Origin of the sequence: Streptomyces sp. NPDC008238 (genome assembly GCF_042956445.1) — a bacterium.
In the GTDB taxonomy this organism is placed as follows: Bacteria; Actinomycetota; Actinomycetes; order Streptomycetales; family Streptomycetaceae; genus Actinacidiphila.
The window spans coordinates 1-56929 of record NZ_JBIBGK010000036.1; the positions used below are offsets into that span (position 1 = coordinate 1).

Genomic DNA, 56929 nt, shown 5'->3' on the forward strand with positions numbered 1-56929 from the left:
CAGCACTCGTCGGTGCCGTCGCTGCCGCACATCAAATACACGTCAGCGTCCAGAACGCCCACCCCTACGACCCCACCCCCTCCGAATCGACAGCGACCAACGGCCGGTGGGAGGTCAGAAGGCGGTCCAGGGGCACCGCACCTGTCCGACGCACCCCCCCACCGGCCGTCACGTGCCTGGGCTAGGGGGAGGTGGGTGACGGGGTTGTCTCCCTGACCGAAGGCTGGCGAAGACAAGCGGCGAACCCGATGCCGAATGACATTGGCGCAATCCTCAGGGCCGCGGCGGTCAGAGAGGGGTTCGGGGCAACCTCAGACTCCTCCAAACCCCCATCGGCCGTTGTGCGCGCACACGAGAGGAGGAGGTGTGGTGGGGTGCTCCTACTGACCGAAGGCTGGGGAAGGACGAGCGGCGGACCCGGTGCCCGATGATGCGGGCTCGAACCGCGGGGCGGTGGCGGTCAGAGGGCGGTCCGGGGTCACCCCGGTTGCCTCACTGACCCCCCACCGGCCGTTGTGCGCCCATACGACGGGAGGGGGTGTGTCGGGGTGCGCCCGGAAACGACGAGCGGGGGACCCGGCGCCGAATGATGTCGGGGTAAACCGCGAGCGTTGAGGACGTGCGCCGGCGCGGCGCCGACCCCACCACAACGTGCGCAGGCCCGCACCGATCGCGCCGGACAATCGGGCGGGAGGGTGGGAGACAGCCCGCCGCAGGCGCAAACGACCCGCACACAACAACCGGGCCACACACAACCACCGGGCCGCACACAACCACCGGGCCGCACACACCCCACCGGGCACACATACGCTGCACGCATGAGCGACCTCCACATCCGCCCCCTCACCCGCCCCGACATCCCCGCCGTCGTCGCGATGTTCGCGGACGACGGCCTCGGCCGGAACCGCGAGACCCCGGACGACCTCGAGCCGTACTACGCGGCGTACGAACGCGTCATCGCCGACCCCGGCCAGCACCTGGTCGTCGCGGAGCGGAACGGCACCCTCGCCGGCGTGCTGCAGCTCTCGGTGATACCGGGGCTGTCACGGCGCGGCACGACGCGCTCCGTCATCGAGGCCGTACGGGTGCACCGCGACGCCCGCGGGGACGGCCTGGGGACCCTGTTGATCGAGTGGGCGGTCGAGGAGTCCCGCCGGCTGGGGTGCACGCTGGTGCAGCTCACCTCGGACCGGGCCCGCACCGATGCGCACCGCTTCTACGAGCGCCTCGGCTTCACCGCCTCGCACGTCGGCTTCAAACGTCAGCTCTGACCGTGGCCCCGCCCGCTGCCCTGACCGCCGCGGCAGCGACCAGCGCCCGCATCACCCGCTCGTCCGCGTCCATCTCGGGGTGCCACTGCACCCCCAGCACGAAGTGGTCGCCCGGCAGCTCCACGGCCTCCGGCGTGCCGTCCTCCGCGTGGGCGGCGACCACGAGCCCGCGGCCGGGGGCGTCCACCGCCTGGTGGTGGTACGTGGGCACTGTCATCGCCTCCGGCACCGCGTCCGCGTAGCGCGTGCCGGGGACCGGCTTGACGGTGTGGCCGCCGAAGACGCCCACCCGGGGGCCGCGGTGCCCGTCGACGTGCTGCACGAGCGTCCCGCCGAGGGCGACGTTGAGCAGCTGCATGCCCCGGCAGATGCCCAGCAGGGGCACCCCGGCGGTGAGGGCGGCGTCGATGAGGGCCAGTTCCCAGGCGTCGCGCTCGCGCGCGGGCGGGTCCGTGCGCGGGTCGCGCTCGGCACCGTACCGGGAGGGCTCGACGTCGGGCCCGCCGGAGACCACCAGCCCGTCCAGCCGGGCCACGGCTTCCGCGGCGTGGGCGGGGTCGTCCGGCGGGAGCAGCGCGGCGAGGCCGCCGGAACGCCGGACGAGCAGCGGGTACCCGGCGGGGAGCAGGGCGGCGGGCAGGTCCCAGCCGCCGAAGCGGGCCGAGTCGACCCAGTAGGTGCTGACACCGATCAGCGGACGGGCCACGGGAGCCTCCAGCGACGCGCGGATTTCTTCTTGCACCGTACCCAACTGGGCCCCGGGCCCGTACTTTTGGATCACCTGTCGGACGGTAGGAGAGGTGATCACCCGTGGTGCACCGAACAGCCCCGCTCAGCACCGACGACCTGCGACGACACGTCGACTCCGGCGAGATCGACACGGTGGTCGTCGCCTTCACCGACATGCAGGGGCGCCTCCAGGGCAAGCGCTTCGCCGCCCGGCACTTCCTCGACGACGTCCTGGAGCACGGCACCGAGGGCTGCAACTACCTGCTCGCCGTCGACGCCGACATGAACACCGTGGACGGCTACGCCCTGTCCTCCTGGGAGCGGGGCTACGGCGACTTCGCGATGCACCCCGACCTCGGCACCCTGCGGGTCACCCCCTGGGACGCCGCCACCGCGCTCGTCATCGCCGACCTGCGGCTGCTGGACCACGGGTCCACCCCGGTCGCCCCCTCGCCCCGGCAGATCCTGCGCCGCCAGACCGAGCGGCTCGCGGAGCGCGGCTGGTCGGCGTACGCGGGTACCGAGCTGGAGTTCATCGTCTTCAAGGACACCTACGAGCAGGCCTGGACGAACGGCTACCGCGACCTGACCCCCGCCAACCAGTACAACGTCGACTACTCCCTGCTCGGCACCGGCCGCGTGGAGCCGCTGCTGCGCCGCATCCGCAACGAGATGGGCGCCGCGGGGATGCGCGTGGAGTCCGCCAAGGGCGAGTGCAACCTCGGCCAGCACGAGATCGCCTTCCGCTACGACGAGGCCCTGGTCACCTGCGACCAGCACAGCGTGTACAAGACCGGCGCCAAGTCGATCGCCGCGCAGGAGGGCTACGCCCTGACGTTCATGGCGAAGTACGACCACCGCGAGGGCAACTCCTGCCACATCCACCTCTCGCTCCGCGACGAGGACGGGCAGCCGGTCTTCGCGGACGACGCGGCGGGCGGCGGACCCGGCGGCGGAGCCCACGGCGGGCCCGGCGGCGAGCCGGGCGGCATGTCGGAGACGATGCGGCACTTCCTGGCGGGGCAGCTCGCCGCGCTGCGCGACTTCTCGTTGCTGTACGCGCCCAACATCAACTCCTACAAGCGCTTCCGGCCCGGCTCCTTCGCGCCGACCGCCGTCGCCTGGGGCCCGGACAACCGCACCTGCGCGCTGCGCGTCGTCGGCCACAGCCCCTCCGCACTGCGCCTGGAGAACCGTGTCCCCGGCGGCGACGTGAACCCCTACCTCGCCGTCGCCGGGATGATCGCCGCCGGTCTGCACGGCGTCGAGCAGAAGCTCCCCCTCCCCGAGCCCGTCACGGGCAACGCCTACGTCAGCGACGGCGTGGCGCACGTGCCGGCCACGCTGCGCGAGGCCGCCGAGCTGTGGGAGGCCAGCCCGATCGCCCGTGCGGCCTTCGGCGACGAGGTCGTCGAGCACTACCTGAACATGGCCCGCGTCGAGCAGGACGCGTACGACACCGCCGTGACCGACTGGGAGCGCTACCGCTCCTTCGAGCGCATGTGAGGCAGCGAGTGCCCGAAGCACCCCCCGAAGCACCCGAACCGCTCGAAGCACCCGAACCGCTCGAAGCGCTGGACGTGCTCAACCCGGCCACCGAGGAGGTGATCGCCACCGTCCCCGCGGCCCGCCGGGAGGACGTGGACGCGGCCGTCGCCCGTGCGGCCCGCGCCCAGACGGCCTGGGCGGCCCTGGCCCCGGCCGACCGGGCGCGGCTGCTGCGCCGTTTCGCGTCCGCCGTGGACGCCCACGCCGAGGAACTGGCCGCCCTGGAGGTCCGCGAGGCCGGGCACACCGCCGGGAACGCCCGCTGGGAGGCCGGCAACGTCCGTGACCTGCTCGACTACGCGGCGGGCGGGGTCGAACGGCTCAGCGGCTGGCAGATCCCGGTGCCCGGCGGGATCGACGTCACCTTCCTGGAACCGCTCGGGGTCGTCGGCGTCATCGCGCCCTGGAACTTCCCCATGCCCATCGCCGCCTGGGGGACCGCCCCGGCGCTCGCGGCGGGCAACGCGGTGATCCTCAAGCCCGCCGAGACCACGCCGCTGACCGCGCTGCGCCTGGCGGACCTGGCGCTCGAGGCCGGCCTGCCCGAGCACCTCTTCCAGGTGCTGCCGGGCGAGGGCCCCGTCGCGGGGGCGGCCCTGGTCGAGCACCCGGGCGTCGCGAAGATCGTCTTCACCGGGTCGACCCGCGTCGGCAAGCAGATCATGGCCACGTGCGCGGGCACGCTCAAGCGGGTCACCCTGGAGCTCGGCGGCAAGTCGCCCAACATCGTCTTCGCCGACGCGGACCTGGAGAAGGCCGCCGCGACGGCCCCCATGGCCTTCCTCGACAACGCCGGGCAGGACTGCTGCGCCCGCACCCGCGTGCTGGTCCAGCGCCAGGTCTACGAGCGCTTCATGGAACTGCTGGAGCCCGCCGTCCTGGCCGTCGGGGTCGGCGACCCCGCCGACCCCGCGACCGACATGGGCCCGCTCATCTCCGCCGTGCAGCGGGAGCGGGTCCGCGCCTACGTGGCGCCGGACGCGCCCGTCGCGATCCGCGGCACCGCCCCCGAGGGCAAGGGCTTCTGGTACCCGCCGACCGTGCTGACCCCCGCCGACCCGGCCGAGCGCGTCGCGGTGGAGGAGGTCTTCGGCCCGGTCGCCGTCGTCCTGCCCTTCGAGGACGAGGCGGACGCGCTGCGCCTTGCCAACGCCACCCCCTACGGACTGTCGGGCTCGATCTGGACCCGGGACGTCGGCCGCGCCCTGCGGCTGGCCCGGGGCACCGCCGCCGGCAACCTGTCGGTCAACTCCCACAGCTCGGTGCGCTACTGGACACCGTTCGGCGGCTTCAAGCAGTCCGGGCTCGGCCGCGAGCTCGGCCCGGACGCGCTGGCCGCCTTCACCGAGACCAAGAACGTCTTCATCAGCACGGAGGAGTGATCCCGGCAATGACGCAAGCAGAAGCAGTGGTGTGCCGCCGCCTGGTGGGCCGGACGGCGGTGGTCACCGGCGCCGGCAGCGGCATCGGGCTCGCCTCGGCCCGCCGGCTCGCCTCCGAGGGCGCGAACGTGGTGTGCGCCGACATCGACGAGGCCGCCGGCAAGGCGGCCGCCCAGGAGACCGGCGGGCTGTTCGTCGAGGCCGACGTCACCGACGCCGGGCAGGTCGAGGCGCTGTTCAAGGCGGCGTACGACACCTACGGCTCGGTCGACGTCGCCTTCAACAACGCGGGCATCTCGCCCCCGGACGACGACTCGATCCTCACCACCGGCATCGACGCCTGGCGCCGCGTGCAGGAGGTCAACCTCACGTCGGTCTACCTGTGCTGCAAGGCCGCGCTGCCCTACATGCAGCGCCAGGGCAAGGGCTCGATCATCAACACCGCGAGCTTCGTCGCCGTCATGGGCGCGGCGACCTCGCAGATCTCGTACACCGCGTCCAAGGGCGGCGTGCTCGCGATGTCCCGCGAGCTGGGCGTGCAGTTCGCCCGGGAGGGCATCCGCGTCAACGCGCTGTGCCCGGGCCCGGTGAACACCCCGCTGCTGCGGGAGCTGTTCGCCAAGGATCCCGAGCGCGCCGCGCGCCGCCTGGTGCACATCCCGGTGGGCCGCTTCGCGGAGGCGGAGGAGATCGCCGCCGCCGTGGCCTTCCTCGCCAGCGACGACGCGTCCTTCATCACGGGCGCGGAGTTCCTGGTCGACGGAGGGATCGCGGGGGCGTACGTGACCCCTCTGTGACCGGTGGTCTGACGGGAATCTTAAGGTCGGGGCCTTAGGGTGACGCCGTGACGATGACGACCCCGCCCGGCTGGTACCCAGAACCCGGGCAGACTGGCAACGGGCCCGCCCTGGAGCGCTGGTGGGACGGGACCGAGTGGACCGAGTACACCCGCACCGCCCAGCCCCCCGCCCCGGCGTTCGGCGCCGGGGCGCCGGGCCTCCCGCAGTACCCCGGCGCGTTCCCCCCGGCCCCCCGCAGGCGGCGCGGCGGCCTGATAGCCATCGCGGTCGTGGCCGCGGTGGTGGTGGCCGGCGCGGTGGTCGGAGGCGTCGTCGCCCTGGGCAGGAGCAGCGGCGGCAGCACGGACTCGGCCCGCCCCGCCCCCTCCGTCACGGCCCCCGGGCCGGACCGGGAGGGCGAGGACGCGGGCCCGGACGGCGAGGGCCCCGGCGACGGCGGCCTGCCGGACGTGCCCAAGAGCGAACCCGGCTTCGCCCTCGACCTCGTCGACGGCATCAGCCTGCCCGTGCCCGACGGCTGGAAGGGCGCCACCAGCCGGTACGGGCTCGCGGAGCTCACCGTGGGCGCGTACGCCTGCCCCGGCGACACCTCGAGCAACTGCCTGCGCGGCGGTGTCTTCTCGATGCCCGCCGCGTCGGTGAAGCTGAAGTCCACCACCGCCGAGGCCGCGGCCAAGGAGGACATCGCCGGCAACGCCGAGGGCGCCTACGGCGGCAAGATCTACGGCGACATCACCTCGCACACGCAGCTGCTGTCGAAGAAGGTCACCGTCGCGGGCGGGCAGGGCTACCTGGTGCGCTGGAAGGTCGTCACCCAGCGGGGCGACGACGGCTACGTCCAGTCGCTGGTGTTCCCCTCGCCGGCGGACCCGGACAGGCTCGTCCTGGTCCGCTACGGCTTCGACATCAACCCCAAGGCGCCCGGTCCCGACGTGATGGACGACATCACCGAGGGGATCAAGGCCGCGGGCTCCGGCGGCGGCACCGGCGTGTGACCGCGCACCCCGCCCACGGGCGCCCCGGTCCGGTCCGTCCGGCCGGGGCGTCCGCGCGTCACAGGAACGTTTTGCCTTCGCCGCGGTAGGTCGGCACGCTCCGCACCACCCGGTCGCCCTCGACCAGTTGCAGCGTGTCGAAGCGCTCGCACAGTTCGCCCGCCTTGGCGTGCCGGAACCACACCTTGTCGCCGATCAGCAGGTCGTCAGCGGCCGACCCGACCAGCGGCGTCTGCACCTCGCCCGGGCCCTCCTGGGCGTCGTAGCGCAGCCCCTCCGGCAGGTAGGGGACGGGCAGCCGGTCCCGGCCCGCCGCGCCGGAGGCCGGGTAGCCGCCGCCGAGGACGGTGACGACGCCCACCCCGGGGCGCCGCACCACGGGCTGCGCGAACAGCGCCGCCGGACGGCCCCGGAAGGAGGTGTAGTTGTCGAAGAGCCGCGGCACGTACAGGCCCGACCCGGCGGCGATCTCCGTCACCGCGTCCTCGGCGGCCGTGCTCTGCACGCTGCCCGTGCCGCCGCCGTTGACGAACTCCAGCCCGGGCGCCACCTCCCGCACCGCCCGCACGACCTCCGCGCGCCGCGCCGCCAGCTCCCGGCGCGCCGTCGCCTGCATCAGCCGCACCGCGCGCGAGCGCAGCGGCCGGCCGTCGATCGCGTCGCCGACGCCGGCCACGTGCCCCTCGTACGCCATGATCCCCACCAGCCGGAAGCCGGGTCGCCGGGACACCTCGCGGGCCAGCGCCGCCATCTGCTCCGGCTGGTGGAGCGGGGAGCGCAGCGCTCCTATGCGGAGCCGGCCCCCCAGCATCCTCAGCGAGGTGTCCAGTTCCAGGCAGACCCGGACGATCTCGGAGCCGCCCGCGCGCGAGGAGGCGACGAGGTCGAGCTGCGCCACGTCGTCGACCATGACGGTCACCGCGGCCGCCAGCTTCGGGTCCGCGGCCAGCTCCGCGTAGCCGGAACGATCCGCCGACGGGTACGCCAGCAGGACGTCGTCGAAGCCCGAGCGCGCCAGCCACAGCGACTCGGCGAGGGTGAACGACATGATCCCCTCGAAGCCGTCCCGCTCCAGCACGCGCTCCAGGAGCGCACGGCAGCGGACCGACTTGGACGCCACCCGGACCGGCTTGCCGCCCGCCCTGCGGACCAGGTCGTCCGCGTTGGCGTCGAACGCCTCCAGGTCCACGATCGCCACCGGCGCGTCGAGGTGGGCGGTGGCCCGGTCGTACCGGGCGCGGGCTGCTCCGCGATCAGACATGCGCGAAGCTTGCCAGAATGCCCCTACCGAGCGGTAGGGGCAAGTGATCCGTACTGACGCGTCGTGACGTCGCCGCGCCCAGTAGAGTGACGCCGCAGTCCATCGCGTGAACGGGCCGTCCGCCGTGCGGCCGTGAGGGGGCACCGGGTGAGCGCCGGTTTCGACAGCGGGGGAGCGACCCCCCGGCCGAGCTGGTCCCCACCGCGCCCGATACCGCCGCCCCACGCCCCCGTCCCGCACACCTCCGCGCCCGCCCACCGGTCCGCCGGCGCCGCCCCCGGCCGCGCGGCCGCGCCCTGGGCCGCCGCGGGCCCCGCCGCCGGCGGCGAGCCGGAGGGCGGGCTGCCCCCGGAGCTCTACGGCACCGTCCCCGCGCCGGCGGCGCCGTACCCGCGTCCCGCGGGCGAACGGGGCCCCGTCGGCGTCGCCTACCCGGCCGGGCCCGTGCCGCCCCCGCCGCCCGCCGCCGTTCCCGGTGTCCCGCCCGCGCCCGCGCACGCCCCGGCCGCGGCCTGGACCTCGCCCGTACCGCACTCCGCGCCGCCGCCGTACCCGCCCCGGCCGCCGCACACCCCCTCGCACGCCGCCCAGGCGCGGCCCCGCACGGCCGCCGCCGCCCTGTGCCTGGTGCTGGGCCTCGGCCTCCTCGGCGGCGCCGGGGCCGGCGTGTGGATCAACCACGAACCGGCCGCTCCCACGCCCACGGCGGCGGAGGCCGGCAGGCGCGACTTCGCCCTCGCCCGCGGCCTGTGGCACAGCACGCCCGTCGACACGCTCTTCCCGCCCACCCTGCACGGCAAGGGGCTCGGCCCGGGAGGCGCCGAACGCACCTGGACGCGGGTCGGCGTGGCACCGGCCGGCGACTGCCGGGAGGCCTTCGACCCGCTGCTGGCGAAGGTGCTGGCCCCGGCCGGCTGTGTGAAGCTCCTGCGCGCCACCTACGCCGACGCCACGTCCAGCGCCGTGACCACCGTCGGCCTGCTCGTCACCAAGGCCGACGCCCCCGCGATGCGTAAGCTGCACGACCGCTGGACCACCGAACGCCTCGGCTCACGCGGGGATCTGATCCCCCGTCCGGTGGCGTTCCCGGGCACCGTCTCGGACGGCTTCGGCGACCGCCAGCGCGCCAGCTGGACGGTCGGCGTCGCCGCCGACCTGCCCGTCGTCGTGTACGCGGTGAGCGGCTTCGCCGACGGCCGCGAGGTCGCCGTCCCGCAGCCCGCCGCCTCGGCCGTCACCGCGGGCGCCACGGCCGCGCCCGCCCAGGCCGGGCTCGGTCACGATGCGGACGCGCTGGCCGACGCCGTCGAAAGCCGGGCCCGCGCCGCCGCGCGCTCGCTGACCGCCACCCCGACGGGAGGTTCCGGATGAGGCGCGTGGCCACCGCCGCGGCCGCCGCGGCCCTCGCCCTGCTGCCCGTCGTCCCGGCCCACGCCGACGCCGTGCGCGACGCGGACTGGGCGCTGGACGCCCTCCACGCACAGGAGGCCTGGCAGCGGACGAAGGGCGAGGGCGTCACCGTCGCCGTCCTCGACACAGGCGTGGACGCCACCCACCCGGACCTGTCGGGGCAGGTCCTGGAGGGCAAGGACATGGTCGGCTTCGGGGCCCGCCGCGGGGACGCCGCATGGGCCCGGCACGGCACCGGCATGGCCGGGATCATCGCCGGCCACGGCCACGGCCCCGGTGGTTCCGACGGCGTGCTGGGCATCGCCCCCGAGGCCCGGATCCTGCCGGTGCGGGTGATCCTGGAGGACAAGGACCCACAGCGGAAGAAGGCCCGCACCACCCGCGGCAGCGCCCTGGCCGACGGCATCCGCTGGGCCGCCGACCACGGCGCCGACGTCATCAACCTCTCCCTCGGTGACGACAGCCGCACCGCCCACCCCGAGGCGCAGGAGGACGACGCCATCCAGTACGCCCTGCGCAAGGGCGTGGTCGTCGTCGCCTCCGCCGGCAACGGCGGCGAGCAGGGCAACCGGGCGTCCTACCCCGCGGCCTACCCGGGCGTCATCGCGGTCGCCGCCGTGGACCGCTACGGCTCCCGCGCCGCCTTCTCCACCCGCCGCTGGTACGCGACGGTCGCCGCGCCCGGCGTCGACGTCGTGATCGCCGACCCCAACCGCCGCTACTACGAGGGCTGGGGCACGAGCACCGCCTCCGCGTACGTCTCGGGCACGGCCGCCCTCGTCCGCTCCGCCTACCCCCGGCTCAGCCCCGCGCAGGTGAAGCGGCTGCTGGCGGACACCGCCCGGAGCACCCCGGCCGGCGGCCGCGACGACGCCGTGGGCCACGGCCTGGTGGACCCCGCGGCCGCGCTGAAGGCGGCGGCGAAGCTGAAGCCCGAGGGCACCGTGCCGCGCGCCGTCCCCTCCACGCGCAAGTACTTCGGCGCCGGTCCCGACGCGGCGAAGACGGCCGCGGCCGCCGACGGGGACGCCCTGGGCGACGGCATCGCCGTGGCCTTCGCGGTCGCCGGCACCGGACTGGTCGCGGCGGCGGCGCTGTTGTGGCTGTGGCCCCGGCTCACGAACTCCCGCAACGGCCGGCGGCGCGGCTGAACGCGGCCACCGCCGCCCGCGCGGCCCGCTCCACCAGCGTGATGCCCGCGGCCTGCGTCGTACTGCCGCCGGAGACCACGGCGACCAGGTACGTCCGGCCGTCCGCCCGGACCCGCCCGATGCTGTTGACGATCCACAGCCCGGTCGTACTCCGCTGCAGCCAGCCGTTCTTGATCTCGTAGGAGCCGTCGTCGGCCGCGGTGGGCACGCCCCAGGCCTGCGCCGCCGTGACGCGGCCCATCAACCGCCGCACGTACGCACGGGACGCCTCGTCGAGGGCGCCGCCGGTGCCGAACACCCGCTGCAGCAGCGTGAGCTGATCGGCGGCCGTGGTCCGGGTCAGCCCCCACAGGAGCCCGCTGCCGGCGGTGGTCGCGGTGAGCCCGAGGCGGCGGTTGGCGGCGTCCAGGCCGGGGCCCAGGCCGATCGCCCGCCACAGCACACTGGCCGCCGCGTTGTCGCTCTCCTCGATCATCACCGCGGCCAGGGACTCCTCCCGGGCCGTCAGCTCCCGGCCCGCGTCCTGGGCCCTGAGCAGCAGCGCCGCCAGGATGTCGACCTTGACGATGCTCGCCGTGTCGTACGGCCCGTCGCCGTGCACCGCCCTGGCGCCCGTCGCGGTGTCCAGGACCGCCACCGAGTAGCGCGCCCGGGGGTCCCCGGACACGTCCCGCAGCGCCGTCGCCAGCACCTCGCTCCACACCACCCGGGGCTCCTCGCTCACCTTTCCCACCGCCGCCTCCGCCGCCTGGCCGGCCACGACCGGGGTCACCGCCGCCGTGCGCGGCGGCGCCGCGGCCCCGTACGTCACCGTGCCGAGCACGGCGCACGCCGGCAGCGCGGTCGCGGTCACACCGCGCACGACGCCGCGCGGCGCACGGTGGACACGGCCGGGGACGCCCGCACGGCCGGGAGGCCGTGCGGCGGGGTTCTCGGGAGCCATGCCCAGGCAAGCCAGGGACGGAAACTGCGCGGGCGGTGAGAAGCGGATGAAGGGGGCGTGAGAAGTCGCCGCCCGGAACCCCCGATACCCTCGGGAGGTGGCTCCCAAGAACATCCCCGACCCCGGCTTCTCCGACGACGACGGCAGCGCCGACCCCCGGCTGGCCGCGGCGCTCGCCGCCTACGACGCCGATCCGTCGGCCGAACCCGAGGTGCTGGCGGCGCTGCCGGGCGCGCGCTTCCTGGTGCCGGTGGTGGCGCTGCTCGGTGAGGTCGAGGAGGGCCCGGACGGACTGCGCCGCGAGAAGACCAGCGACATGGCCGTGCCCACCATCCAGGCCGCCGACGGCCGCAAGGCGCTCCCCGCGTTCACCTCCACCGAGGCCCTCGCCCGCTGGCGGCCGGACGCGCGGCCGGTGGCCGTTCCCCTGGGGCAGGCGCTGCAGGCGCTGGCGCACGAGAAGGCCGGCACGCTGCTGATCGACATGGCCGGGCCCGTGCCGTACGCGCTGACCGGCGCCGCGCTGCGCGCCGTCGCGTCGGGGCGGGCGGGTGCCGACCCGCTGGCCGACCCCGCGGTCCGCGAGGCCCTGCGGTCCGCGGCCGGGGCGGCACCGGAAGTCGTCCGCGCGCACCTCGTGCCCTCCGCGGACGCGGACGGCACGCTGGGGCTGGTCCTGGACGCGGACGCCGACGTGCGCCAGGTGGCACAGCGCGTCTCGGCGACGCTCGCGGCGGACGAGGTGCTGCGCGGCGCATTGGTGCGCGGCATCGAACTGGCGCTGCTCCCCGCCGACACCCGGCTCCCCGGCGAACCGCTCTTCACGCGCTGACGGCGCCGCCCCACCGGGGCGACGCCGTCAGCACGTGAACGGGCGCGGCGATTCTGCGGCCGTCCCAGGGCGTGTCGTCAAATGCCCGCCTGCCCAGCGACGCTCCCCCAGCTGCGCTGGGAGGTGCCCCCAGGCACGGCACTCCCCCAGCTCCGCTGGGAGGTGCCCCCACGCTGCGTTGTCGAATCGTCCGAGTAGCCCACTACGAGGACGACTCTCCGCCTTGCGATGCACCACACCTGGGGGCACCTCCCGGCGCAAGCCGGGGGAGCCGCTGAGCCCGCCCTCCGGGCGGTGGGGGCACCTCCCAGCGGTAGCTGGGGGAGCTCATTTGACGGCACGTCCTAGCCGTGGACGGGACCGGTGAACTTCTCGCCCGGTCCCTCGCCCGGGGCGTCGGGGACGACGGACTCCTCGCGGAAGGCGAGCTGCAGCGACTTCAGGCCGTCCCGCAGCGGGGCGGCGTGGTAGGAGCCGATCTCGGTCGCACCGGCGGTGACCAGGCCGGCCAGCGCGGTGATCAGCTTGCGTGCCTCGTCGAGGTCCTTGTGCCGCTCGCCGTCCTCCGCGAGGCCGAGGTTCACCGCCGCCGCGCTCATCAGGTGCACCGCGACCGTGGTGATCACCTCGACCGCCGGGACGTCCGCGATGTCGCGGGTCAGCGTGTCGAAGTCGGGGCGGTCCGCGGAGGGGGACTCGTGCTGGGGGCTGGCGTCACTCATGCATCACACGATAGGCCCACGTCGGCCGATTACGGTCTGCGGTCGGACACTGGTATGCTTGACGATCGACCGGCTGGACACCCCGTGGACGTGATGGAAACGGAGCGCTCCAGCCCACAAGTGGAGGCTCCGATCTCCCACCTTGCCGGCCCCCCGAGGGCGGCGGGTCACCGGTCAGGTGTCGTGTCCCCGGACGAGGACGCGGCTCCCGACGCGCCCCGCGGGAATTCCGCGGCGGTGCTCCCGGTTGTGAGGAGCATCCGCCTGTGACCCGTATGGGGCGTTTTTTCACGCCTCCTCACGGGCCGGACCAAGTTTCAGACGTTGCGCGGCTGTCGATCCAGTCAGTCGCGTGGTGCTACCGAGGAGGCCCCATCAGCGCCGAGCCCCGCATCAACGACCGGATTCGCGTCCCCGAGGTGCGACTCGTCGGTCCCAGTGGCGAGCAGGTCGGCATCGTGCCGCTTGCCAAGGCACTGGAGCTTGCGCAGGAGTACGACCTCGACCTGGTCGAGGTGGCGGCGACCGCACGCCCGCCGGTCTGCAAGCTCATGGACTACGGCAAGTTCAAGTACGAGTCGGCCATGAAGGCCCGTGAGGCGCGCAAGAACCAGGCGCACACGGTCATCAAGGAGATGAAGCTCCGGCCGAAGATCGATCCGCACGACTATGACACCAAGAAGGGTCATGTCGTCCGGTTCCTCAAGCAGGGCGACAAGGTCAAGATCACGATCATGTTCCGCGGTCGTGAGCAGTCGCGCCCGGAGCTGGGCTTCCGACTGCTGCAGCGGCTCGCCGACGACGTCCAGGACCTGGGCTTCGTGGAGTCCTCGCCGAAGCAGGACGGCCGCAACATGATCATGGTTCTCGGTCCGCACAAGAAGAAGACCGAGGCGATGGCCGAAGCCCGTGAGGCGCAGGCCGCCCGCAAGGCCGGTCGCCTGCCGAAGGACCCCGACGAGCAGGAGCAGGAGCACGAGCTCGGGGACGACCTCGAGCACGACGAGCAGGACGCTCCCGCCGATGCCAGCTGACGCCGTCTGACGGCGTTGCCAGGACCCGGAGTTCCCCTCCGGGTGACCCAATGAAGGACTGACGCTCTCCGTCCGCTCCCGGGCGGACGGGAGGGCCAGCGACGAGGAGACTACGGCGCATGCCGAAGAACAAGACCCACAGCGGTGCGAGCAAGCGATTCAAGATCACCGGCTCCGGCAAGGTGATCCGCGAGCGCGCCGGCAAGCGCCACCTGCTTGAGCACAAGCCGTCGACGAAGACCCGTGCCCTCACCGGCACTGTCGTCCTGGCCAAGCCCGACGCCAAGAAGATCAAGAAGCTTCTCGGCAAGTGACGTCACGCCCCCTCCCCAGGGGGCGCGATGCTGGACCGGGACCCATTCGTTTTCGGGCCGTGTGAGCACCCCCACGGTCCCTTAGAAGGAGTTATCTAGTGGCACGCGTCAAGCGGGCAGTCAACGCCCAGAAGAAGCGCCGGGCGATCCTCGAGCAGGCCAGCGGTTACCGCGGCCAGCGGTCCCGCCTGTACCGCAAGGCGAAGGAGCAGGTCACCCACTCCCTCGTCTACAACTACAACGACCGCAAGAAGCGCAAGGGCGACTTCCGTCAGCTGTGGATCCAGCGCATCAACGCCGCTGCCCGCGCCAACGGCATCACCTACAACCGCTTCATCCAGGGTCTGAAGGCCGCCAACGTCGAGGTGGACCGCAAGATCCTCGCCGAGCTGGCCGTGAACGACGCCAACGCGTTCGCCGCGCTGGTCGAGGTGGCCCAGAAGGCCCTGCCGAGCGACGTCAACGCCCCCAAGGCGGCCTGACCCACGCTCCTCCGGACCCGCAGGCCCCGTGCCTGCGGGTCCGTGCTGTGTTCCGGGAGCGCCGCCGCCGCGCTTCCGGCCGGACCACGACCGAAGTGAGTGCACCCCCGCCATGCCCGGCCCCGAGCTGACCTCCCTGCGATCCCCCCGCGTCGTCGCCGCGCGGCGCCTGGCCAGGCGCAGCTTCCGCGGCAAGGAGCGGCGCTTTCTCGCCGAGGGACCGCAGGCCGTGCGCGAGGCGATGGCCCACCTGGTCGAGGTCTACGTCACCCCCGAGGCCGCCGCCCGGCACGAGGGGATCGTCGCCGCGGCCCGCGCCGCCCGGGTGCCCGTGCTCACCGCGACCGACGAGGTCGTCGCCGAGATGTCGGACACCGTCACCCCGCAGGGGATCATCGGCCTGTGCCGCTTCCTGGACACCCCGTTCGACGAGGTGCTGCGCGCCCGGCCGAAGCTCGTCGCCGTCCTCGCCCACGTACGCGACCCCGGCAACGCCGGCACCGTGCTGCGCTGCGCGGACGCCGCCGGGGCGGAGGCGGTGGTCCTCACCGACGCCTCCGTCGACCTGTACAACCCCAAGGCCGTGCGCGCCTCCGTCGGCAGCCTCTTCCACCTCCCGGTCGCCGTCGGCGTCCCCATGGAGACCGTCGTGGACGGCCTGCGCGCGGCCGGAGTGCGGCTGCTCGCCGCCGACGGCGCGGGGGAGCGCGACCTCGACGCCGAACTCGACGAGGGCACCATGGGCGGGCCCACCGCCTGGATCTTCGGCAACGAGGCCTGGGGCCTGCCGGAGGAGACCCGCGCACTCGCGGACGAGGTGGTGCGCGTCCCCATCCACGGCCGCGCCGAGAGCCTCAACCTCGCCACGGCCGCCGCCGTGTGCCTCTACGCCTCCGCCCGCGCGCAGCGTGCTCCCGGAGGGTGCCGCTCCGTGACACTGAGCTAGTAATGTGACGCCCTCGGGGACCGCCCTGGAGAGGGGGTTACGGGGATGGACGTCAGGACGACCGGCGGTACGCCGCCGAGCGCGCCGGAGGGCTGGCCGACTGTCCTGACCGAACTCGGCGTCACGGCCGACGAGCTGCCGGACGGCCTCGTCGTCGCCGACGAGCGGGGCCTCGTGCGCTGCTTCAACGCCGCCGCCGCCCGGATCACCGCGCTCGACCCCGCCGACGTCCTCGGCCACCCCATCGAGCAGGCGCTGCCCCTGGAGGACCTGGACGGACGCCGCTGGTGGCAGCTGACCGACCCGTACCGGGGACTGGCCACCCGCACCGGGCAGCCCGAGCGCAACCTGCTGCTCCCCGGCGGCCGCGAGGTGCTGGTCTCCGCCCGGTACGTCCGCGACCACCCCACCGGGCCGGTGCGCCGGCTGGTCGTCGCGCTGCGCGGCACCGAGGCGCGGCGGCGCACCGAACGCAGCCACGCCGAGCTCATCGCCACCGTCGCGCACGAGCTGCGCTCCCCGCTCACCTCCGTCAAGGGCTTCACCGCCACCCTGCTGGCGAAGTGGGAACGCTTCACCGAGGACCAGAAGAAACTCATGCTGGAGACCGTGCACGCCGACGCCAACCGCGTCACCCGGCTGATCGCCGAACTGCTCGACATCTCCCGCATCGACTCCGGCCGCCTGGAGGTGCGCCGCCAGCCCGTCGACATCGCCGCGGCGGTGCGGCGCCACGTGGATGCCCTCGTCGCCGCCGGACAGCCCGCGGACCGCTTCGCCGTACGGGTCACGGGGGCACTGCCGTCGCTGTGGGCCGACCCCGACAAGGTCGACCAGATCCTGGGGAACCTGCTGGAAAACGCTGTGCGCCACGGCGAGGGAACTGTCACCATTGACGTAGCACCCTCGTCGTCGCCGCGCGAGCGCGGATGGTCCGGAACGGCAGTGACCGTGAGCGACGAGGGACCCGGCATCCCGGAGGAGTCCATGAACCGCGTCTTCACCCGCTTCTGGCGGGGCAGCAAACGCGGTGGCACGGGCCTGGGGCTCTACATCGTCAAGGGCATCGTCGAGGCCCACGGCGGCACGATCACGGTGGGCCGCGCGCCCGGCAAGGGCGCCCAGTTCCGATTTACCCTGCCCGTCGGGGCGCCGGCCTTCACGGCCTGAGCATCGCGTGGTGATCCACCGGCCCCGACGGGCGTGACCAGCCTTTCCCCGTGGCCCCGATAGACTCGACCCTTGGCATTCAGCGGTCGGGCAGGCAGGTCGGCCACGCCACCACCCACATCGGAACGGGAAGAAATGTCGGCACCGAACAAGTCGTACGACCCTGTCGAGGTCGAGGCACTGAAACCGGAAGAGATCGAGCGCCGGCGCGACGAGGCGCTCGCCGCGATCGCCGAGGCCGCCGACCTCGACGCGCTGCGCGAGGTCAAGGTGGCCCACACCGGGGACCGCTCGCCGCTCGCCCTCGCCAACCGTGAGATCGGCGCACTGCCGCCGCACGCCAAGGCGGACGCCGGCAAGCGCGTCGGCCAGGCCCGCGGCGCCGTCAACCAGGCGCTCAAGGCCCGGCAGGAGGTGCTGGAGGGCGAGCGCGACGAGCGCGTGCTGGTCGAGGAGGCGGTGGACGTCACGCTGCCGTACGACCGTGTCCCGCGCGGCGCCCGGCACCCGCTGACCACGCTCTCCGAGCGGATCGAGGACGTCTTCGTGGCCATGGGCTACGAGGTGGCCGAGGGCCCCGAGGTCGAGGCGGAGTGGTTCAACTTCGACGCCCTCAACATCTGGGCGGACCACCCGGCCCGCACCATGCAGGACACCTTCTTCGTCGAGGGCGACAAGCCCGCGGGCTCCGGCCCGGAGGAGAGCGGCGTCGTGCTGCGCACGCACACCTCCCCGGTGCAGATCCGCTCCCTGCTCGACCGCGAGCCGCCGGTCTACGTGATCTGCCCCGGCCGGGTCTACCGCTCGGACGAACTGGACGCCACGCACACCCCGGTGTTCAACCAGGTCGAGCTGCTCGCCGTCGACGAGGGCCTGACCATGGCGGACCTCAAGGGCACCCTGGACCACATGGTCCAGTCGCTCTTCGGCGAGGACATCACCACCCGGCTCCGCCCGAACTACTTCCCCTTCACCGAGCCGTCCGCCGAGATGGACATGGTCTGCTACGTCTGCCGCGGCGAGTCCGTCGGCGACCCGGACCGCCCCTGCCGCACCTGCGGCAGCGAGGGCTGGATCGAGCTCGGCGGCTGCGGCATGGTCAACCCCCGGGTGCTCACCGCCTGCGGCGTCGACCCGGAGAAGTACAGCGGCTTCGCCTTCGGCTTCGGCATCGAGCGCATGCTGATGTTCCGTCACAACGTCGAGGACATGCGAGACATCGTCGAGGGTGACGTGCGCTTCACCCTTCCGTTCGGGATGGAGATCTGATGCGGGTCCCGCTTTCTTGGCTGCGGGAGTACGTCGACCTGCCCGCCGGCGTGTCCGGCCGCGACGTCCAGGCCAAGCTCATTTCCGCCGGTCTCGAGGTCGAGACCGTCGAGCAGCTCGGCGCCGGCCTCAAGGGCCCGCTGGTGGTCGGCAAGGTGCTCACCATCGAGGAGCTGAGCGGTTTCAAGAAGCCGATCCGCTTCTGCACCGTCGACGTCGGCACCGCCAACGGCACCGGTGAGCCGCAGGAGATCGTCTGCGGCGCGACCAACTTCGCCGTCGGCGACAAGGTCGTCGTCATCCTCCCCGGCGGCGTCCTGCCCGGGAACTTCGAGATCTCCGCGCGCAAGACCTACGGCCGCAACTCGCACGGCATGATCTGCTCCGCCCGCGAGCTCGGCATGGGCGACGACCACGACGGCATCATCGTCCTGCCGCCGGAGCACGAGGCCGGCACCGACGCCGTCGAGCTGCTGGAACTGGTCGACGAGGTGCTCGACATCGCGGTCACCCCCGACCGCGGCTACTGCCTGTCGATGCGCGGCGTCGCCCGTGAGGCGGCCATCGCCTACGGTCTGCCGCTGCGCGACCCGGCGCTGCTCGACGTGCCCGGCCCGAACTCCTACGGCTACGAGGTGAAGGTCTCCGACCCCGTCGGCTGCGACCGCTTCACCGCGCGCACCGTCACCGGGCTGGACCCGGAGGCCGGCTCACCGATCTGGCTGCAGCGCCGGCTGCAGAAGGCCGGCATGCGCCCGATCTCGCTCGCCGTGGACGTCACCAACTACGTGATGCTGGAGCTCGGCCAGCCCCTGCACGCGTACGACCGGCACCGCATCGAGGGCGCCATCGGCGTCCGCCGGGCGCAGCCGGGCGAGAAGCTGACCACGCTCGACGGCCAGGTCCGCGTCCTCGACGCCGAGGACCTGGTGATCACCGACAACCGCGGGCCGATCGGCCTGGCCGGTGTCATGGGCGGCGCCAACACCGAGATCGACGACACCGGCGCCTCGACGACCGACGTCGTCATCGAGGCCGCGCACTTCGACACGGTCGCCATCGCCCGCACCGCGCGCCGCCACAAGCTCTCCTCCGAGGCGTCCAAGCGCTTCGAGCGCGGTGTGGACCCGCAGGCCGCGTCCGCCGCCGCGCAGCGCACCGTCGACCTGCTGGTGCTGCTCGCGGGCGGCACCGCCGACGCGGGCGTCACCGAGGTCATCGCGCCCTCCGCGCCGCACACCATCACCATCCCCGCCGACCACCCGGACAAGGTGGCCGGCATGGCGTACGGCCGCGAGACCGTGGTGCGCCGGCTGCAGCAGGTGGGCTGCGACGTCTACGGCGCCGACGAGCTGATCGTCACCGTTCCGTCCTGGCGGCCCGACCTGCGCGACCCCAACGACCTCGCCGAGGAGGTCATCCGGCTGGAGGGCTACGAGAACCTGCCCTCCACCCTGCCGAACCTGCCCTCGGGCCGCGGTCTGACCGAGTCGCAGAAGCTGCGCCGCCGGGTCGGCCGGGCGCTCGCCGGGGCCGGCTACGTCGAGGTGCAGAACTACCCGTTCCTCGGCGAGGCCGTCTTCGACCAGCTCGGTCTCGACGCGGACGACCCGCGCCGCATCACGGTCAAGCTGGCCAACCCGCTGTCGGACGAGGAGCCCGCGCTCCGCACGACCATGCTCCCCGGCCTGCTCGGCGCCCTGCGCCGCAACGTCGGACGCGGCGCGCACGACCTCGCGCTCTTCGAGACCGGCCTGGTCTTCCGCCCCAGCGGCGAGGAGCCCGCGCCCCCGCGGCTGCCCGTCGACCGGCGCCCGACCGACGCCGAGATCGCCGCGCTCGACGCCGCCCTGCCGCGGCAGCCGCGGCGCGTCGCGGTCGTCCTGGCCGGGGCCCGTGAGCAGGCCGGCTGGTGGGGCCAGGGCCGCCCCACGCAGTGGGCCGACGCCGTCGAGGCCGGACGGGTCGTCGCCGCCGAGGCCGGGGTCGAGCTGATCGTCCGCCAGGACCAGCAGGCCCCCTTCCACCCGGGCCGCTGCGCCGCGCTCCTCGCGGTCGTCGACGGCGAGGAGGTGCTGGTCGGCAACGCCGGCGAGCTGCACCCCCGGGTGATCAAGGCACTACACCTGCCGGAGCGCACCTCCGCCATGGAGATCGACCTCGACCGCCTGGAGCGCGCCTCCGGCGGCCCGGTCGTCGCGCCCCGCGTGTCCGCCTTCCCGGTGGCCACCCAGGACGTCGCCCTGGTCGTGGACGCCGCCGTCCCGGCCGCCGAGGTGGAGGGCGCCCTGCGCTCCGGCGCCGGCGAACTGCTCGAATCGCTGCGGCTGTTCGACATCTTCACGGGTGAGCAGATCGGCGCGGGCCGGAAGTCGCTGGCGTACAGCCTGCGCTTCCGCGCCCCGGACCGCACGCTCACCGCGGAGGAGGCCTCCGCGGCCCGGGACGCGGCCGTCGCCGCCGCCGCGGAGCGCACGGGAGCGGCCCTGCGCGGCGCCTGAGCCCTCGCCTCGCTTGTGGGGCGTCCCCGGTCCGCCGGGGGCGCCCCTTCGGCGTTCCGGCGGTCACGTAGTCCGATCGGGTGAAATGATTCCGCTGGGTATCGGGTTCGTCGCGCCGAGTCGCCACAATCGATCGGAACCAGGGCCCACTCGACGCGGGGGCTGTGTCGTCGCCCACCGCGTCAACGGCTTCAGGGGGAGCCCCGAGGCATGATCCGACCCAGGGCGGTGATCCGCCGGAGCGGCAACAGGGCACGGGGGCTGGCGATCCTGTCGCTTCCCGGTCTGTGGGTGGCCGCGGTGCTGGGTCTGGTGTACGCGATGCCCGGGGGAATCCAGTGGGCGCCCGCCGCGGTCGCGGCGCCCGTGATCGCCTGCGCCGGCACGGGACGCCGCCGCTGCGTCCTCGCCGGCGGCGGTCTCGCCGTAGCGGCCGTCGCGGTGCCGGACACCGGGCAGCGGCTCGGCACCGAGGTCGCCGTCCTCGCCGTCCTGGCGGTCTCCTTCCGGCTCGCCGACCGCAGGGGCCGCCTGGCCGCCGAACTCGACCGCACCCGGGAGGTCGCCGTCGCCGCCCAGCACGTCCTCCTGCCCCCGCTGCCGCCACGCGTCGGCGGCCTAGCGGTGGCCGGCGACCACCTCTCCGCCAGCCGCGGCGCCCGCGTCGGCGGCGACCTGTACGAGGTGCTCGCCACGCCCTACGGGACGCGCGCGGTCATCGGCGACGTACGCGGCCACGGCCTGGAGGCCATGGGCACCGTCGCCGCGCTGCTCGGCAGCTTCCGCGAGGCCGCGCACGACGAACCGGAACTCGGTGGCGTGCTCCGCCGCCTGGACCGCGCGCTCCACCGGCACCTGCTGGGGCGGCCGCACGCCGCCGAGGAGTTCGTGACCCTGATGCTGCTCGAACTGGACGAGGAATGCGGCGTCCAGGTCATCAACTGCGGCCATCCGCAGCCGTACCGGCTCTGCCCCGACCGCCCCGGGCAGCCGAGCGCCCTTCGGCTGGAGGCCGGCGAACCGTTCCCGCCGCTCGGCCTGTTCGACCCCGGTCCCGACGCGAAGCCCGTCCCCTGCGGGGAACTCCTGCCCGGCCAGGCGCTGTTCCTGCACACCGACGGCGTGATGGACGGCCGGGACGGCGCCGGGGAGTTCTTCCCCCTGCTGCCGGCCCTCGAAGGGGCCGCCCGGACGGCCTCCCACGGCGGCGCGTTGTCGGCGCGTGCCCTGGTCGACGCCGTGCGCGCCTCGTTCCTGCGGCACACGCGGGGGCGGCTCACCGACGACATGGCGCTGCTCGTGCTCCACCGGGACGCCCCGAGGGTGCCCGTCCAGGCCTGCGTTCAGGCCGACCCCGCCCGTACCGCAACCGGAGTTCCCGGAGTGCCGCGCCCTTGATGCCGCCCAATCCTTGGTAAACCTGGATCGACTCCGAGCAAAACACCCATTGCTCGTATACCGGCCAGAACGAGGAGAGGGGCAGGCATGGCAACCCCCACCGTCACCGGAGCCGAACTGTCCACGCCCACCGGAGAACTCATCGCCGTGGTCGGGCCGCCGGGGCCGCAGCGGTCCGCGCTGCAGCTCGCCCTCAACAACGCGCCGTGGAGCCGGGGCCCTTCCGTCACGACGACCGTCATCAGCCGCGGCGCGTGGAGCGAGCTGCGGCGTGTGGCGGCGGCGGGGATCACGGTCGTCGCGGCGTGCGACAGGGGGGTGGGGGCGGGGGTGGAGGCGCACCGTGTGGTGCTCCTGCCCGACCCCGGCGGGGTTGCCTGACCCGGGGCCCCTTGGTTGCGGCCCGTTGTCGTGTGCGGCGCCGTTGTGGTTTCCGTTGGGGTTTCTCCCCCACCCTCCCGCCCGATTGCCCGGCATGGTTGGTGCGGGCCTGCGCACTGTGCATGGGTGGGCCGGGGGCGGGGCCTCCGGGGTGGGCATTCTGTACCGCATATTTATGTGCATGGCGGGGAGCACTCGTCGGTGCTGTCTGTGCCGCACATCAAATACACGTCAGCGTCCAGAACGCCCACCCCTACGACCCCACCCCCTCCCCATCGACGGCGACCAACGGCCGGTGGGTGGTTACAAGGCAGTCCGGGGGCACCGCACCTGTCCGACGCGTCCCCAACGGGACACCCTGCGCCCGCACAAGAGGAGGGGTGTGGGGGAGGTGCTCCCCTGGCCGCAGGTTGGAGGCGACGGGGGGCGAACCTCTTGCTGAACGTCGGCGCGAACCGAACTGTGGGGGCAGGAACGTTCCGGAGCGCGCCGGTTGCCTATCGGACCCCTACCGGCCGTTGTGTTCCCACACCCGCCGGCGGAGGTGTGGTGCGGGTGCTCCCCCTGGCCGAAGGCTGGGGGAGGCGGGAGGCGAGCCTCTTGCCGAACGTCGGCGCGAACCGAGCTGTGAGGGGTAGGGAGGCAGTCCGGGGCACGCCGGTTGCCTATCTGACCCCCACCGGCCGTCATGCGCCCACATAAGAGGTGGAGGTGTGGCGCGGGCGCTCGCCCTGGCCGAAGACTGGGGGAGGCGGGTGGTAGACCCGGTGCCGAATGGTGCGAGGCTGGAACCGCGGGGCTGTGGGGGTCAGCGAGCGGTTCGGGGCGCCCCCGGGCCGCCCCTGTACCCCCCACCGGCCGTTGTGCGCGCAAACCGGCCGGAGGGGGCGTGTCGGGGTGCGCCCATGGGGGTCCCCCCGGCCGAAGGCTGGGGGAGACGAGCGGCGGACGCGGTGCCCAAGGATGTGGGGGTAAACCGCGAGCGTTCTGGGGGTCCCCCCGGCCGAAGGCTGGGGGAGTGCGCCGGCGCGGCGCCGACCCCACAACGAGGTGCGAGACCCGCACCAATCGTGCCGGGTAATCGGGCGGGAGGGTGGGGGAGAAACCGCAACAACAACCACAACGGCGCCGCACACACCACAATGGCGCCGCACACAACCACCGGGCGGCGCGGCGCAGCCGAACACGCGGCCATTGACAAGGCAGTTGGGCAAACGTTGTCATGAGCATATGCCGTCCCTCATCGGGCGTCGGGAGATCCTCGACCATGCCCGGACACAGCTGACCGCGGGTCCGGGCGTACTGCTCCACGGAGCGGCCGGGATCGGCAAGTCCGCCCTGCTCGCGGTGCTGGCCGACGAGGTCCCGCCGGAAGGCTTCGCGCTGCGGGCCGTCCCCGTCGAGGAGGACGCCAAGCTGCCCTTCGTCGCGTTGATGGACCTCTTCGCCCGCGTGCCGGAGGCCTACGTCGACGCCCTGAGCGCGGGCCCCCGTGCCGCGCTGCGGGCGGCGCTGCTGCGGGGGCACGAGCCGGTCGCGACGCAGAGCCGGCTCGCAGTGCGCGACGCGGCCGTCGAGCTGCTGCGGGCGCTCGCGGCGGCCGGCCCCGTGCTGATCGTCGTCGACGACCTCCAGTGGCTCGACACGCCGAGCGCCGAGGTGCTGTCGCTCGCGCTGCGCCGCCTCCCGCCGGGCGAGGACGTACGGTTCCTCGCCGCCGAGCGCGTCGTGGAGGGCGAGGAGCCGCTCGGGTTGCGGTGCTGCCCGCCGGGCACCGCGGCGCTGCCGGTGCCGCCGCTGTCCGACGGCGACGTGGCCGAGCTGCTGCTCGCGCTGGACGGCGCTGGGGCGGAGCTGCCCGAGCGTGCGGTGCGTGCCGTCCAGGACACGGCCGCGGGCAACCCGCTGTACGCCCTGGAGCTCGGCCGCGCCCTGCTGCGGGACGGCACGCCGTTCGAGGCCGGGGACGTGCTCTCCGTGCCGCCGCGGCTGCGCGACCTGCTGCTGGACCGGGTACGGCTGCTGCCCGCCTCCGCACGGCAGACGCTGCTGGTCGCCAGCGCCGCCGCCCGCCCCACGCTGCCGCTGCTCGCGGCCGCGGGGGTCCCGGACCCGGAGGGCGACCTGGGCACCGCGGAGACCCTGGGGGTCGCCGTGGCGGACGCCGAGGGAACGATTCGCTTCCAGCACCCGCTGATCCGCGCCGCCGTGTACACCGACGCCCCCGAGCACGGCCGGCGCACCGCGCACAAGCTGCTGTCCAAGGTCGTGCCCGAGCCCGTGGAGCAGGCCCGGCACCTGGCCCTGGCCCACCCGCACGCCGACGAGACCACCGCGGCCACGCTGACGGCCGCCGCCGGCTCCGCGCGCCGCCGCGGCGCCCCCGCCACCGCCGCGGAACTGGCCGCCCTGGCGGCCCGCCGTACCCCCGAGGACCGGCCGGAGGAGCGCGCCGACCGGCTGCTGGCCGCCGCCGAGTACGCCAGCGACGCCGGCCTGCGGGGCGACGCCGACCGCGCCGCGGAGACCGTGCTCGCCGAGGCCGCCTCCCCACGTCAGCGCGTGCTCGCCCGGCTGACCATGCTGGGCAACGCCGGTCAGGCGCTGGCCGCCGCGGGCCGGCTCATCGCGGACGGCCTGGTGGAGGCCGAGGGCCACCCCGAACTGGAGGCCCGGCTGCACCAATGGGCCGCCCTGCGCCACCTCATCGGCGGCCGGCCCGCGCAGGCCTCCGCCCACGCCCGCCGCGCCGCCGACATGGCGGTCCGGGCGGACGCCGTCGACACCCGTGTGGCCGCCCTGGCGCTGCTCGCGCGTCTGCACGCGCTGCACGGCGAGGCGGAGTCCGCCGAGGCCGCGCTCGGCGAGGCGTTCGCCCTCCCCGTGCCGCCCGACGGGCCCGGCGCCCGCGAACTGGTGCGCACCCGGGCGATCCTGGCGGCCGACGCCGACCGCATCACCGACGCCGAAAACGAGATGGCCGGTCTCCTCGGCAGGACTGGCGAGTACGCCTCCGTCGAGGAGACTGCCGCGACGCTGGTGGCGCTGGTCCGCATCCAGGTGCGGTCCGGACGCTGCCGTGAGGCCCTGGACAACGTCGCCCGCTGCGCCGTGCTGCCCGTCCGGGCCGGGAACGACTCCCCGCCCGTGCTGTACGCCGCCGCGCTCGCCGAGACCGCCGGGGGGCGCTTGGAGCGCGCGCTGGAGCTCACCGACCGTACGATCCGGGCCTGCATGACCGACGGGGACCAGCTCTTCCTGCTGCGGGCCCTGGGCGTCCGCGGGCGGGCCCAACTCCTGGCCGGGGGGCGGGAGAACACCACGTCCGCGGTCGAGACGCTGCGTCAGGTGCGCAGGTTGGGGGAGACGATGGGCATCGCCGACCCGGTGATGCTGCGCTGGTACGGGGACCTCGCCGAGGCGACCGTCATCCTCGGCGACACGGACTCGGCCGCCGAGGTCCTGCGGGCGGCCCGCCGCCGTGCCGGGGTCCGGCCCTCCGCGAGCGCGCTGTCGGCCCTGGACCGTGCCGAGGGGCTGCGGGACTGCGTACTGGGCCGTTCCAAGCGGGGCGTCACCCGCATCCAGGCCGCCGCGGAGCGCTTGCGCGGCCGTTCGCTGCCCATCGACCTCGCCCGCACGCTGATCGTGCTGGGCGCCGCCGAGCGCCGTCCGCGGCGGGCGGCGGCGGCCCGGGGCGCCCTGGTCGAGGCCCTGGAGATCAGCTCCGCCGTCGGCGCGGCCCCGGTCGAGGCCCGGGCCAGGGCGGAACTGGCCCGGCTCGACGCGCGGCGGGAGACGACGGCGCGGACGCCGAACTACACGTAGTCGTAGAAGCCGTGGCCGCTCTTGCGGCCCAGCCGGCCCGCGTCGACCATGCGCTGGAGCAGCGGGGGAGCGGCGTACAGCGGCTCCTTGAACTCGTCGTACATCGACTCGGCGACCGAGGCCACGGTGTCCAGCCCGATCAGGTCGGAGAGCTTGAGCGGCCCCATCGGGTGGGCGCAGCCCATCTCCATGCCGTTGTCGATGTCCTCACGGCTGGCGATGCCGGTCTCGAACATCCGGATCGACGACAGCAGGTACGGGATGAGCAGCGCGTTGACCACGAAGCCCGCGCGGTCCTGGGCCCGGATCGGGTGCTTGCCCAGCACGTCGGTGACGAGCTTCTCGGCGCGCACCAGGGTCTGGCCGTCCGTGGTGAGGGCGGGGATCAGCTCGACGAGCTTCTGCACCGGCGCCGGGTTGAAGAAGTGGATGCCGATGACCTGCTCCGGGCGGGAGGTCGCCACGGCGAGCTTCACCAGCGGGATGGAGGAGGTGTTCGAGGCCAGGATCGCGTCGCGCCGGGTCACCACCTGGTCGAGCACCTGGAAGATCTCGGTCTTGACCTGCTCGTTCTCGACGACGGCCTCGATGACGAGGTCGCGGTCGGCGAAGTCGCCCAGGTCGGTGGTGAAGGTGAGGCGCTCCAGCGTCGCGTCGCGCTCCTCCTCGGTGATCTTGCCGCGCTCCGCCGCCTTGTGCAGCGAGTTCGTCAGCCGGGTGCGGCCCAGCTCCAGGGCCTCGCCGGTGGTCTCGGCCACCCGGACGTCCAGTCCGGCCCGGGCGCACACCTCGGCGATACCCGCGCCCATCTGGCCACAGCCCACCACACCGACACAACGGATGTCGTCGTTCAACGCCCAGCCTCTCCCTGATCGCGAGATGGAGATCCGGACCGTCGTGAGGTCCGGACCAGCCCGCTCGACATTACACCCGGCCGGCCTACCGGTCCGGGTCCCCGCGAGGGCGGCCCGGCCGGCCACGGACGCCCGCTGACCGGGTCCCGCGCCGCCCGGTGACACCCGTGTGCCGGAGGCGACGCGGGAGCCGTACGGGAGGGACGCGTCCGCCGCGCGCCCGGCCCCTTCCGGCTCCGGGTAGGTTGCCGGACGGGCCGGTTCGACCCAGTATCGGCCCAACATGGATATGACGGGGAATCAGGGGACAGTCGTGCGCCGACTCTCACGCAGGACCTTCGCCGCGGGCGCCGCCGGGGCGATCGGCACCGTGGCCGCCGGCGGGGCCGCGCGCGCGGCGGAGGGAACGGCCGGGAGGGCGGGGACGGCCGGGGCCGTGCCCGCGTTTGCCGGGGCGCGGGCCGCGGCGGCGGGCGGTCCCGGCGCGCCGGCGCAGTTCCGCGGCATGTGGCTGGCGACGGTCGCCAACCGCGACTGGCCCACCGCCCGCGGGCTGTCGGCCCGTCAGCAGCACGCCGAACTCCTCGGTTACCTCGACCTCGCCGTCGAGCGGCGCCTGAACGCCGTCGTCATGCAGGTCCGGCCGACCGCCGACGCGTTCTGGCCGAGCCCGTACGAGCCCTGGTCGGAGTACCTGACCGGGGTCCAGGGGCGCGACCCCGGATGGGACCCGCTCGGCACGGCCGTCGCGGAGGCGCACGCGCGGGGGCTGGAACTGCACGCCTGGTTCAACCCGTTCCGCGTCGCCACCCACGACGTCCCGGGACGCCTCGCCCCGGACCATCCGGCCCGCCGGAACCCCCACTGGACCGTCGCGTACGGCGGCAAGCTCCACTACAACCCCGGGCTCCCCGAGGTCCGTCGCTTCGTGCAGGACGCCATGCTCGACGCCGTCCGCCGCTACCCCGTCGACGGCGTGCACTGGGACGACTACTTCTACCCCTATCCCGTCGCCGGGCAGTACTTCGACGACGACGACGCCTTCGCCCGGTACGGGGCGGACTTCGCCGACCTCGCCTCGTGGCGGCGCGGCAACATCGACCTGCTCGTCAGCGAGACCGCCGCACGCGTCCGCGAGCTCCGCCCCGCCACCCGCTTCGGCATCAGTCCCTTCGCCGTCTGGCGCAACCGCGGCACGGACCCCCGCGGCTCCGCCACCCGCGGCGGGGTCCAGACCTACGACGACCTCTACGCCGACACGCGCGGCTGGGTCCGCGAGGGCTGGATCGACTACGTCGTGCCTCAGGTGTACTGGCACATCGGCTTCGACGTGGCCGACTACGCCACGCTCGTGCCCTGGTGGGCCGACGTCGTCGACGGCACGGGCGTCCAGCTCTACATCGGCGAGGCCCTGTACCGCGCGGGTGGCGCCGGGGAGGCTGCGGCCTGGCAGGACCCGGGGGAGCTCTCCCGCCACCTCGAACTGGACCGCGACCATCCCCAGGTGCTCGGCAACGTCTTCTTCTCCGCCAAGGAGGTCGCCGCCGACCCCATCGGGGCGATGTCCCGGGTCGTCGCCGACCACTACCCGACGCGCGTCCGCACCCCCGGCCGGGGGCCGGGGGCGTAGGCGCGCACACTTGCGGCCGCAGCCGCGCAGAGCGACGGCCGCGGTCCGGCACGATCGCGTACGGGACGGCTCAGCGGGTGGGGGCCGCGCCCCGCCCGTGCTCCACCGTCGAGTCCGGTCCGGGGGACAGGATGCACTCGTGCCCGTCGTCGTAACGGACCCGGTACGGCGGCTCGCCGCCCTGCCCCATGACCTCGACGATCTCGGCCACCTTGTCGTGCTGGCCGACGACCCGCCCGTGCTGCCTGACCCGGTCACCCTTGTTCGCGTGCATCGGTCGACCTCCTGAGAACTCGGCGGTCCGCAGCCCTTGCCCCTCCAGTCTAGGTTCGGGCGTCCGCTCCGCACCCCCGGGAACGGGCCGGGGCTCAGGCCGGCCGCAGGCCGAGTTCCGCCAGTACGCGCGGGTCCGGGGTGCGCCGGTAGCCCGCCCACAGCGGGCCGCCGCAGGCGTCCAGCACCACGTCCACCACCGCGGCGAACTCCTCGGGCGGGCCGCCGCGGACGAGGTCGCGGTAGCCGCCGAGCAGCACGCCCGCGAGTTCGGGGTCGGCCTCGCGCAGCCGGCGGGGCAGCCACTTGCCGCCACCGCGCCAGTGACCGCGGGTGACGAGCAGGAGCTCGGCGGCACCGTCGAGGAGGGCGGCGGCCACGGCGAGGAGCTCGTCCTCGTCCCGAGCGCCGATCAGGTCGTCGCGCAGGTCGGTGACGGAGTAGCGCCGGTGGTCGCGCGCCGCGTCGGGGACCGCCGGCGGCCCGGCGGCGAGGATCCGCTCCGCGGCGTCGCGCAGCCGGGCGGCGGTCCCGTCGCGGTCGAACAGGACGGCGCCCCGCGCGCACATGAACGCCATCGTGCCGCTGCCCCGGTCGCGGTCCCAGCCCATGAAGGCCCGGGCCGACTCGGGGGTGTGCACGAAGAGCTCGACCGGCCAGGAACCCCACACGAACGACTCCGCGTGGCACCCGGCGGGCGGGCCGAGGACGACGACCACGTCCAGGTCGGACGTCGCCGTCCCCTCGCCGCGGGCGGTCGACCCGCCCAGGAAGCCGGCGAGGGCGTCGGGGAAGCGGTCGGCGAGAAGGGCGCGGGCCGCGCCGAGCGGATCTTCCATGCGCGGACCCTACGCCCTTCGCCGCGGGTTCAGAACGGGTAGTGCGCCTGCTGGGTGGCCAGGGTGACCCAGCGGGTGTTGGAGAAGGCCTCCAGGCCCCAGCGGCCGCCGAAGCGGCCGTGGCCCGAGGCCTTGAAGCCGCCGAAGGGCGCCTGCGGTTCGTCGGCCACCGACTGGTCGTTGACGTGCACGATGCCGGTGCGCAGCCGCCGGGCGACGGCCAGCCCGTGGGTACCGTTCTCGGTGATGACACCCGCGGTCAGACCGTGGTCGGTGTCGTTGGCCAGGGCCACGGCCTCGTCGTCGTCGGCGAAGGAGGTCACGGTGACGACCGGGCCGAAGGCCTCGCCGTAGTAGATCTCCGCGTCCCTGGGCACGTCCCGCAGCACGGTGGCCGGGTGCACCGCGCCGTCCGGCTCGCCGCCCCCGGTCAGCACGGTGGCGCCCTTGGCGACGGCGTCCCGTACCAGCGCGGCGACGCGCCGCGCGGAGGCCTCGCTCACCAGCGGCCCGATGACGGTGTGCGGGTGCGAGGGGTCGCCCGAGGGCAGCGTGCCGACCTTGGCGGCGAACTTGGCCGTGAACTCCTCGGCGAGGCTCTCGTGGACCAGGACGCGGTCACCGGACATGCAGATCTGCCCGGAGTTGAGGAAGACGCCGAAGACGGCCGCATCGACGGCGTAGTCCACGTCGGCGTCGTCGAGCACGACGATCGCGTTCTTGCCGCCGAGCTCCAGCACGGCGGGCTTGAGGTGGCGCGCCGCGTGCGTGCCGATGATCCGGCCGACCTCCGTCGAGCCGGTGAAGTTGACGACGCGGACCCTCGGGTCGGCGATCAGCGCCTCCGCGACCTCGGCGGCGTCCTCGCGGGCGTTGGTCACCACGTTCAGCACGCCGTCCGGCAGCCCGGCCTCGCGCAGCACGTCCGCGACGAACAGCCCGCAGGCCACCGGGGCGTCCTCGCTCGGCTTCACCACGACCGTGTTGCCCGCCGCCAGCGGAGCGGCGACCGCGCGCACCCCGAGGATCAGCGGGGCGTTCCACGGTGCGAAGGCGCCGACGACGCCGACCGGCTCGCGCACCGCCATGCCGAGGACGCCCTCCTCCTGCGCGCTCAGCACCTCGCCGCGCGGCGCGGTGATGGCGGCTGCCACCTCGCGCAGGATGTTGGCGGCCAGCCCGACGTTGAAGTACGCCCAGGGACGCGTCCCCCCGGCCTCGAGCGCCATGATCCCGGCGGCTTGCTCCGTGCGGGCCTCCAGGAGGTCCGCGGCGGTCAGGAAGATCTTGCGCCGCGCGAACGGGCTGAGCGCGGCCCATTCCGGGAACGCGGCCTCGGCGGCGTCCACCGCCCGCGTGACGTCCTCGGCGCCCCCGGCGGCGACGGTCGCGTACACCTCCCCGGTGAAGGGGCTGACGTCCTCGGCCGTGCGTCCGGAGACGGCCGGGACGTCCTTGCCGCCGATCAGCAGTTCGCGGGAGATGGTCATGGCAGCCCCTGTTCTGGCGCGCGAACCTCTGCGTTCGCACAGTGAACTATCGTTCATCGACCGTTCGGGCACTGAGTCTGCGACGCGCCCTCCGCGCTGTCAACGGACCGGGACGCGCTTTGTGCACGGGGTGCGGGGGTGCGGGGGAGCCGGGGGAGGGAGTGCGGAGCGGCGGTCGCGGGCTCTGGTGCCGGGCCCGGCCGCTGTGCGCCGCGTCCGGGGGCGGCGTGCCCTCTGCTCGTCGGTCACGCCGACGCCTGGGGCGACGCCGAAGCCTCGCCCCACAGCGTGCGGGAGGCGGCGCGAGGGACCGCCGGCGCCTGCGGCGGCCGTGCGCGACGGACGGCTGCGTGCCGGTGCCGGCGCTGCAGGGCGTCGGCGTGTCCGCGAAGCCGCACTGATCACCGCGCGGCACCGCACGCCTGGCGGCACACGGCGGCCCGCCACCCTGCGTGCCGCGCCGCTTCCGGCTCCGAACGGCTGCCGCGCACGGCACGTCACCAAGGAGCGGACGAAGCGTCGCCGCGCCCAGGTGACGGCCTGCGGTGTCGCGGAGGGCGTCAGGCGTCGCCGCGGCGGGCGCGCTCGGCGTCGCGCTCCTTGAGGCGGGCGGTCTCCTTGCGGACCTCGGCCTGGGTGGCGCGCTCCTTCTGCAGCCACTCCGGGGCGTCCTGCTTCAGCGCCTCGATCTGCTCCGTGGTGAGCGCCTCGGTGACCCCGCCGCGGGCGAGGCCGGAGATGGAGACGCCCAGCTTCGCGGCGACCACCGGGCGCGGGTGCGGGCCGTCGCGGCGGAGCTCCCGGAGCCACTCGGGCGGGTCGGCCTGGAGCGCGTTCAGCTCGTCGCGCGAGACGACGCCCTCCCGGAACTCGGTGGGGGTGGCCTCGAGGTACACACCCAGCTTCTTCGCCGCGGTGGCGGGCTTCATGGTCTGGGTGGAGTGGTGCGACGTCATGCCCCAAGGATATCGAGCGCCGGCGCGGCCCCCGACCGGCGCCGGGGTAGCCTGGCCGGATGACCGGCTCGGTAGCTCCCTCCTCGTTCCGCCTCGCCTACGTCCCGGGTGTGACCCCCGCCAAGTGGGTGCGGATCTGGCAGGAGCGGCTGCCGGACGTCCCGCTGGAGCTCGTGATGGTCACGGCCGCCGAAGCCCCGGGGAAGCTCCGCGGCCTCGACGCGGACGCGGGCCTGGTACGGCTGCCGATCGACCGGACGGACCTCAGCGCCATCCCCCTGTACACCGAGACGACGGTGGTCGTCGTGCCCAAGGACCACCTTGTGGCGGCGGCCGAAGAGGTGTCCCTGGCGGACCTGGCCGAGGACGTCGTCTTCCACCCCCTCGACGACACCCTGGACTGGGCGGAGTCGGAGTTCCCCGGGCAGCCCGCCGTCGAGCGGCCCGCCACGACCGGGGACGCGGTCGAACTCGTCGCGGCAGGCGTGGGACTGCTGGTCGTGCCGCAGTCGCTGGCGCGCCTGCACCACCGCCGGGACCTCACCTACCGCCCGGTGAGCGACGCCCCGCAGTCGCGGGTGGCCCTGTCCTGGCGCGAGGACACGACGACCGACCACGTCGAGGACTTCATCGGCATCGTGCGCGGCCGCACCGTCAACAGCACGCGCGGCCGCACGCAGGCGGCGGCGGAGCCGAAGAAGAAGGCCGACGAGGGCGCCGCCCGCCGCAAGCCCGCCGCGGGGAAGCCCGCGTCCGGCAGGTCCGCCGGCCGTACGTCCGCGAAGACCCCCCGCCCCGCGAAGCGCGGCAAGCCCCGCCGCCGGTCGTAGCCGGCCCCGTACCGCGTGCGCCTCCCGCGGGCGGCCGCGGGAACACCGGTTGTCCCGGCGCCGGCACGCAGGAACGCCCTGCCGCCGGAAGACCGGTGGCAGGGCGCTCTGTGTGGTGCGGTGTCGCTCAGTACAGGTTGCGGTAGGTGTTCCAGCCGGGGCCGATCCGGACCTTCGCCGCGAACTTGCCGGTTCCGGTGGAGGTGTAGCGGTAGAGGTCGCCGGCGGAGTTGACGCCGACGATGTCGCCCTTGCCGTCACCGTTGATGTCGCCGGGAGCGGCGAGCTTGCTGTAGGTGTTCCAGCCGCCGCCGATGGAGACCCGGGACTTGAACGGGGCGGAGGCGTCGCCCGTGCCCGCGTACAGGTAGAGGGTGCCGCCGGTGGTGCGGGCCAGGAGGTCCGTGCGGCCGTCGCCGGTGTAGTCACCCGCGCCGAGGAGCTTGTTGTAGACGCCCCAGCCGGAGCCGACCTTGGTCCGCTTGGCGAACGCGCTGCCCGTGCCGTTGCCCCGGTACAGGTAGAGGACGCCGGACTTGTCCCGCGCCAGCAGGTCGCCCTTGCCGTCACCGCTCAGGTCGCCGGGACCGACGAGGCTGTTGTAGATGCCCCAGCCGCTGCCGATCGTGTAGTCGCCGTTGTACAGCGTGCCGTCGTAGATGAGCGGCAGGTCGGCCTGGCCGTCCTTGTCGAGGGACGAGACCAGCGTGAGGTTGACGCCCGACCAGAGCTCTTCGATGAACTCGCGCGGACTGAGCAGCCCGTTGTTCTTCGAGTAGTACCAGTACAGGTTGTTCTTGGTGTCCAGCCCCATCAGCTCGTTCTTGCCGAAGTCGGGGTTCCCGCCCGCTCCGAGGAACAGCGATGCGGCGTTCCAGCCCGTGCCGCCACCGGTGCGGTCGAGGAAGGTGCCCTGCCCGGTCGACGCGAAGAAGTAGGTCGTGCCGTCCTCGGTGCGCACCAGGAGGTCGGCCAGGCCGTCGCCGGTCTGGTCGTCGACACCGATGAGCTGGTTGTACGCGTTCCAGCCGCTGCTGACCTTGACCCGGCCCGCGAACGGGGCTGCGGCGTTGCCGGTGCCGGCGTAGAAGTACAGGTCGCCGGCGGTCGTACGGGCGACCAGGTCGCCGATGCCGTCGCCGTTCATGTCGTTCGCGCCGACGAGCTGGTCGTACACGCCCCAGCCGGTGCCGACCTTGGTCCGCGCGGAGAGCGGGTTGCTGTCGACGGCGCCGTTGGACGTGTAGAGGTACAGCTCGCCCGCGGGCGTACGGGCCAGGACGTCGCCCCGGCCGTCGCCGTTCAGGTCGCCGGGAGCGAAGACCTTGTTGTAGATCTGCCAGCCGTTGCCGGACCAGGTGGCGTAGCCGGTGCTGTCCGCGCCCCAGCTCTGGAAGAGCGAGAGCTTGCCGGTCGCCGACAGGGTGAAGAACTCGGGACCGCCGCCGCCGTCGAGGTCGCCCGGCGCGATGATGTCCTTGTACTGCTCTTCGTAGTCGCCGTTGATCGTGTAGACGTGGCCTTCGGCGGCGTTCGACGGCTCGACGTAGACCTGTCCGTCGATGGCGCGGTACATCAGGTCGGTGTACCCGTCGCCGTCCACGTCCTGACGCGGCTTCGCGGGGACGACCGCGGCGGCCGCGCCCGCGACGCGCGAGGACTTCGCGGCGGTGCGCTTCGGCAGCGTGAGCGTCGGCAGCCGGTCGAGCCGGGGCTGCGCGGGCCGCTCCAGGGCCGGGGCGTGCGGTATGGATGCGTCGGCCGAAGCCGGGGCGGCCAGCAGCATGCCGGCCGAGAGAGCGAGAGCGGTGCAGGCCGCGATACGGCGCGCACGCTTCGGGCGCGCCGGGACGGACCAGGCGCGTTCCAGAGGTGACAAAGCCCCCCCAGGGGTCAGTGGTAGAACCGGTTCGAACGAGTTCACAGAGGTTTTACATGCATGGTGAACCGTTCCCGGGACGGGCACAGACTCTACATCCGCAACGGGCGTGACTGAAGTGGTTTAACGATGATCATGCGGGGTTCTTGCTGCTCGGAGCGGCGGGGCGCGGCACGAAGGCCGCAGAAGCCGCGGACGCGGCAGCGGTGCGGGACCGGATGGGCACCCGCCCCGCTCCGGCACCCCGTACCGTCCCCCTTGTCGTCGGTGGTGCGCACACGCACTCCCGGGGTCCGCAGCCGACGGCGGCGTCCGCGGCGGGGCCGAAAGCTTTGCATAAAAGTTCCGAGAGCCGTATAGTCATGCCATCGAAGAGGAGGGTCCATGGCATTCCGGGCAGCGGTGGCGGGAGCGAGCGGGTACGCGGGCGGGGAGATCCTGCGCCTGTTGCTGAACCACCCCGAGATCGAGATCGGCGCGCTCACCGGGAACTCCAACGCCGGGCAGCGCCTCGGCGGCCTGCAGCCGCATCTGCTGCCGCTGGCGGACCGCGTCCTGGAGGCCACGAGCGCGCAGGCGCTGGCCGGCCACGACGTCGTCTTCCTCGCGCTGCCGCACGGGCAGTCCGCCGCCGTCGCCGAGCAGCTCGGCGACACGGCGCTCGTCGTGGACTGCGGCGCCGACTTCCGGCTGAAGGACGCCGCGGACTGGGAGCGGTTCTACGGTTCCCCGCACGCCGGCACGTGGCCGTACGGCCTCCCGGAACTGCCGGGTGCCCGTGCCGCGCTGGAGGGGTCCAAGCGCATCGCGGTGCCCGGTTGCTACCCCACCGCGGTCTCGCTCGCGCTGTTCCCGGCGTACGCCGCGGGCCTGGTGGAACCCGAGGTCGTGGTCGTCGCCGCGTCCGGTACCTCCGGCGCGGGCAAGGCGGCCAAGCCGCACCTGATGGGCAGCGAGGTCATGGGCAGCATGAGCCCGTACGGGGTCGGCGGCACGCACCGGCACACCCCCGAGATGGTCCAGAACCTCTCCGCCGTGGCCGGCGAGCGGGTCTCCGTCTCCTTCACCCCGACGCTGGCGCCGATGCCCCGCGGCATCCTCGCCACCTGCAACGCCAAGGCCACGCCCGGGACCACCGCCGAGGCCGTCCGCGCCGCCTACGAGAAGGCGCTGGCCGACGAGCCGTTCGCGCACCTGCTGCCGGAGGGCCAGTGGCCCGCCACCGCCGCCGTGTACGGCTCCAACGCCGCGCTGATCCAGGTGGCGTACGACGAGGCCGCCGGCCGGGTCGTCGTCGTCAGCGCCATCGACAACCTCACCAAGGGGACCGCCGGCGGCGCCGTGCAGAGCATGAACATCGCGCTCGGCCTCCCCGAGGGGCTGGGCCTGAGCACCGCGGGGGTCGCGCCATGACGCCCCGCTCCGCCGCCCGCGCCCGCCGTGCCGTCGCCGAACTGCTCACGCGGGCCGCGCCCTGCGACGCGGGTGCCGACGGGCACGGCACGGCCCCGGTGACCGGCCCGCACACCGACATCACGGCGAAGGCCGCGCCCCTGCGGTGCGCCGGCCCAGAAGCGCACAAGGAGACGGCACAGTGAGCGTCACGGCAGCACAGGGGTTCACGGCGGCGGGCATCGCCGCCGGGATCAAGGAGAACGGCAACCCGGACCTCGCCCTCGTGGTGAACAACGGTCCGCGGCTCGCCGCGGCCGGCGTCTTCACCTCCAACCGCGTCAAGGCCGCCCCCGTCCTGTGGTCGGAGCAGGTGGTCAGCGGCGGCCGGGTCTCCGCCGTGGTCCTCAACTCCGGTGGCGCCAACGCCTGTACGGGCCCGCTGGGCTTCCAGGACACCCACGCCACCGCCGAGGCCGTCGCCGACGCCCTCGGGCACAGCGCGGGGGAGGTCGCCGTCTGCTCCACCGGGCTCATCGGCGTGCGCCTGCCGATGGACAGGCTGCTGCCGGGCGTCGCCAAGGCGGCGGCCGAACTCTCCGCCCACGGCGGCGAGAAGGCCGCCATCGCCATCAAGACCACCGACACCGTCCACAAGACCGCCGTGTACGAGGGCGAGGGCTGGACCGTCGGCGGCATGGCCAAGGGCGCGGGCATGCTCGCCCCGGGCCTGGCCACCATGCTGGTCGTCCTGACCACCGACGCCGACCTGGACTCCGCCGCCCTGGACGGGGCGCTGCGCGCCGCCACCCGCACCACCTTCGACCGGGCCGACTCCGACGGCTGCATGTCGACCAACGACACGGTGCTGCTGATGGCCTCCGGCGCCTCGGGCGTCACCCCCGCCGCCGGGCCCTTCGCCGCCGCCGTGGAGCAGGTGTGCGCCGACCTCGCCCGGCAGCTGATCCGCGACGCCGAGGGCGCGTCCAAGGACATCAAGATCGAGGTCGTCAACGCCGCGACCGAGGACGACGCCGTGGAGGTGGGCCGCTCCATCGCCCGCAACAACCTCCTCAAGTGCGCGATCCACGGCGAGGACCCCAACTGGGGCCGGGTGCTCTCGGCGATCGGCACCACCTCCGCCGCCTTCGAGCCGGACCGCCTCAACGTCGCCATCAACGGCGTGTGGGTCTGCAAGTCCGGCTCCGTCGGCGAGGACCGCGAACTGGTCGACATGCGCTACCGCGAGGTCCACATCACCGCCGATCTCGCCGCCGGCACCGAGACGGCGACCATCTGGACCAACGACCTCACCGCCGAGTACGTCCACGAGAACAGCGCCTACAGCTCATGAGCGCCCGCAAGCACACCGCCCTGCCGAAGGCGCAGATCCTCATCGAGGCGCTGCCGTGGCTCACCCGGCACCACGGCAAGACCGTCGTCATCAAGTTCGGCGGCAACGCGATGGTCGACGAGGAGCTCAAGGCGGCCTTCGCGCAGGACGTCGCCTTCCTGCGGCACGCCGGCCTCAAGCCGGTGGTCGTGCACGGCGGCGGCCCGCAGATCAGCGCGCAGCTCGACAAGCAGGGCCTGGTCAGCGAGTTCAAGGCGGGCCTGCGGGTCACCACCCCGGAGGCCATGGACGTCGTCCGCATGGTGCTCGCCGGACAGGTGCAGCGCGAGCTGGTCAACCTGCTCAACCAGCACGGCCCGCTGGCCGTCGGCCTGACCGGCGAGGACGCCCACACCATCAGCGCCACCCGGCACCGCCCGATGATCGACGGTGAGGCCGTCGACATCGGCCGGGTCGGGCAGATCACCGAGATCGACACCGGCGCCATCCGGGCCCTGCTGGACGACGGCCGCATCCCGGTCGTCTCCTCCATCGCCCGCAGCGCCGACGACGGCCACATCTACAACGTCAACGCCGACACCGCCGCCGCGGCGCTCGCGGCCGCGCTCGGGGCCGAGACCCTGATGGTCCTCACCGACGTCGAGGGCCTGTACGAGGACTGGCCGCACAGCGACGAGGTCATCAGCCGGCTCACGGCGAGCGAGCTGGAGAAGCTGCTGCCCGAGCTGTCCAGCGGCATGGTGCCCAAGATGGAGGGGTGCCTGTTCGCCGTGCGCAACGGCGTCCACACCGCCCGGGTCATCGACGGGCGGGTCCAGCACTCCATCCTGCTGGAGATCTTCACCGACGAGGGAATCGGCACCATGGTGCTGCCCGACAGCGCCGACGCGGCGCGCGGCACCACATCGCGCAACGGAGGGGGACGGGCATGACCGGCACCGGCAACCTGGGGAACGAGGCGCTCACACGGCGCTGGCAGGACTCCCTGATGGACAATTACGGCACCCCGCGGCTGCCCCTGGTCCGCGGCGAGGGCGCCCGGTACTGGGACGCCGACGGCAACGAGTACCTGGACTTCCTCGGCGGCATCGCCGTCAACGCCCTCGGCACCGCCCACCCGGCGGTCGTCCGTGCCGTCTCCGAGCAGATCGCGACGCTCGGCCACGTCTCGAACTTCTTCATCGCCGAACCCACGGTCGCCCTCGCCGAGCGGCTGCTCCAGCTGTCCGGCCGCCCCGGCCGCGTGCTGTTCTGCAACTCCGGCGCCGAGGCCAACGAAGCCGCCTTCAAGATCGGCCGTCTGACGGGCCGCACCCACATGGTGGCCACCGACGGCGCCTTCCACGGCCGCACCATGGGCGCGCTCGCGCTCACCGGCCAGCCCAAGAAGCAGGAGTGCTTCCGCCCGCTGCCCGGTGACGTCACCCATGTGCCGTACGGCGACGCCGACGCCTTGCGCGCCGCCGTCACCGAGGAGACGGCGCTCGTCGTCCTCGAGCCCATCCAGGGCGAGAACGGCGTCGTCGTGCCGCCCGCCGGCTACCTGGCCGCCGCGCGGGAGATCACCCGCGCCACCGGCACCCTGCTCGTCATGGACGAGGTGCAGACGGGCATCGGCCGCACCGGCCACTGGTTCGAGCACCAGGCGCAGGGTGTCGAGCCGGACGTCGTCACCCTCGCCAAGGCGCTCGGCGGCGGGCTGCCCATCGGCGCCACCCTCGCCTTCGGCCCCGCCGCCGACCTCCTGACGCCCGGTCAGCACGGCACCACCTTCGGCGGCAACCCGGTCGCCTGCGCCGCGGCGCTCGCCGTCCTGGACACCATCGCCCAGGAGGGCGTGCTGGAGAACGTCAAGCGCCAGGGCGAGCGACTGCGCCAGGGCGTCGAGGCGCTGGGCCACCCTCTGGTCGATCACGTGCGCGGTGCGGGCCTCCTGCTGGGTATCGTGCTCACCGGGCCGTTCTCCGCGCAGGTGCAGAATGCGGCCCAGGACGCCGGACTCCTGGTGAACGCCGCCGTACCCGACACGGTGCGGCTCGCCCCGCCGCTGATCCTCGGTGACGCCGAGGTGGACGCGTTCCTGAGGGCGCTGCCGGGTGTCCTCGACGCCGTACACGCCGCAGAGGAACCGCGATCCGGAGAATGACACGACGATGAGCGAGGCGCAGCAGCAGGCCGGCGGGGGAGCCGCCGCCGTACCGCAGACCCGGATGGCACGCCACCGGCGGATCGTGGACATCCTGAACCGGCAGCCGGTGCGGTCCCAGAGCCAGCTCGCCAAGCTGCTCTCCGACGACGGGCTGAGCGTCACCCAGGCGACGCTCTCCCGCGACCTCGACGAACTGGGCGCGGTGAAGATCCGCACCAACAACGGCGAGCTGATCTACGCCGTGCCCAGCGAGGGCGGCTTCCGCACCCCCATGGCGCCGCTCGGGGAGTCGGTGAAGGAGGAGCGGATGCGCCGCCTCGCCGGCGAGCTGCTGATCTCCGCGGAGGCCTCGGCCAACCTCGTGGTCGTCCGCACGCCGCCCGGTGCCGCGCAGTTCTTCGCGTCCGCGATCGACCAGGCCGAGGTGTACGACATCCTCGGCACCATCGCGGGCGACGACACGGTCATGCTGATCAGCCGCGACCCGTCCGGCGGGCAGGCGGTCGCCGACCACCTGCTGCGCCTGGCCGCGGGCGGCTAGACCTGGGCCCTGGGCCCCGGGCCGTACGGCGGTTCCCCCGGCCGGAAGCCGGAGGAACCGCCGTGTCCGGGGGCTCCCCGGGGTGCGGTCAGACGACGGGGCTCAGGCCGCCGTCGAAGTTGATGCCGGTGCCGGTCACGTAGCCGGCCCGGTCGGACAGCAGGAACGCCACCAGGTCGGCGAACTCCTCGGCGCGGCCCACCCGGCCCAGCGGGATGCCGGAGTCGCGGCCCATCGTGGCGTACAGCTCCTCGAGGGGGATGCCGCGCTCCTCGGCCTGCCGGGTCCACTGGCCGCTCTCCGCCAGGCCGACGAGGACGGCGTTGACGCGGATGTTGTCCGGCCCCAGTTCCTTGGACAGTGCCTTGGTCAGGGCGAGTCCGGCCGCGCGGGAGACCGAGGTCGGGGTGCTGCCGGCGCCGGGCGCCTTGGCCGACACGGCGAGGGTGTTGACGACGCCGCCGCCCCCCGCGGCGCGCAGGTGGGGGAGGGCCAGCCGGGTCAGCCGTACCGCGGCGTGCAGCTTCAGTTGCAGGTCCTCCTCCCACACCGAGTCGTCCTGGCGCTCGAAGAAACCGGCCGCGCTGCGGCCCGCGTTGTTGACCACGGCGTCGATCCGTGCCCAGCGCCCGTCGGCGGCGGCGACGAAGCGCTCGAGGTCCTCGGGACGGGTGACGTCCGCGGGCACGCCCAGCACGTCGGCGCCGCCGGCGCCGAGTTCCTTCACCACGTGCTCGATGCGTTCGGGGTCACGTCCGCACAGCGCCACCTTGGCGCCCTCGGCGGCCAGCCGCCGGACAAGGGCCGCGCCGAGTCCGTCGGACCCTCCGGTGACCAGCACGACCTTGCCGTTCAGTTGCAGATCCATGTGACGCATTCTTGCCACTGGGAACAGCTGATCGTCAAGCGCTCAACTTCGCCACGAAACGCCCGAATCCCGTGGTGTGCCAGGTCGTGCCGTCGGGGACGACGGCGAAGGCCTCCACATCGGGGAGCGCTTCCAGCCACTCGCGGGCCCGGCCGCCCATGGCGTACCCGGCCGTGGCCCAGGTGTCGGCCTCGGTGAGGGAGGCGCTCACCACGGTGAGCGAGGCGAGTCCTCCGGCGGGCGGGGCGCCGGTGTGCGGGTCGAGGATGTGGCAACCGCGCTCGGCTGGCCCGGAGGTGGCGACGGCCAGTCCGCCCTCCGCCTCGACGACGGTGGCCAGTCCGCCGGGCCGCAGCGGGTCGGCGATGCCGACCCGCCAGGGGCCGCCGGTCAGCTGGACGTCGCCGCCGCCGTTGAGGCAGACCTTCCCGGCGCCCGCCTCCGCGAGCGTCCGGACGGCCCGCTCCACCGCCCAGCCCTTGACCAGGCCCGTGGGGTCGGGCGCGGTGCCGGGGCCGGCGTAGCGCGCGGTGAACCAGCCGCCGGTGCGGCGCTCGGCGTCCTCGCACAGCTCCAGGACCTCCCGCACCTCGGCGGAGCAGTCGGCGAGGCCGAGTTCACCGCGGCCGAGCCGGCTGACCTCGCTGTCGGCGCGGAAGGTGGAGAACACCGCGTCGACCGCGTGCAGGCCCGCCACCGCCGCGTCCAGGGCGGTCCGGACGCGCGGGTCGCGGGCGCCGCGCACGTCGAAGGAGAACACCGTCCCCATGCAGTGCTCCACGTGCCGCAGGCGCGGCGGGTTCTCGGGCATCGTCAGGCACCGGCCCTGTCCAGGGCGCTCTGCAGCGACTTCCGGTAGCCCTCGCTGGTGAAGGAGGCGCCGGAGACGGTGTCGATCTGCGCGCTCTGGGCGGTGACCGCGGCCTGGTTGAGCTCCGGGACGGCGGTGGCGGTCAGCTGGTCGCTGGTGGGGGTGCCGGCGGGCGCCTGGACGGCGGCCGCCGAGACGATCCGCCCGCCCTCGACGGTGATCTTCACCTGGACGGGCCCGTAGCTGGTCTGCGCGACGTCGCCGGTGACGGTCCTCCGCGCGGGCGCGCCGCCCTGCCCGTCCTGCCCGCCCGGCTTCCGCGCACCGCCGTTGCCGCCGCCGTCCGCAGGGGCCGAGGCGACCGGGACCGACGGGTCGGGGCCGGCGGGCGAGGGGGCCGCGGAGACCGGCGGCAACGGCTGTGCCGGGCCGCCGGCCTGCGAGGTGAAGGGCGCCGTCGTCGGCTTCAGGGCGAGCAGCAGCACGACCCCGGAGACGGTCGTCACGCTGCTCAGGAGGATCCGGCGCAGCGGGTGCTTCTTCTTCACTCGGACCTCACATCTCGAAGGACTCGTGGTGGATACGGCGTTCCGGCACGCCTGCCTCGCGCAGCGCGGAGTACGACTCCTCGGCCAGCCCCGGCGGGCCGCACAGGTACACGTCGTGCCGGTCGATGTCCGGCAGCATCCGCCGCAGTCCCTGGGCGGTGATCTCCGGGCGGGCGCCGTCGGGTCCGTTCACCGCGTACACCAGGCGCGCGCCGCGTTCGGCCGCGATCTCCTCCAGCTCGGCCCACAGCGCGAGGTCCTGCCGGCTGCGGGCCCGGTAGAGCAGGGTGAGGTCGCCGGGCGCGGCGGGCAACGTCTCGAACAGCGCCCGCAGCGGGGTGATCCCGGCGCCGCCCGCCAGCAGCAGCACCTTGCCGCCGCGGCGGCGGGAGGCCGTCATGGCGCCGTACGGGCCCTCCGCCCACACCCGGGTGCCGGGTTCGAGCGAGGCGAGCGCAAAGCTGTGGCCCCCGACCGCCTTGACGGTGATCCGCAGCAGGTCGGGCCGCGGCGGCGCCGACAGGGAGTACGGGTTGGCGCTCCAGCGCAGCCCCGGGGCGAGGAAGCGCCAGCGGAAGAACTGGCCGGGCTCGGCGCCGAGGCGGTGCAGCCGGCGTCCCGTGATCAGCACCGAGACCACGCCCGGCGCCTCCTCCACGGTCTCCGCGACCCGCATCCGGTGCCGCATGTTGAGCCGGACCGGTACCAGCAACCGGTACCAGAGCACCAGCGCCGTCACCGACCCGTACAGCGCGTACCAGATGCCGCGCGCGGTGGCGCTGCCCGCGAACTCGGCGCCGGTGGCGAGCTGGTGCCAGAAGGTCAGGTAGACGGCGGCGTAGGTCAGCAGGTGGACGTAGTACCAGGTCTCGTAGCGCATCCGGCGGCGCAGCGCCTTCGCCGAGACGAAGCCGATGACCAGCAGCAGCGCGGTGCCGGCGGTCGCCTCGATCATCCGCGGGTAGTCCAGGACCACGGACACCGACTGCTGCGCGATCGGCTGCCCCGACTGCTCGGAGTAGCCCCACAGGATCAGCGCGACGTGGACGACGACCAGCGAGACGGCGTAGCGGCCGCTCATCGCGTGCCAGCGGGCGACCCGGTCGCTGCCCACGCGCCGCTCCAGCGCGGGGACCCGGGCCATCTGCAGGACGACCAGGGCGATGGCGTAGCCGCCGAGCAGCCCGGTGATCCGGCCCGCGGCGGTGAGCCGGCCGGCCGCGGTCGGCTGGACGTAGGGAGTGTTGCCCCACCACAGCCACACGACCCCGGCGGCGCCCGCCCAGGCCAGGAGGAGCAGCGGGATCGCGGGGGAACGGCGGGGCCGGATCCGGCGCATGGCCTGCCGCCTGCCCGCCCTGCTGTTGTGGATCATCGTGGTCGTGGCCGCCATGCGCATGGGTACGCACGGCCCCGCGCCGCCGCTCAAAGCCCGGGTTCTCCCCATGTGGCGTGCGCCGTTGTGGTATTGCCGCGCGCAGCGGGGAGCGGCCGTGCCGGGGCGGTCGGCGGCGTCCTCGGCGGGGCTGCCGCGGCCGGCCGCCGACACGCCGGTGACCTGCGAGGACATCGCCGATTGACGAAGCATGCAGAGGAGTGCATACTTATACCCAACAGCGTATGCATCATCACCGCCGCCATACGCACTCGACCTCGCGCACCAAAGGAGAGACCCGTGACCGAGCGCGTCGTACTCGCCTACTCGGGCGGACTGGACACCTCCGTCGCCATCGGATGGATCGCCGAGGAGACCGGCGCCGAGGTCATCGCCGTGGCCGTGGACGTCGGTCAGGGCGGCGAGGACCTGGACGTCATCCGCAAGCGGGCGCTCGCTTGCGGCGCGGTCGAGGCCGAGGTCGCCGACGCCAGGGACGAGTTCGCCGACGAGTACTGCCTCCCGGCGATCAAGGCCAACGCCCTCTACATGGACCGCTACCCGCTGGTCTCCGCGCTCTCCCGGCCGACCATCGTCAAGCACCTGGTGGCGGCCGCCAAGAAGCACGGCGCCTCGATCGTCGCCCACGGCTGCACCGGCAAGGGCAACGACCAGGTCCGCTTCGAGGCCGGAATCTCCTCCCTCGCCCCCGAGCTGACCTGCATCGCGCCGGTCCGCGACTACGCGATGACCCGGGACAAGGCGATCGCGTTCTGCGAGGAGAAGAACCTCCCCATCGCCACCACCAAGAAGTCCCCCTACTCGATCGACCAGAACGTCTTCGGCCGCGCCGTCGAGACCGGCTTCCTCGAGGACATCTGGAACGCCCCGATCGAGGACGTCTACGAGTACACCCAGAACCCGGCCGCGCCCCGCGAGGCCGACGAGCTGGTCATCAGCTTCGAGCGGGGCGTCCCGGTCGCGATCGACGGCAAGCCCGTCACCGTGCTGCAGGCGATCCAGCAGCTGAACGAGCGCGCGGGCGCCCAGGGCGTCGGCCGGATCGACATGGTCGAGGACCGCCTGGTCGGCATCAAGTCCCGCGAGGTGTACGAGGCCCCGGGCGCGATCGCCCTGATCACCGCCCACCAGGAGCTGGAGAACGTCACCGTCGAGCGCGAACTCGCCCGCTACAAGCGGCAGGTGGAGCAGCGCTGGGGCGAGCTGGTCTACGACGGCCTGTGGTTCTCCCCGCTCAAGCGGGCCCTGGACGGCTTCATCGAGGAGGCCAACCAGCACGTCACCGGCGACATCCGGATGACCCTGCACGGCGGCCGCGCCGTCGTCACCGGCCGCAAGTCCGCCGAGTCCCTGTACGACTTCAACCTGGCGACCTACGACACCGGCGACACGTTCGACCAGTCCCTCTCCAAGGGCTTCATCGAGATCTTCGGCATGTCGTCGAAGATCGCGGCCAAGCGGGACCTGGCCTAGCCCGTAGCCTCGACCACGGCAGCCCGCCTCCCCGCCCCCGTGGCGGGGAGGCGGCCGCACATCCACCCCCGACGGAAGCGAGCAGAGCAGTGACCACCAACAGCGGCGACGTCCGGCTCTGGGGCGGGCGTTTCGCCGACGGCCCCGCGGAGGCGCTGGCCAAGCTCTCCGCGTCCGTCCACTTCGACTGGCGGCTCGCGCCGTACGACATCGCGGGCTCCCGCGCCCACGCGCGCGTGCTGCACAAGGCGGGCCTGCTGAGCGAGGTCGAGCTGACCCGCATGCTCGCCGGCCTCGACCAGCTGGAGTCCGACGTCGCCGACGGCTCCTTCACCGGGACCATCGCCGACGAGGACGTCCACACCGCCCTGGAACGCGGACTGCTGGAGCGCCTCGGCCCCGACCTCGGCGGCAAGCTGCGCGCCGGCCGGTCCCGCAACGACCAGGTCGCCACGCTCTTCCGGATGTACCTGCGCGACCACGCCCGGATCGTCGGGGGCCTGATCGCCGAGCTGCAGCAGGCCCTGGTCCGGCTGGCCGAGACGCACAGGGACGTCGCCATGCCCGGCCGCACCCATCTGCAGCACGCGCAGCCGGTGCTCTTCGCCCACCACGTGCTCGCCCACGTCCAGGCGCTGTCCCGGGACGCCGAGCGCCTGCGGCAGTGGGACGCGCGCACCGCCGTCTCGCCGTACGGCTCTGGCGCGCTCGCCGGCTCCTCGCTCGGGCTGGACCCGGAGGCGGTCGCCAGGGACCTCGGCTTCGAGCACGGCTCGGTGGCCAACTCCATCGACGGCACGGCCTCGCGCGACTTCGTCGCCGAGTTCGCCTTCATCACCGCCATGATCGGCGTCGACCTCTCGCGGATCGCGGAGGAGGTCATCATCTGGAACACGAAGGAGTTCTCCTTCGTGACCCTCCACGACGCCTTCTCCACCGGCTCGTCGATCATGCCGCAGAAGAAGAACCCGGACATCGCCGAACTCGCCCGCGGCAAGTCGGGGCGGCTCATCGGCAACCTGACCGGGCTGCTCGCCACGCTGAAGGCGCTGCCGCTGGCGTACAACCGCGACCTGCAGGAGGACAAGGAGCCGGTCTTCGACTCCTGCGACACCCTCGAGGTCCTGCTGCCCGCCTTCACGGGGATGATGGCCACGCTCACCGTCAACCGGGAGCGGATGGAGGAACTCGCCCCGGCCGGCTTCTCGCTCGCCACGGACATCGCCGAGTGGCTGGTGAAGCAGGGGGTGCCCTTCCGCGTCGCGCACGAGGTCGCGGGGGAGTGCGTGAAGGTCTGCGAGGCCGAGGGGATCGAGCTGGACCAGCTCACCGACGAGCAGTTCGCGAAGATCTCGCCCCACCTCACCGCCGAGGTGCGCACCGTGCTCGACGTCCCCGGCGCGCTGGCCGCCCGCGACGGCCGCGGCGGGACCGCGCCGTCGGCGGTCGTCGTCCAGCTCGCCGAGGTCAAGCGGGACCTGGCCGTCCAGCTCGCCTGGGCACAGGCCAAGGGCTGATCCCGCAGGCGGGGAGCCCGGCCGGGTCCGTCCACCCGGCCGGGCTTCTTCGTCCTCTCGAATGAGACATCAATGTCTCATTCGGGTTACCCTTGTCTCATGAGCTTCGATCGTGAGCAGGTCCTGCGGGACGCGGCCGACCTGCTGTCGCGGCGTGCCACCGCCTCCATGGACGAGATCGCCAAGGCCGCCGGCGTCAGCCGCGCCACGCTCCACCGGCACTTCCCCGGCCGGGACGCGCTCGTGCGGGCCCTCGGTCTGCTCGGCATCGAGCAGACCGAGGAGCGCCTGGACGCGGCGCGGATCGAGGAGGGCGACCCCGTCGAGGCCGTCCGCCGGCTCATCGCCGAGGCCGGGCCCGTCTCCGGCTTCGTCGCCTTCCTCTACGGCGAGAACCAGATCTACGACTTCGCCGAGATCAACGAGGGCTGGGCACGCATCGACGCCCGGGTCGCCGCCCTCTTCCGGCGCGGCCAGGAGACCGGCGCCTTCCGGTACGACCTGACCCCCGCCTGGCTCGTCGAGGCGCTGTACGCGCTCATCGCCGCCTCCGCCTGGTCCGTCCAGGACGGCCGCACGGCCCGCCTCGACTCCGCCCGCATGGTCACCGAACTGCTGCTCGGCGGCATGCTGCGCCACCCCCGGAGCGGATCATGACCACCGCCGCACCCGTCACGGGCGCGCGCCACGACGACCGCGGGCACCCCGCCCGCTGGCTCGCCCTCGGCGTCCTCACCCTCGCGCTGCTGCTCATCGCCGTCGACGCCACCGTGCTCGGTCTCGCCGTGCCCTTCCTCAGCGCGGACCTGCGGCCGACCTCCACCCAACTGCTGTGGATAGGCGACGTCTACTCCTTCGTCATCGCCGGACTGCTCGTCTCCATGGGCGGTCTCGGCGACCGCATCGGCCGCAAGCGGCTGCTGCTCACCGGCACCGCCGCCTTCGGCGCGCTCTCCGTGTTCGCCGCGTACGCCACGAGTCCCGGCATGCTCATCACCGCCCGCGCCCTCATGGGCGTCGCGGGCGCCACCCTCATGCCGTCCACGCTCGCGCTGATCCGCACCCTCTTCCCCGACCCGCGCGAACGGAGCTTCGCCATCGGCGTCTGGGGCGCCGTCTCGACCGCGGGCGCCGCCCTCGGACCGGTCGTCGGCGGGATCCTCCTCGAGCACTTCTGGTGGGGCTCGGTCTTCCTGGTCAACCTGCCCGTCATGGCACTGCTGCTCGTCGTCGGCGCCCGGCTGCTGCCCGAGTCCCGCGACCCCGCGCCCGGCCCCTGGGACCCGCCCAGCGTCCTGCTCTCGCTGGTCGGCATGTTCGGCGTCGTCTACGCCGTCAAGCAGCTCGCCGTGCACGGCCCCGGCCCCGGCGCGGCCGGCGCCGGCCTGCTCGGCGCGGCCTGCCTGCTCGCCTTCGTCCGCAGGCAACTCGCCCTGCCCAAGCCGCTGCTGGACGTACGGCTCTTCCGGCACCGCGGCTTCTCCGGCGCGGTGCTGGCCGACCTGCTCACCGTGCTCGGCCTCGCCGGGAGCGTTTTTTTCCTCTCCCAGTTCCTCCAGCTCGTCCAGGGCCGCTCCCCGCTCCAGGCGGGCCTGTGCGAACTGCCCGCGACCCTCGGCGCCGCCGCCACCGGCCTCGCCGCCGGCGCCGTGGCGCGCCGCTGGTCGGTCCGCGTGGCCGTCGCCGGCGGACTGGTCGCCACCGGAATCGCCCTGCTCGCGCTCCTGGCCCTGCGCCCCGGCACGGGGTACCTCCTCCTCGGCGCCGCGCTGCTGGTCGTCGGCGCCGGAGCCGGGCTGTCGTTCACCGTCACGGCCGACGTCATCCTCTCCAGCGTCCCGCCGCGGCAGGCCGGTGCCGCCTCGGGCGTCTCGGAGACCGCGTACGAACTCGGCGCGGCCCTCGGCATCGCCCTCCTGGGGTCCGTCGTCACCGGCATCTCCGGCGGCCCCGCCGCGGCCGACCCCGCCGCCTTCACCGACGGCCTGCGCGCCGCGTCCGGGGCCGGCGGCGCCGTCCTGCTGCTGGCCGCCGGCGCCGCCTGGCGCCTGCTGCGCGGCCAGCGGCTTGCCGAGCGGCGGGTCCCGGTGGGCCCCTGAGCGCCGGGCGGCCCCCGGACGGCGCCGCCGCTCCTTGCCCGGGGCCGGCTCAGCCGGCGCCGGGGTCGTCGAGGGTGAAGACCGTCAGCCACTGCCCGCCCGCGGGCGTGTAGCCCAGGTCCATCAGCGCCGTGGTCACCGCGCGCATGTGCGCCGCGCCGTACAGGATCCCGGCCGTGAACGGCTCGGTACGGCCGGCGCGGGAGCGGTGCAGGTGGGTCACGGCGTCGATCAGCAGACGGTCGCGCCGGTGCAGCACCAGGTCGTCCGTCCGGAGCTCCGTCTCCTCCTCGTCGTCGACCGGCAGGTCCTCCAGCCGCATGTGCCGGGCGAGGAAGCGGCGGGTGCCCAGCAGCCGCATGCCCGCGACGTAGGCCGGCACGAGCGCGGCAATCGCCGCCCGCTCCCGCAGCGGCAGCCGCCGCCACCGCTCGTCGAACTCCTCGCCCCTCATGTCCGGGCAGATCACCGGCACGCCGAGCGTCGTGAAGTCGATGTCCTGGACGACCAGCCCGAGACGCTCGCTGCCCGAGAGGCTGCGGTAGGACCGGGTCAGGGCACGCGTCACCGTGCTCCCCCGGACGCCCTCGGCGATCACCAGGTCGCACGTGGCGCGCAGACGGGCCGTCACCGCCTCGTAGAAGGCCGGCTCCGCCAGGTGGATCATCGGGTACAGCTCGAAGACCAGCGCCGTCCTGCGGCTGCGGAAGCGGATGACCGCCGACCGTACCCCCGCCAGCTCCGTGACCTCTATGTACTGCACAGGTCCCCCCCCGCCCCGGTGGATCCGTCACCCGGGAGGACGCTCCGCGCCGGTCGGCGGGTTGCGGCGGCCGCCGGCCGCCGGCCCCGACTCCGGCCGCACGGCGCCCGGTCGACTCCGTATGCTGCCGGTACCCGCCGCGGGGGAGGGAGCGCCATGAGCACGGACGCACGGCCCGGTCAGGACACCGACGCCCTGGCCGTCCTGAGGGAGTTCACCCTCGACTGCCGCTACGAGGACGCCGAGGCGCTCATCGGCGCCGAACTCGCCCGCGCGGCGGACGACCCGGCGCGGACGGCCCGGCTGCACGTCGCCCGCGGCCGGTTGCGGCTGCGGCGCCACGAACACCGGGCAGCGCTGGCCGAGTTCGCCGACGCCCTGCGCCACGACCCGGAATGCGGCCCCGCCGCGGGGTGGCGCGTCGCGGCGCTCGACCGCATGGGCCGCCGGGACGAGGCCCTGGCCGAGGGCAGGGCGGCCGCTGCGCGGCTCCCGGAGGCCGCGGACGTCCACACGGCGCTCGGCTGGCTGCACCACCGGGCATGCCGCTGGGACGAGGCACTGGCGGCCTTCGAACGGGCCACGGCCGCCGGACCGCGCCAGGCGGAGGGCTGGATCGGCGCCGCGTGGACCCGCGTCGAACTCGGCGACACCGCGGCCGCCCTGCGCGGCCTGGAGGACGCCGAACGCGCCCTCGCCGACCCCGTCGAGGTCCGCTGCGCCGCCGTACGGATCGCGGCGGGCCGGGGCGGGAACGAACTCGCCGACGCCAAAATGGCCTCCGCCCGCTCCCTCGACACCGACGACGTCGCCGTGCTGACGGCGCAGGTCCGGTACGAGAGCGGCCGCGGCGACGCCCGGGCCGCGCTGGAGGCCGCCGAGCGCCTCGTCGCCCGCTACCCGCGCCGGCCCGAGGCGCACGTCGAACACGCCCGCCGCCTGATCGGCCTCGGACGCACGGACGAGGCGGTCGCGGCCTGCGACCGGGCGCTGGCGCTCGCGCCCCGCGCCGACCTCGCGTGGGAGTGCCGGGCCGAGGCCCAGCGACGGGGCGGCGACCCGCAGGCCGCACGCGCGACCGGACGGCGGGCGGTGCGGGAGTGCCCGTACGCGGCCGACGTCCGGCTGGAACTCGCCCTCGCCGAACTGGCCGTCGGGGCGCTCGACCGCGCCCTCGCCCTCACCGACGAGGCCCTGGCACTCGACCCGTGCTCCCGCTGGGGGCTGAGCGTCCGGGCCGAACTGCTCCTGCGCGGCGGCGACGTGGACGGGGCGGTCGCGGTCGCCCGGCACAGTGCCGCGCTGCGGCCCGCCGACCCGGAGGAACTGGCCGCCCTCGCCGGGGTCCTGGGCGCGGCCGGCCGGTACGACGAGGCGCTGGACGCCGTCACGCGCGCCAGGGAACTCGACCCGTCCGACACCTCCCTGATGGAGCGTGCGCTGGCCCTGCTGCGCGGCGCCCACCGCTGGGACGACGCGGCGGAGTCGATCGCCGCGCTGCGCGCCGCCGACCGTACGGGACGCCTGGAAGGGCTGCTCCTGGAGGAGCAGGCCTGCCTGTCCTTCGCGCGGCAGCATCACGCCCGGGCCGTGGAGGAGTGCGAGGCCGCACTGCGGGCGGAACCGGGACGCGCTTTCACGGCCCGCCTGCGCGTCCGTTCCCTGCACGCCCTCGGCCGGCTCGCCGACGCGGAGGCCGCCGCCCGGGAGGGCGTCGACGCCGCCGCCGACGACCCCCGGGCGCACGCGCTCCTGGCGACGGTCCTGTTCGCCGCCGAGCGCACCGAGGAGGCACTGGCGGCCGTGGACCGCGCACTGCGTCTCGACGCCCACGCGCCGGAGACCCACGTCGCCAGGCTCGACGGCCTCCGGGCGGCGGCACGCTGGAGCGAGGCCGAGGAGGCCCTGGAGGAGGCCGTACGCCGGGGCGTGCCCGCCGACGTGGTGGCCGTCCAGCGCGCCAGGACGGCCCTCGGCCGGGACGACCACGACGCGGCCCTCGCCGCGGCCGAGGAGTGCCTGCGCCTGCGCCCGGACGACGACGAGGCGCTGGAGCTGATCGCCACGGCGCACGTCGGCCGTGCCGACTGGCCCGCGGCCGAGGCGGCCGCCCGCCGGGCCGCCGCCGTGGCGCCCCGCTCGGGGGCGGGGCCCACGCTGCTCGCGCAGTGCTTCGGCGAGCAGGACCGCAGGGCCGAGGAGTGCGAGGCGTACGAGGAGGCGCTGCGGCGCGAGCCGGACCACCGCGACGCGCTGCTCGGCAGGCTCGCCGCCCTGCGGGCGCTCGGACGCTGGGAGGAGGCCGAGCGGGCCGCCGGGGACGCCGCCGGGCTCCGGCCCGACGACCCCGAGGTGCTGATCGCCGTCGGCCGGCTCCACGCCGCGATGGAACGCCCCGGCGAGGGCCTGCCGTTCGCCCGGCGCGCCGCGGAACTCACCGACGACGGCCCCGACGCCGTCGACCTGCTGGGCTGGCTGCTGCGCCGGTCACGGCGCTGGGACGAGGCGGAGCGGACGCTGCGGCGCGTCGCCGACCGGCGTCCCACGGCGCCGGACGCCCACATGGACCTGGCCTATTGCCTCTGGGACCAGGACAAGGACACGGAGTGCCTGGAGAGCGTGGACCGCGCCCTCGCCCTGCGGCCCGACCGCGTCCGTACGCTGACCTTCAAGGTGGAGGTGCTGTGCTCGCTGCGGCGCTGGAGCGAGGCGGAGGCCGTCGCCCGTCAGGCGCGCGGCAGCCGTCCGGAGATCGCCGCAGCGTACGTCGCGACCGCCCAGGTGCTCGCCGACACCTTCCGCCGCGAGGAGGCCCTGCCGCACCTGAGACGGGCCCTGCAGCTCGACCCCCGGCACGAGTGGGCGACCCGGCTGCTGGTCGACACCCTTGCCGCGCTGGGCCGCTTCGAGGAGGCGGAACAGGCCGCGGAGGCGCTGCTCGGCAGGGTCCCGGACGCGACCTCCGTGCGGTGCCGGCTCGCCGCCGTGCTCCGCGCCCGGCACCGGTACGACGAGGCACTGGCCCAGTGCGAACGCGCCGTGGCCGACGCCCCGTACAGCGTGGCCGCCCACGACCAGCACGTCACCACCCTGCGCGAATGCGGCAGCCTGGACGAGGCCGAGAGCCGCGCCGAGGAGTTCACCCGCGTCCGTCCGCACCTGGTGTCGCTGCGGTTCCAGCTGGCCGCGGTGCACGCGGAGCGCGGCGACCACGACGCGGCCCGGCAGGTCCTGGACGAACTCCTCGAATCCGCCTCCGGCCCCCTCGGGCGGGCGGAGGCCCGGGCCGCGGCCGGCTGGGTCGCGCTGATGGACCAGCGGCCGCTGGAGGCGGCGGACGCCTTCGCGGAGGTCCTGCGGGAGTGGCCGCACGACCACGACTTCCGGATCGGCCGCGCCTGGTCGCTGGTACGCCTGGCGGACCTCGGCCCCGGCACCCCCGAGGCGCAGGCGCGCCTGGCCGACGCCACCGCCCACTGCCGCGCGGTCGCCCGGGAGGACCCGCGCAGCGCCGCCGCCCACACCTGCCTCGGGCTGATCGCGCACCGGCGCGGCGAACCGGCCGCCGCCGAGCGGCACTTCACCCGCGCCGTCGAGCTGGACCCGTACGGGCGCCCGCACACCGAACTGGGCGCCCTCCTCGTGCAGCTCGGCCGGTACGCGGAGGCGGAGACCGTGCTGCGCCGGGCCGTCGGGCTGGACTGGTACGACGTCCAGGCCCACGTCGAACTGGGCAGCCTCGCGCTGCACCGGGCCCGGGAGGGCGGGGGCGCGGCGGCGACGGCCGAGGCGGCCGGCGAGTTCCGCCGGGCCGTCGCGGTCGACCCGGACAGCGGCAGCGCGGCCCTCGGGCTCGCCGTCGCACTGGCGGAGGGCACCGGTGACCTCGGCGCCGCCGAGGAGGAACTGCGGCGGGTGCTCGCCCGGCCCGGGGTGCGGGACCAGCCGGCCTGGCAGTTGCGGCTCGCCCTCGCGCGCCTGCTGGTGCAGGCCGGCGACGCCGAGCAGGACGCCGACCGCTACCGCGACGCCGGCCAGGAGGCCCGCGCCGCCATCCGGCTGGCCGAGCGCGAGGCCGAACCGCACTTCGTGGCGGGCGTCGTGGAGCAGCGCCTGGGCACGCAGACCGTCGACGTCCGGCTGAAACTGCTGCACCGGCGCCGGGCCCAGCGCTTCCTGACCCGCTGCCGCCGTCTCGACCCGGCGCACCAGGACGCGCAGCGGGCGCTGCGGCTGCTGGAGGAGGACGCCAGGGCCGCCCGGGGGAGCCGGCTGAGCAGCGCGGTCCTGGTGCTGGTGGCGACCGCCGTGCTCGGCGCGGCCTGGGTGGACTTCCTGTGGAAGCACCACGTCACCGCCGTGATGCTCACGACGCTCACCCCGGTGCTGGCCGGCCTCATCGCGGTGGGCTTCCTGCTGCCGGTGCTGATCCGGCTCAAGCTGCCCGGCGGGATGGAGGCCGACCTGTCCGCGAGCATCGGGCAGATCTCCCGGGGCCCGCGCGGAGAGGTCGCGCTCACCCCGGCGCGGACGCCCGCCGGCAACGGGCCGGCCGGCCGGATGCCGCGTCTGTGAGCGGGGGAGGGGGCGGTGCGGTCGCGCGCGGGGGTGCGGCGGAAACGGTGGCGGCTACGCCGCCGTCGCGTGGTCCCCGGCCTTGGTCGCCTTCGCCTTCGTCGCGTAGATGTCGACGTACTCCTGGCCGGACAGCCGCATCACATGGCTCATCACCTCGTCGGTGACGGCGCGCAGCACGTAGCGGTCGCGGTCCATGCCCTCGTAGCGGGAGAACTCCAGCGCCTTGCCGAACCGGACGGTGAAGCGGTGCAGCCGCGGGACGCCGGCGCCGCCGGGCTGGATGCGGTCGGTGTCGACCATCGCGAACGGGACGACCGGCGCCCCGGTCATCAGCGCGAGCCGTGACACGCCGGTACGGCCGCGGTAGAGGCGGCCGTCGGGGGAGCGGGTGCCCTCGGGGTAGATGCCGAAGACCCGGCCCTCGTCGAGGATGCGACGGCCGGTCATGAGCGCGGCGACCCCGCCGTGCCCGCCGTCGCGGTCCACCGGGATCATGCCGACCGAGGTGAAGAAGGCCGCCATCAGCCGGCCCTTGACCCCGGGGGTGGTGACGTACTCGTCCTTGCCGATGAAGAAGACTTGACGCTTCACGACCAGCGACAGGAACATCGAGTCGATGAAGGTGACGTGGTTGCCGGCGAGGATCACGGGTCCGTCGCCCGGGATGTGCTCCGCGCCCTCGACCCTGGGGCGGAACAGTACGCGCATCAGTACTCCGAGCAGTGCCTTGAGGATGATGCGGAACAACGGGTCCTCCGGTCGTGGTCGGCGGGAGTCGGCCGGACGCCCGCGGGGTTTCGCTCACCAGTGTGCGCCTCCCCCGGTGAGGACGATACTTCCGCCACGGCGCGACACGCACACCGGGTTCACACGACCGGTACGCATTGTTGACGTGCGTTCCCGTCACGTTCCGTCGCTCGCCGCCCGGGGGCAACACGGGCCCGCCTACGATGCGCCCGTCGCTTGGCAGGTTCCGGACGAACGTTCGGCCCGACACGAGGGAGCGCACATGACGCACGAGCAGCAGGCCGGCCGGGAGCAGGGCAGGGGGCCCGGGCGCCGGGCGCTGATCGGGGCCGCGGCGCTCGGCGCCGGCGTCACCGTGCTCGGCGGCGCGGGCACCGCCGCGGCCGGCGAGCGGAACTCCTCGCACGGCTCCTCCCACGGTTCCGTCCCCGTCCTCCCGCTGCCGGTGCCGACCGTCGTCGGCCACCGCGGCGCGAGCGGCTACCGCCCCGAGCACACCCTCGGCTCCTACCAGCTCGCCCTGGACCTCGGCGCCGACGTCATCGAGCAGGACGTCGTCCCCACCAAGGACGGCCACCTCGTCTGCCGCCACGAGCCGGAGATCGGCGGCACCACGGACGTCGCCGACCACCCCGAGTTCGCCTCCCGCCGGACCACCAAGACCATCGACGGGGTCGCCACCACCGGCTGGTTCACCGAGGACTTCACCCTCGCCGAGCTGAAGACCCTGCGCGCGGTCGAGCGCCTGCCCGCACAGCGGCAGCGCAACACCCTCTACAACGGCCACTTCGAGGTGCCCACCTTCGAGGAGGTGCTGCGCTGGGCCGACGAGCAGGGCCGCCGCCGCGGCAAGGCGGTGTGGCTGCACGTCGAGACCAAGCACCCCACCTACTTCCGCGGCATCGCTCTCGGCCTGGAGGAGCGCCTCGCCAAGCTGCTGCGCCGCTACGGCCGCGACAAGCGCAACTCGCCGCTGTTCCTGCAGTCCTTCGAGCCCGGCAGCATCCAGCGGCTCGGCGCGCTCGGCCTGCGCAACCCCAAGGTCGTCCTGCTGGACGCGGCGACCACCCGCCCGTACGACTTCGTCGCCGCCGGTGACCCGCGCACCGTGGCCGACCTGGTCACCCCGGCCGGCCTGAAGTGGATCGCCGGTTTCGCGCAGGGCATCGGCCCCACCCTGAACCTGATCATCCCGCGCGACGCGGCCGGCAAGCTCGGCAAGCCCACCACCCTGGTGCGCGACGCCCACAAGGCCGGGCTGATCCTGCACCCCTACACGATGCGCAACGAGAACAGCTTCCTGCCCGCCGACTTCCGGGTCGGCACGGACCCCAACGCCTACGGCGACGCCTTCGGCACCTTCAAGGTCTACTTCGAGCAGGGCATCGACGGCATCTTCTCGGACAACTGCGACACCGCGCTCCTGGCCCGCGCGGAGTTCCTCGCCCGGAGGTGATCGTCAACACCGGGTGATCCTCCTCCCGCGCACGGGTGGTTCCCCCGCCAGGGGGCAACCACCCGGCGCGGCACGGGTGTCCCGGCGGGCATGACCCCGCGCGTACGACACGAAGAACT

Annotated in this window: 49 protein-coding genes (1 of these 49 cut by a window edge); 33 read left to right on the top strand and 16 right to left on the bottom strand. The window is 74.1% G+C overall.

The window, feature by feature from the left end; translation table 11 throughout:
* The first annotated feature begins 818 nt into the window (after positions 1-818).
* Positions 819-1271 (top strand): GNAT family N-acetyltransferase, encoded by a 453-nt coding sequence (locus ACFZAU_RS37800; protein WP_500555966.1) that lies wholly within the window; start codon positions 819-821, stop codon positions 1269-1271.
* Here the strand turns inward: ACFZAU_RS37800 and ACFZAU_RS37805 are convergent.
* Positions 1255-1977, bottom strand: a complete 723-nt coding sequence (locus tag ACFZAU_RS37805) for a gamma-glutamyl-gamma-aminobutyrate hydrolase family protein (protein ID WP_500463544.1) — start codon at positions 1975-1977, stop codon at positions 1255-1257. The genes ACFZAU_RS37800 and ACFZAU_RS37805 overlap by 17 nt on opposite strands.
* A 104-nt stretch (positions 1978-2081) precedes the next feature.
* Between ACFZAU_RS37805 and ACFZAU_RS37810 the strand changes: the two genes are divergently transcribed.
* From ACFZAU_RS37810 to ACFZAU_RS37825, 4 genes are read left to right on the top strand one after another with little or no spacing between them, the layout of a single operon-like run.
* Positions 2082-3506, top strand: coding sequence for a glutamine synthetase family protein (locus tag ACFZAU_RS37810; protein ID WP_500555967.1), 1425 nt, complete (start codon positions 2082-2084; stop codon positions 3504-3506).
* An 8-nt stretch (positions 3507-3514) separates the two neighbouring features.
* Positions 3515-4930 (top strand): aldehyde dehydrogenase family protein, encoded by a 1416-nt coding sequence (locus tag ACFZAU_RS37815; protein WP_500555968.1) that lies wholly within the window; start codon positions 3515-3517, stop codon positions 4928-4930.
* Between the two features lie 8 nt (positions 4931-4938).
* On the top strand, positions 4939-5727 hold the full coding sequence (locus ACFZAU_RS37820) for a 3-oxoacyl-ACP reductase (protein ID WP_500555969.1): 789 nt from the start codon (positions 4939-4941) through the stop codon (positions 5725-5727).
* Between the two features lie 53 nt (positions 5728-5780).
* Positions 5781-6725 carry a DUF2510 domain-containing protein gene (locus ACFZAU_RS37825; RefSeq protein ID WP_500556007.1) on the top strand — a complete coding sequence of 315 codons (945 nt, stop codon included), beginning with the start codon at positions 5781-5783 and terminating at the stop codon, positions 6723-6725.
* A 58-nt stretch (positions 6726-6783) separates the two neighbouring features.
* Here ACFZAU_RS37825 and ACFZAU_RS37830 read toward each other — a convergent pair whose 3' ends face one another.
* Positions 6784-7986 carry an amino acid deaminase/aldolase gene (locus tag ACFZAU_RS37830; RefSeq protein ID WP_500555970.1) on the bottom strand — a complete coding sequence of 401 codons (1203 nt, stop codon included), beginning with the start codon at positions 7984-7986 and terminating at the stop codon, positions 6784-6786.
* 147 nt (positions 7987-8133) lie between these two features.
* On the opposite strand from ACFZAU_RS37830, the gene ACFZAU_RS37835 reads away from it, so the two are divergent.
* The gene (locus ACFZAU_RS37835; protein WP_500555971.1) at positions 8134-9357 is read left to right on the top strand and encodes a hypothetical protein; all 1224 of its coding nucleotides are present in this window, start codon (positions 8134-8136) and stop codon (positions 9355-9357) included.
* Positions 9354-10547 (top strand): type VII secretion-associated serine protease mycosin, encoded by a 1194-nt coding sequence (mycP, locus tag ACFZAU_RS37840; protein ID WP_500555972.1) that lies wholly within the window; start codon positions 9354-9356, stop codon positions 10545-10547. Before ACFZAU_RS37835 ends, mycP begins: the two co-directional genes overlap by 4 nt.
* On the opposite strand, the gene ACFZAU_RS37845 is transcribed toward mycP, so the two are convergent.
* Positions 10513-11490 (bottom strand): serine hydrolase, encoded by a 978-nt coding sequence (locus ACFZAU_RS37845; RefSeq protein WP_500555973.1) that lies wholly within the window; start codon positions 11488-11490, stop codon positions 10513-10515. The two genes, mycP and ACFZAU_RS37845, sit on opposite strands and share 35 nt — an antisense overlap.
* A 97-nt stretch (positions 11491-11587) precedes the next feature.
* Between ACFZAU_RS37845 and ACFZAU_RS37850 the strand changes: the two genes are divergently transcribed.
* Positions 11588-12322 (top strand): SseB family protein, encoded by a 735-nt coding sequence (locus ACFZAU_RS37850; RefSeq protein WP_500555974.1) that lies wholly within the window; start codon positions 11588-11590, stop codon positions 12320-12322.
* 344 nt (positions 12323-12666) lie between these two features.
* On the opposite strand, the gene ACFZAU_RS37855 is transcribed toward ACFZAU_RS37850, so the two are convergent.
* On the bottom strand, positions 12667-13044 hold the full coding sequence (locus ACFZAU_RS37855) for a DUF1844 domain-containing protein (protein ID WP_431960495.1): 378 nt from the start codon (positions 13042-13044) through the stop codon (positions 12667-12669).
* Positions 13045-13382: 338 nt separating this feature from the next.
* Between ACFZAU_RS37855 and infC the strand changes: the two genes are divergently transcribed.
* The 10 genes from infC (at position 13383) to ACFZAU_RS37905 (ending at position 26367) form a co-directional block, all read left to right on the top strand.
* Positions 13383-14078, top strand: coding sequence for a translation initiation factor IF-3 (gene infC, locus ACFZAU_RS37860; RefSeq protein WP_499603888.1), 696 nt, complete (start codon positions 13383-13385; stop codon positions 14076-14078).
* A 119-nt stretch (positions 14079-14197) separates the two neighbouring features.
* A complete protein-coding gene (gene rpmI, locus ACFZAU_RS37865) occupies positions 14198-14392 on the top strand; it encodes a 50S ribosomal protein L35 (RefSeq protein WP_018564306.1) in 195 nt (64 codons plus the stop codon).
* A 98-nt stretch (positions 14393-14490) separates the two neighbouring features.
* Entirely contained in the window at positions 14491-14874 is a 384-nt protein-coding gene (gene rplT / locus ACFZAU_RS37870) for a 50S ribosomal protein L20 (RefSeq protein WP_018564305.1), read from the top strand.
* A 112-nt stretch (positions 14875-14986) separates the two neighbouring features.
* Positions 14987-15820, top strand: coding sequence for a TrmH family RNA methyltransferase (locus ACFZAU_RS37875; protein ID WP_499603496.1), 834 nt, complete (start codon positions 14987-14989; stop codon positions 15818-15820).
* Between the two features lie 45 nt (positions 15821-15865).
* Positions 15866-16990 carry a sensor histidine kinase gene (locus ACFZAU_RS37880; protein WP_500555975.1) on the top strand — a complete coding sequence of 375 codons (1125 nt, stop codon included), beginning with the start codon at positions 15866-15868 and terminating at the stop codon, positions 16988-16990.
* 135 nt (positions 16991-17125) lie between these two features.
* Complete coding sequence (pheS, locus tag ACFZAU_RS37885; RefSeq protein ID WP_499603492.1) at positions 17126-18259, top strand: phenylalanine--tRNA ligase subunit alpha; 1134 nt, start codon at positions 17126-17128, stop codon at positions 18257-18259.
* Complete coding sequence (pheT, locus tag ACFZAU_RS37890; RefSeq protein ID WP_500555976.1) at positions 18259-20760, top strand: phenylalanine--tRNA ligase subunit beta; 2502 nt, start codon at positions 18259-18261, stop codon at positions 20758-20760. The genes pheS and pheT overlap by 1 nt, the downstream gene beginning before the upstream one ends.
* Positions 20761-20970: 210 nt before the next feature.
* Positions 20971-22158 (top strand): PP2C family protein-serine/threonine phosphatase, encoded by a 1188-nt coding sequence (locus ACFZAU_RS37895; protein ID WP_500555977.1) that lies wholly within the window; start codon positions 20971-20973, stop codon positions 22156-22158.
* A gap of 87 nt (positions 22159-22245) precedes the next feature.
* On the top strand, positions 22246-22539 hold the full coding sequence (locus tag ACFZAU_RS37900; protein WP_499603478.1) for a hypothetical protein: 294 nt from the start codon (positions 22246-22248) through the stop codon (positions 22537-22539).
* A gap of 1230 nt (positions 22540-23769) precedes the next feature.
* Entirely contained in the window at positions 23770-26367 is a 2598-nt protein-coding gene (locus ACFZAU_RS37905) for an AAA family ATPase (protein ID WP_500555978.1), read from the top strand.
* Here ACFZAU_RS37905 and ACFZAU_RS37910 read toward each other — a convergent pair.
* The gene (locus ACFZAU_RS37910) at positions 26358-27221 is read right to left on the bottom strand and encodes a 3-hydroxybutyryl-CoA dehydrogenase (RefSeq protein ID WP_500555979.1); all 864 of its coding nucleotides are present in this window, start codon (positions 27219-27221) and stop codon (positions 26358-26360) included. The two genes, ACFZAU_RS37905 and ACFZAU_RS37910, sit on opposite strands and share 10 nt — an antisense overlap.
* 289 nt (positions 27222-27510) lie before the next feature.
* On the opposite strand from ACFZAU_RS37910, the gene ACFZAU_RS37915 reads away from it, so the two are divergent.
* Complete coding sequence (locus ACFZAU_RS37915; RefSeq protein WP_500555980.1) at positions 27511-28851, top strand: glycoside hydrolase family 10-like protein; 1341 nt, start codon at positions 27511-27513, stop codon at positions 28849-28851.
* A 70-nt stretch (positions 28852-28921) separates the two neighbouring features.
* Here ACFZAU_RS37915 and ACFZAU_RS37920 read toward each other — a convergent pair whose 3' ends face one another.
* The 4 genes from ACFZAU_RS37920 to ACFZAU_RS37935 form a co-directional block, all read right to left on the bottom strand.
* Positions 28922-29125, bottom strand: a complete 204-nt coding sequence (locus tag ACFZAU_RS37920) for a DUF1918 domain-containing protein (protein WP_329188854.1) — start codon at positions 29123-29125, stop codon at positions 28922-28924.
* 94 nt (positions 29126-29219) lie between these two features.
* The gene (locus tag ACFZAU_RS37925; RefSeq protein WP_500555981.1) at positions 29220-29963 is read right to left on the bottom strand and encodes a nucleotidyltransferase domain-containing protein; all 744 of its coding nucleotides are present in this window, start codon (positions 29961-29963) and stop codon (positions 29220-29222) included.
* Positions 29964-29992: 29 nt separating this feature from the next.
* The gene (locus ACFZAU_RS37930) at positions 29993-31453 is read right to left on the bottom strand and encodes an aldehyde dehydrogenase family protein (protein ID WP_500555982.1); all 1461 of its coding nucleotides are present in this window, start codon (positions 31451-31453) and stop codon (positions 29993-29995) included.
* A 560-nt stretch (positions 31454-32013) separates the two neighbouring features.
* Positions 32014-32409, bottom strand: coding sequence for a DUF5997 family protein (locus tag ACFZAU_RS37935; protein ID WP_500555983.1), 396 nt, complete (start codon positions 32407-32409; stop codon positions 32014-32016).
* 59 nt (positions 32410-32468) lie between these two features.
* Here ACFZAU_RS37935 and ACFZAU_RS37940 point away from each other — a divergent pair, with 59 nt between their 5' ends.
* Entirely contained in the window at positions 32469-33239 is a 771-nt protein-coding gene (locus ACFZAU_RS37940; RefSeq protein ID WP_500555984.1) for a LysR family substrate-binding domain-containing protein, read from the top strand.
* Between the two features lie 127 nt (positions 33240-33366).
* On the opposite strand, the gene ACFZAU_RS37945 is transcribed toward ACFZAU_RS37940, so the two are convergent.
* Positions 33367-35025, bottom strand: a complete 1659-nt coding sequence (locus ACFZAU_RS37945) for an FG-GAP repeat domain-containing protein (protein ID WP_500555985.1) — start codon at positions 35023-35025, stop codon at positions 33367-33369.
* Positions 35026-35502: 477 nt separating this feature from the next.
* Here ACFZAU_RS37945 and argC point away from each other — a divergent pair, with 477 nt between their 5' ends.
* Genes argC through ACFZAU_RS37975 form a run of 6 tightly spaced genes read left to right on the top strand, consistent with a single transcriptional unit; the run spans position 35503 to position 40554 of the window.
* Complete coding sequence (argC, locus tag ACFZAU_RS37950) at positions 35503-36531, top strand: N-acetyl-gamma-glutamyl-phosphate reductase (protein ID WP_499603464.1); 1029 nt, start codon at positions 35503-35505, stop codon at positions 36529-36531.
* A complete protein-coding gene (locus ACFZAU_RS37955) occupies positions 36528-36716 on the top strand; it encodes a hypothetical protein (RefSeq protein WP_500555986.1) in 189 nt (62 codons plus the stop codon). The genes argC and ACFZAU_RS37955 overlap by 4 nt, the downstream gene beginning before the upstream one ends.
* A complete protein-coding gene (argJ, locus tag ACFZAU_RS37960) occupies positions 36713-37864 on the top strand; it encodes a bifunctional glutamate N-acetyltransferase/amino-acid acetyltransferase ArgJ (protein WP_500555987.1) in 1152 nt (383 codons plus the stop codon). Before ACFZAU_RS37955 ends, argJ begins: the two co-directional genes overlap by 4 nt.
* The gene (gene argB, locus ACFZAU_RS37965; protein ID WP_500555988.1) at positions 37861-38796 is read left to right on the top strand and encodes an acetylglutamate kinase; all 936 of its coding nucleotides are present in this window, start codon (positions 37861-37863) and stop codon (positions 38794-38796) included. Before argJ ends, argB begins: the two co-directional genes overlap by 4 nt.
* Complete coding sequence (locus ACFZAU_RS37970; protein ID WP_500555989.1) at positions 38793-40010, top strand: acetylornithine transaminase; 1218 nt, start codon at positions 38793-38795, stop codon at positions 40008-40010. Before argB ends, ACFZAU_RS37970 begins: the two co-directional genes overlap by 4 nt.
* A 7-nt stretch (positions 40011-40017) precedes the next feature.
* Positions 40018-40554, top strand: coding sequence for an arginine repressor (locus ACFZAU_RS37975; RefSeq protein ID WP_500555990.1), 537 nt, complete (start codon positions 40018-40020; stop codon positions 40552-40554).
* 88 nt (positions 40555-40642) lie between these two features.
* Here ACFZAU_RS37975 and ACFZAU_RS37980 read toward each other — a convergent pair whose 3' ends face one another.
* From ACFZAU_RS37980 to ACFZAU_RS37995, 4 genes are read right to left on the bottom strand one after another with little or no spacing between them, the layout of a single operon-like run.
* The gene (locus ACFZAU_RS37980) at positions 40643-41422 is read right to left on the bottom strand and encodes an SDR family oxidoreductase (RefSeq protein ID WP_500555991.1); all 780 of its coding nucleotides are present in this window, start codon (positions 41420-41422) and stop codon (positions 40643-40645) included.
* A gap of 34 nt (positions 41423-41456) precedes the next feature.
* Positions 41457-42233 (bottom strand): FAD:protein FMN transferase, encoded by a 777-nt coding sequence (locus ACFZAU_RS37985; RefSeq protein ID WP_500555992.1) that lies wholly within the window; start codon positions 42231-42233, stop codon positions 41457-41459.
* Between the two features lie 2 nt (positions 42234-42235).
* Entirely contained in the window at positions 42236-42781 is a 546-nt protein-coding gene (locus tag ACFZAU_RS37990; RefSeq protein ID WP_500555993.1) for an FMN-binding protein, read from the bottom strand.
* A 7-nt stretch (positions 42782-42788) separates the two neighbouring features.
* Positions 42789-44174, bottom strand: a complete 1386-nt coding sequence (locus ACFZAU_RS37995; RefSeq protein ID WP_500556008.1) for a ferredoxin reductase family protein — start codon at positions 44172-44174, stop codon at positions 42789-42791.
* 282 nt (positions 44175-44456) lie between these two features.
* Here ACFZAU_RS37995 and ACFZAU_RS38000 point away from each other — a divergent pair, with 282 nt between their 5' ends.
* The 4 genes from ACFZAU_RS38000 to ACFZAU_RS38015 all read left to right on the top strand — a co-directional run bounded on the left by ACFZAU_RS38000 (position 44457) and on the right by ACFZAU_RS38015 (position 49266).
* Complete coding sequence (locus ACFZAU_RS38000) at positions 44457-45650, top strand: argininosuccinate synthase (protein WP_500555994.1); 1194 nt, start codon at positions 44457-44459, stop codon at positions 45648-45650.
* 89 nt (positions 45651-45739) lie between these two features.
* Positions 45740-47167, top strand: a complete 1428-nt coding sequence (gene argH / locus ACFZAU_RS38005) for an argininosuccinate lyase (protein WP_500555995.1) — start codon at positions 45740-45742, stop codon at positions 47165-47167.
* A 99-nt stretch (positions 47168-47266) separates the two neighbouring features.
* Entirely contained in the window at positions 47267-47824 is a 558-nt protein-coding gene (locus tag ACFZAU_RS38010; RefSeq protein ID WP_500555996.1) for a TetR/AcrR family transcriptional regulator, read from the top strand.
* Positions 47821-49266, top strand: coding sequence for an MFS transporter (locus tag ACFZAU_RS38015; protein WP_500555997.1), 1446 nt, complete (start codon positions 47821-47823; stop codon positions 49264-49266). Before ACFZAU_RS38010 ends, ACFZAU_RS38015 begins: the two co-directional genes overlap by 4 nt.
* Before the next feature lie 49 nt (positions 49267-49315).
* On the opposite strand, the gene ACFZAU_RS38020 is transcribed toward ACFZAU_RS38015, so the two are convergent.
* Entirely contained in the window at positions 49316-50029 is a 714-nt protein-coding gene (locus tag ACFZAU_RS38020) for a hypothetical protein (protein WP_500555998.1), read from the bottom strand.
* 156 nt (positions 50030-50185) lie between these two features.
* Here ACFZAU_RS38020 and ACFZAU_RS38025 point away from each other — a divergent pair, with 156 nt between their 5' ends.
* Positions 50186-54604, top strand: coding sequence for a tetratricopeptide repeat protein (locus tag ACFZAU_RS38025; RefSeq protein WP_500555999.1), 4419 nt, complete (start codon positions 50186-50188; stop codon positions 54602-54604).
* 54 nt (positions 54605-54658) lie between these two features.
* On the opposite strand, the gene ACFZAU_RS38030 is transcribed toward ACFZAU_RS38025, so the two are convergent.
* Positions 54659-55315 carry a lysophospholipid acyltransferase family protein gene (locus ACFZAU_RS38030; RefSeq protein WP_500463574.1) on the bottom strand — a complete coding sequence of 219 codons (657 nt, stop codon included), beginning with the start codon at positions 55313-55315 and terminating at the stop codon, positions 54659-54661.
* 301 nt (positions 55316-55616) lie between these two features.
* Here ACFZAU_RS38030 and ACFZAU_RS38035 point away from each other — a divergent pair, with 301 nt between their 5' ends.
* Together ACFZAU_RS38035 and ACFZAU_RS38040 are read left to right on the top strand one after the other, a co-directional pair.
* On the top strand, positions 55617-56810 hold the full coding sequence (locus ACFZAU_RS38035; RefSeq protein WP_500556000.1) for a glycerophosphodiester phosphodiesterase: 1194 nt from the start codon (positions 55617-55619) through the stop codon (positions 56808-56810).
* A 90-nt stretch (positions 56811-56900) separates the two neighbouring features.
* A protein-coding gene (locus ACFZAU_RS38040; protein WP_500556001.1) for a sigma-70 family RNA polymerase sigma factor crosses the window boundary here: on the top strand, positions 56901-56929 show its 5' portion. 496 nt of this gene lie beyond the right edge of the window; 29 of the gene's 525 nt are visible here — the first part of the coding sequence; the start codon lies at positions 56901-56903; its stop codon lies beyond the right edge, outside the window.

Bases quoted from the DNA above. Each gene is read 5' to 3' on its own strand.
- ACFZAU_RS37800 (WP_500555966.1), top strand. From the start codon at position 819: ATGAGCGACCTCCACATCCGCCCCCTCACCCGCCCCGACATCCCCGCC.
- ACFZAU_RS37985 (WP_500555992.1), bottom strand. From the start codon at position 42,233: ATGCCCGAGAACCCGCCGCGCCTGCGGCACGTGGAGCACTGCATGGGG.
- ACFZAU_RS37880 (WP_500555975.1), top strand. From the start codon at position 15,866: ATGGACGTCAGGACGACCGGCGGTACGCCGCCGAGCGCGCCGGAGGGC.
- ACFZAU_RS38010 (WP_500555996.1), top strand. From the start codon at position 47,267: ATGAGCTTCGATCGTGAGCAGGTCCTGCGGGACGCGGCCGACCTGCTG.
- ACFZAU_RS38035 (WP_500556000.1), top strand. From the start codon at position 55,617: ATGACGCACGAGCAGCAGGCCGGCCGGGAGCAGGGCAGGGGGCCCGGG.
- pheS (WP_499603492.1), top strand. From the start codon at position 17,126: ATGTCGGCACCGAACAAGTCGTACGACCCTGTCGAGGTCGAGGCACTG.
- ACFZAU_RS37980 (WP_500555991.1), bottom strand. From the start codon at position 41,422: ATGGATCTGCAACTGAACGGCAAGGTCGTGCTGGTCACCGGAGGGTCC.
- ACFZAU_RS37920 (WP_329188854.1), bottom strand. From the start codon at position 29,125: ATGCACGCGAACAAGGGTGACCGGGTCAGGCAGCACGGGCGGGTCGTC.
- ACFZAU_RS37900 (WP_499603478.1), top strand. From the start codon at position 22,246: ATGGCAACCCCCACCGTCACCGGAGCCGAACTGTCCACGCCCACCGGA.
- pheT (WP_500555976.1), top strand. From the start codon at position 18,259: ATGCGGGTCCCGCTTTCTTGGCTGCGGGAGTACGTCGACCTGCCCGCC.
- ACFZAU_RS37855 (WP_431960495.1), bottom strand. From the start codon at position 13,044: ATGAGTGACGCCAGCCCCCAGCACGAGTCCCCCTCCGCGGACCGCCCC.
- ACFZAU_RS37930 (WP_500555982.1), bottom strand. From the start codon at position 31,453: ATGACCATCTCCCGCGAACTGCTGATCGGCGGCAAGGACGTCCCGGCC.
- ACFZAU_RS38030 (WP_500463574.1), bottom strand. From the start codon at position 55,315: ATGCGCGTACTGTTCCGCCCCAGGGTCGAGGGCGCGGAGCACATCCCG.
- ACFZAU_RS37945 (WP_500555985.1), bottom strand. From the start codon at position 35,025: ATGCTGCTGGCCGCCCCGGCTTCGGCCGACGCATCCATACCGCACGCC.
- ACFZAU_RS37875 (WP_499603496.1), top strand. From the start codon at position 14,987: ATGCCCGGCCCCGAGCTGACCTCCCTGCGATCCCCCCGCGTCGTCGCC.
- ACFZAU_RS37830 (WP_500555970.1), bottom strand. From the start codon at position 7,986: ATGTCTGATCGCGGAGCAGCCCGCGCCCGGTACGACCGGGCCACCGCC.
- argC (WP_499603464.1), top strand. From the start codon at position 35,503: ATGGCATTCCGGGCAGCGGTGGCGGGAGCGAGCGGGTACGCGGGCGGG.
- ACFZAU_RS37915 (WP_500555980.1), top strand. From the start codon at position 27,511: ATGACGGGGAATCAGGGGACAGTCGTGCGCCGACTCTCACGCAGGACC.
- ACFZAU_RS37975 (WP_500555990.1), top strand. From the start codon at position 40,018: ATGAGCGAGGCGCAGCAGCAGGCCGGCGGGGGAGCCGCCGCCGTACCG.
- ACFZAU_RS37895 (WP_500555977.1), top strand. From the start codon at position 20,971: ATGATCCGACCCAGGGCGGTGATCCGCCGGAGCGGCAACAGGGCACGG.
- ACFZAU_RS37995 (WP_500556008.1), bottom strand. From the start codon at position 44,174: ATGGCGGCCACGACCACGATGATCCACAACAGCAGGGCGGGCAGGCGG.
- ACFZAU_RS37820 (WP_500555969.1), top strand. From the start codon at position 4,939: ATGACGCAAGCAGAAGCAGTGGTGTGCCGCCGCCTGGTGGGCCGGACG.
- ACFZAU_RS37935 (WP_500555983.1), bottom strand. From the start codon at position 32,409: ATGACGTCGCACCACTCCACCCAGACCATGAAGCCCGCCACCGCGGCG.
- ACFZAU_RS37925 (WP_500555981.1), bottom strand. From the start codon at position 29,963: ATGGAAGATCCGCTCGGCGCGGCCCGCGCCCTTCTCGCCGACCGCTTC.
- ACFZAU_RS37955 (WP_500555986.1), top strand. From the start codon at position 36,528: ATGACGCCCCGCTCCGCCGCCCGCGCCCGCCGTGCCGTCGCCGAACTG.
- ACFZAU_RS37940 (WP_500555984.1), top strand. From the start codon at position 32,469: ATGACCGGCTCGGTAGCTCCCTCCTCGTTCCGCCTCGCCTACGTCCCG.
- ACFZAU_RS38025 (WP_500555999.1), top strand. From the start codon at position 50,186: ATGAGCACGGACGCACGGCCCGGTCAGGACACCGACGCCCTGGCCGTC.
- rpmI (WP_018564306.1), top strand. From the start codon at position 14,198: ATGCCGAAGAACAAGACCCACAGCGGTGCGAGCAAGCGATTCAAGATC.
- mycP (WP_500555972.1), top strand. From the start codon at position 9,354: ATGAGGCGCGTGGCCACCGCCGCGGCCGCCGCGGCCCTCGCCCTGCTG.
- ACFZAU_RS37970 (WP_500555989.1), top strand. From the start codon at position 38,793: ATGACCGGCACCGGCAACCTGGGGAACGAGGCGCTCACACGGCGCTGG.
- ACFZAU_RS37825 (WP_500556007.1), top strand. From the start codon at position 5,781: ATGACGACCCCGCCCGGCTGGTACCCAGAACCCGGGCAGACTGGCAAC.
- argB (WP_500555988.1), top strand. From the start codon at position 37,861: ATGAGCGCCCGCAAGCACACCGCCCTGCCGAAGGCGCAGATCCTCATC.
- ACFZAU_RS38015 (WP_500555997.1), top strand. From the start codon at position 47,821: ATGACCACCGCCGCACCCGTCACGGGCGCGCGCCACGACGACCGCGGG.
- ACFZAU_RS37845 (WP_500555973.1), bottom strand. From the start codon at position 11,490: ATGGCTCCCGAGAACCCCGCCGCACGGCCTCCCGGCCGTGCGGGCGTC.
- ACFZAU_RS37905 (WP_500555978.1), top strand. From the start codon at position 23,770: ATGCCGTCCCTCATCGGGCGTCGGGAGATCCTCGACCATGCCCGGACA.